Below are 57,671 nucleotides of genomic sequence, written 5' to 3'. Positions count from 1 at the left end.
ATTAGTTTATAGATAAAATGTTTAAAAAGATAAAAGGGCAGTTAAAAGTTAGTAATATCATTTTTTTTATAATAATTACTTTATTGGTAGTTCCTGTAACAAGGCAGCCAATACAAGTTTTTATAAATAAGGGATTGGCTTTATTTAGTCCTTCGACTATTGAAAAGGAAAGTAGGAGGCAACTGATAAATTACGATTGGCAATTAAGGGATATGAATGGTCATATGTATGATTTTGAATCAGCCAAAGGGCGTGTGGTTTTTGTGAACTTTTGGGCAACTTGGTGTCCGCCATGCATAGCTGAAATGCCTAATATACAGGCCTTGTATGAGGACTATAAAGATAGAGTATTGTTTCTTTTAGTGTCTAATGAAACCGTTGGGGAAATAACCCCGTTTTTAGATAAACATAACTATAACTTTAAAATATATAATTCCGTCACAGCCTATCCAGAAATGTTTGATGTTGCGAGTATCCCAAGAACATTTTTAATTGATAAGGAAGGGAATGTAGTAATGGATAAAGCAGGAGCAGCCAATTGGAATAGTGATAAAGTAAGGGAGGTTATTGAAAAGCTCCTTATGGAATAAAAAAGCAAGCTATCTAAATAGCGTATGTGCGATGTAAACGTATAATGAATAAATTCACAAGTATTAGTGAGAACGCATAGATTACATCTTCTATTGGAATTGTGAATAAGCGAATGTCTAAGTTTTCTGAATTGTTGTACCAAACCACTTCATTGGTTATAAAGCTACCTGTTAATATACCATTTACAATAAAGAAGGGAATAAGCATAATGAGAAAAGTAAGGTAATAGCTTCTTAAAAGTTCAGGTGTTTTTAATAAAACAATGCCAATTATAATCGATGCCAGTATAAAGTTTATGAGTGTGTACCATTTGTCTAAGTTGTAAACGGCTATAATTAAAAAGAATAGAATTAAAGAATAGCTAACAACTTTGGTTGCTTTGATGGATAGTGTTTTCCCTGGAAAATATTCAAGTAAGGCATAATGGGTAAATACACAAGCATATGGGATACAAATAAAAAAGAGCCATTCTTCTAATGGTAAGTGGAACAATTTGATGTTTAAAAAGTAATTAGCATTGAAGCCCCAAATACCATTCACAGTAAAAATGATATCCCATGGGATGAATATAAGAAAGCTTACGAGGAGTCCCATGCTTAAGGATTTCCAGTATTGGTAAAATTTCAGTCTGGGGTGAAAGCTGAATATTAAGGGAATAGATAAAGACCCTAAATTAAGTAGTAGGTACAGGCTTTGCATGGATTATTTTTTAAAATATTTGAACGGCACAAATAACATTCCAAAGCATTCGCCATCTTCTTTGCCTAGATGTTTGTGGTGTATTTTGTGCGCTCGCCTTAAGCCCTTAGCATACCAGTTGTTTGTGTTCCTTAAAACCTTAAAGCGTTGATGGATAAATATATCGTGTACTATAAAGTAGGATAGGCCGTAAGCAAAAATGCCAAGCCCTATTGGCAAGCCAAGCCAAAAGTCTGTGTATTTCCATAATAAGAAACAGCCAATACTTATTAGGGCATAAAAGATGAAAAATGTATCGTTACGTTCAAACCAACTATCATGGTCCTTTTTATGGTGATCTTTGTGAAGCGTCCACAAAAAACCGTGCATGATGTATTTGTGGGTAAACCAAGCCATAAACTCCATAATACAAAAGGAGCTAATAAAGACTAATATCCATAAAACAGTTTGCATAACTTAAAATTACATTAAATTTAGTTGATACTTGACATAACTACGCATTAAAAGTTCTATCTTTTTGGGGTTAGATACGCGTATTCTGGTTTGCTTAATTTGTAAAGCTGGTGTCTTTTTTAGTTTCTTCAATAGTTGTTTGTAGTAGCGATAAGCCATAAAAACACCAAATTTGGCTTCAATAGGGAGTTTTTTTATGCCAGTCCGCCCAATTTCAAAATCCCTTTCAATGTCATCGATAATCTGCCTTTTTGATATTTCGTTTAAGTTGTTTAAATCAATGTTGGGGAAGTAACTTCTGTTTAAAACATCATGATCGGTTTTTAGATCTCTTAAGAAATTTACTTTTTGAAATGCAGATCCCAAAGCCATGGCAGCATCTTTTAAATCATCAAATCTTTGTTGGTCTCCTTTTACAAAAACCTTTAAACACATAAGTCCAACTACGTCTGCTGATCCATAGATGTAAGCTTTAAAATCTTCTTCAGTTAGGTATGTTGTTTTGTATAAATCTAGACGCATACTTCTCATAAAGGCATTCACGAATTCTTTGTCAATAGCATATTTGTGAAAAGTGTGCTGGAACGAATTGAGTATTGGGTTAAGACTTATTCTGTCTTGAAGTGCTAGTTCCAAATCATGTGAAAATTTGTTAAAGAGTGATTCCTTGTCGTAGTCGTGGAAAGAATCAACTATTTCATCTGCAAAGCGCACAAAACCATAAATATTGTAGATGTCTTTTCTAATAGATTTATACAGCAACCTTGTAGCTAGGGAAAACGAAGTGCTATAAATGTTTGTTACAAGCTTACTGCATAGGTACGAAACGGTGTCAAAACGTGCTTTCATGATTCTAAACGATTGTGTTTTTTTACTAAATCTGCTACTAACTTTCCAGATATCAATGCTGGGGGCACTCCCGGACCAGGAACGGTTAATTGTCCGGTAAAAAATAGATTTTTTACTTTTTTACTTTTTAACTTGGGTCTTAGAAAAGCTGTTTGTGTTAAGGTATTGGCTAGGCCATAAGCATTTCCTTTGTATGAATTGTAATCCTTTATAAAGTCTGTAACACAAAACGATTCTTTAAACAGTATATGCTCTTTAACCTTTTGATCGGTAAGGCGTTCAAACCGATCCAACACTTTGTTAAAATAGGTCGCCCTAAGTTCATCAGAATCCGTTAGCCCTGGGGCAATTGGAATCAGGAATATGCCTGCTTCTTTTCCTTCTGGAGCAGCATAACTATCTGTTATACTTGGGAAACTTGCATAGAATAGTGGAGCATCGGGCCATTTGGGATGATCGTAAATGGCTTTAGCATGTGTGTCAAAGTCTACGTCAAAGAATAAAGTGTGATGATTTACATGCTTTAATTTTTTATCAAATCCTACGTAAAATAATAGGGCAGAAGGAGCAAACGTTTTTTTACGCCAGTAGTTTTCAGAATATTGCCTGTAAGACTGTTTTAATAAGGTTTCCGTGTGATGGTAATCGGCACCGCTAACTACGATGTTTGAACCCTGTGCCTTGCCATTAATTTTTAAGCCCTTTACGGTACCAGCATCCACTATAATTTCTTCTACATCACTATTTGTTTCAATTTTTACACCGAGTGATTTTGCTAATCTCTCCAGTGCAAGAATAACTTGATACATGCCCTTTTGGGGATGGAATGTTCCCAGTCCAAAATCGGCATAGTTCATAAAACTGTAAAAAGAAGGCGTTTCACTAGGTTTAGCCCCCAAAAACAATACAGGGAATTCGAGTATTTTAGCTAATCGTTTGTTTTTGAATTCTTGTCTAATATCTCTTTTAATAGTTTTAAAAAACAGGTTTAATCTTGTAATCGTTGCAGGGGTGATAAGTTCCAAGGGCGAAACACCAGGATTGTAAACCAGGTCTTTTATGGCAATATCGTAATTGCTTTGTGCCTTCTTTATAAATTTTTTTAGCTTTTTGCTAGTGCCAGGCTCTTCTTTTTCAAACGTTGCTGCTATTTTATCTAGTGAGTTTTCAATGCTTATAAAATCATTTTTTCCAAAATACACACTGTATGCAGGATTCAGTTTGTCTAGTGTGTAATAGTCTGAAGGAGATTTGCCAAAATCAGAAAAAAAACGCTCAAAAACGTCGGGCATCCAATACCATGTAGGACCAATATCAAAAGTAAATCCCTCTTTAGTTAGTTGCCTTGCCCTGCCACCTATACTGCTGTTCTTTTCATAAATTGTAACACAGTAGCCGGCTTGAGCCAAATAACAAGAAGCGGCCAATGATGATATTCCTGAACCTATTATAGCTATATTCGACTTCATAAGTGTTTAACAAATATATAAAAAAATAAAACAAAAATGAAATCATTTATATTTCATCTGCCAATCTTTTTATTGAAGTGTAAATTTTTACTTGTTCAGGAAGGTCGTTAGCATCATAGTTTAAAAGTTTTTTCCCAAGTAAAAACAGTTTGGTAGTTTCACTACTTTGCAATAACAGCTTGTTGAAGTCGTTTATGTAGTTGCTAATGTCATTTTCTTCGGGATAAATAGTAAAATAGGATATAAAAGTTATTTCTTTAAAGAAAGAAAGTAAATCTGTTAAGCTCTCCATAGGAACACTTTCTCCTAGGAATATGGTATGATATCCTTTACTTCTTAATTCGTAATTAATATATAGCAGTCCAATGTCGTGTATTTCATTCTCGGGTAAAAACAATACATAAGTCCTTGAATTGGGTTTGGGCTCTAGTATTTGTAACCTTTCGATGTTTAATAGGATTTTTTGTTTTATGTGAATGGATAAAAAGTGCTCGTGAGCAGGCGTGATGGTATTGGTTTGCCATAATAAGCCAACCTCATTTAATAAAGGGAGGAAAACAGAGTAGAATATTTCATTAAAGCTTTTATTTTCCAGAAGGGTATTGTAAGTGTTGTAAAAAAGGACTTGGTCAAAATTAACCATAGCTAATTTTAAGGCACTAATAGCGTGGTCTTCAACTTTAGATCGAGATACGATTTCTCTAACTTTAATGGGTATTTCTTCTTCTTTAAGAGCTGCTATTTTGGATATTTTAAAGCCATTATTGTTTAAAAAGGCAATGTTTAATAGTTTTTGTAAACTAGTCAAACTGTAATTTCTAATATTGGTGTCGGATCTATTGGGGCTTAATAAACTATAACGCTTTTCCCATATCCTAATGGTATGTGCTTTAATCCCTGAAAGATTTTCAAGGTCTTTAATACTAAAATTAACTTTAATATTGTTCATTTAAATTTAATTTATGTTAAACAAACTTACGAATTTATTTAATAATTTGCTAACATATTGAATTTGTTTTTAATAACCTTATGTTGCACAATGCCCAGATTGAATTTGTCGCGAACGATTTTATAGATGTCTTTAAAGGTTGTTTTTGTATGAATATCAACTATATTAGCACAGCAATTTATTTGATTAAAAAGAACAAAATTGAACTATCTAACGCTTAGCTTAAAAACTCATTACACACTATTTTTATTATTGCCTTTATTTTTGATTTCGTGTGATAAGAAAAGCACTAAATATATTTCGGTAACTGAGGAGAATAAAAACATTTTTACTTCAACAGAAGTCATTCCAGATAGTTTGTTTGTTGGTGATCAGGCATGTAAGGAGTGTCACAAAGAGGCGTTTAAAAACTGGAAAGGATCACACCATGATAAAGCGATGCAGGTTGTTTCTGATTCAAGTGTTTTAGGGGATTTTAATGATGTGAAGTTTAGGAGTCAGGGCGTTACTTCTCATTTTTATAAAAAAGGAAACGATTATTATGTAAATACAGAGGGACCAGATGGGGTAAACCATGATTACAAAATAGAATACACCTTTGGAGTTAAACCGTTGCAACAATATATTGTTAAATTTCCCAATGGTCATTATCAATGCCTGAGAACAGCATGGGATACCGAAAAAAAGGTATGGTTCGATCTGTATCCCGATTTTAAGGTTGTGCATTCAGAGTGGTTACACTGGTCGAGAGGTGGTTTGAATTGGAACAATATGTGTGCTGATTGCCATTCGACAAATGTTAGGGAAAATTACGATCAAGCATCTCATAGCTATGATACAAAATATGCTATTATTAATGTAAGTTGTGAAGCGTGTCATGGTCCTGGTAAAGCTCACATAAGCGAGGTAACAAAATTAGGAAAGCGTTACATGCCTCAAGGCGATATGAAAATGACCTCCATGACAGCTCCTAAAGCGTTGGTAGACCAGTGTGCAAGATGTCATATGCGAAGAGAGCAAATTTCTGAGTATTACAATTTTGAAGGCAAAATGTTGGATCATTATTTCCCGCAATTAATCACAGAGGGAATTTATCATTCAGATGGACAAATCTTAGATGAAGATTACGTTTATGGTTCATTTGTGCAAAGTAAAATGTACCATAATAATGTGACCTGTACCAACTGCCACAACCCACATTCTTTACAATTAAAGTTTGAAGGTAACAAACTGTGCGCACAATGTCATGAACCAAAACAGTTTGACACACCTTCACACCATTTTCATCTGGAGAATTCAGAAGGGGCAAAGTGTGTTAATTGCCACATGACTGGTAAATTTTATATGGGTAATGATTTCAGGCATGACCATAGTTTTAGGATTCCCCGACCAGATATAAGTTTAAAATACGGAACCCCAAATGCCTGTACGCAATGTCACACAGACAAGGATAATGCATGGGCTTGGGAAAATTATAAAAAGCAACACGGTATACCAAATAAACATTTTTCAGATTTGTTGGCACCTGCTTTAACAGGAAGTGAAGAAGGACTGGAGTCCTTGCTTAGTTTGGCAAAGGACACAATTTATCCAGCCATTGCAAGGGCATCGGCTGTAAGGGGGATGAGTATGTATATGAATGCTAGTCTTATAGATCAGACAGTCGTTTTTTTACAAGATCAAGAACCGTTGGTGAGGGGAGCGGCTTTGGATGTGTTAGGAGAAGTTAATAGTAATGCGTATGCAAATTATTTTTTACCACTCTTAAAGGATGATATGCGTTCGGTAAGAGTTAAGGCTTTTTTTGCGCTTGGAGGATTGGACGAGCTGCAAATACCTGAAACCTATAAAGATGTTTATAAAAGGGTAAAAACGGAATTCAATAGAAACTTAGATGTCAATGCCGATTTTGTTGGAGGCAGGGTTAAAAAAGCTAATTATTATTTAAAGAAAGGAAAGTTATTAGATGCAATTAAAGGCTATGAAAACGCTTTGGAAATAGATGCGATGAACAATGTGGTTAGAACAAACTTGGCTAACTTATATTATAGGAATGGCAACATGGATAAAGCCGAAGCTGCATTTAAAACCATTATAGAGCAAGAACCCGAATATGGGGAAACTTATTATTCTTATGCTTTGTTGTTAGCGGAGCTCAATAGGCAGGAAGAAGCTATTGGGCAAATAAAAAAAGCAATTCACTTTATGCCAGATAATACAAAACTTTATTATAACTTAAGTTTAATGTATGTAAAGGTAAGCGATTTTGTTAATGCTGAAGCGACAGCAGTAAGTGGCTTGAAAAAATCACCAAATAATGATAGGCTGTTATATATACTGGCCTACGTATATTCTGAAGGTGGTCAAGTGGAAAAAGCAAAGAACATTACTGCCAGATTGGTGGAGATGTATCCTAATAATTCAGAGTACAAAACTTTTTTTAATCAGTTAGAGCTTCAACGGAATAACTAAAATAAAAAAAGGCCAAGCAAATTGCTTAACCTTTCTGTGACCGGGCTGGGGCTCGAACCCAGGACCCTCTCCTTAAAAGGGAGATGCTCTACCAACTGAGCTACCCGGTCTTGTATTACCTCTCGTAATGCGGGTGCAAATATACAGGCTTTTATTAGAAAAGCAAGCTCTTTTTTAAATGCAATTAGGAAAATGTAATTAACCCTTTTTAAATCAGTTAACTACAGGGTAAATATTTTTAAAAAGTAAAAAATATCAGGAAATAAAGTTTAGTTAAGTATAAGAAAACGTCAAGAAGTTTCTTTAGGAGACAGTTTTAAGAAAACTATTTTAGTGCGCACGAGAAGACTCGAACTTCCACATCCTAAACGGATACTAGCCCCTCAAGCTAGCGCGTCTACCAATTCCGCCACGTGCGCATAAATGATGTTGGTAAAAATAAAAAAAGTTAAGCAATTCGCTTAACCTTTTTGTGACCGGGCTGGGGCTCGAACCCAGGACCCTCTCCTTAAAAGGGAGATGCTCTACCAACTGAGCTACCCGGTCATTGTATTACCTCTCGTAATGCGGGTGCAAATATAATGGCTTTAATTAAAAAAACAATGCTTTTTTTAGGTTTTTTTTGTTTTTTTGTGGGATCAAATAGGTATACTTTTAATAATCAATTTATAGCAGGAAAATGATAATCACTTTAATTGGATATATGGCTTCGGGGAAGTCGACTTTGGGTAGGGAATTGGCAGTAAAATTGAATTATGATTTCATAGATCTGGATGATTATATTGAAGCAAAGGAGAACACTTCAGTTAGTAATATATTTAAGACAAGGGGAGAGATTTATTTTAGAAGTATAGAAACCAAATATTTAAAAGCTTTAATAGAAAACGATCACAATCTTATCTTATCGTTAGGGGGGGGGACACCGTGTTATGGAAATAATATGGAAATGCTTTTAAATACACCACATGTAAAAAGTATTTACCTAAAGGCTAGTATACCAACGTTAGTAGCCAGGCTGAAAAACGAGACATGTAAGCGTCCTTTAATTGCACATCTAGCAACAGACGAACAGTTAACTGAATTCATCGGGAAACATTTGTTTGAGCGTACACAGTTTTATGCGCAATCACAATTAACTTTGTTAACCGATAATAAGGACAGTGTAACTATTGTTGATGAAATAATGAGGCAATTAATCCAATAAAACTTCAAAGGAGTCGCCTTCCAAGTGTACAGTTACATGTTCATGTAAGGATGTAGATAGGGAAATGCCCTTAAAATCTGCTTTAACAGGGTATTTTTTATGATTTCTGTTTACTAAAACTGCCGTTTTAAATTGTTTTAAGGGGACGTCTAAAAAGTGTTTTACCCCATATATTAAGGTTGTACCGGAATTTAAGACATCGTCTACTAAAACTAACGATTTATTAGTATACGCTTTGGCATCAATAGATGTTTTAATAGGGAGTGTGGGATTATCTTTATCTATGTTTACTTGGCACAAAACTGGAGTGATATCAGAAATTTTTAAAAGCTCATCCCTCAGCTTTTCTGCTATAAGGAAACCATTTGAGACAATGCCTGCCAATATCACTTCCTTTTCATTTACATTGTTTTCGTAGATTTGATAAGCAATACGTCTAATTTTATGGTTAATTTCGTTATGGGACAGTATTATATTATTTTTAACATTCATTCGAGTATGTATAAAATTAGAGGATAAAATTACTCATTTTCATCATTAAAATCATCAATGTCCCTGCGATCTTTTTTTGTGGGGCGTCCAGTTCCTTTTTTTCTGTAATAATCTTTCGAGTATTTTAAAAGTTCTAAAGCCTCAAATTGTTCCTTTGGGGTTGTATCGGTTCTATAAATATCTACTAGTTTAGCGCCAACTCTACTTTCGGGAATGTCATTAACGGTTAGTCGATAGTTAATTTGGTTTTTCCTTAATTCAATAATATCTTGGGCATAAACTTCCCTACTGGGCTTAATAATTTCTTGATTTACCCGTACCTGACCTTTCTTGCAGGCGGTTGTTGCCAGTGTTCTGGTTTTATAATATCTAACACACCATAAAAACTTATCTATACGCATATAATTATTGTGAAAACTACGTTAATGTTTTTGTGCAAGATTGTATTAAAATTGTATCTTGCGACCTCAAAAATAAACATTAATGTTGCATTGCGTACCGAAAATATATTTTTTAATATCACCGCTTAAGTAAGTGCAGCATTTTGCCTTAAAGAAAAAATAAATTATGCTAGTGAAATTAGAAAGAGTAAGTTTATTTATACTATGCTTAACCATTGGGTTTGTGTCTTGCAAAAAAGATGATGATGCAAATGAGCCTACGCCAGTTGAGATAAGAGATCGTGACGAACAACAAGAAGCCGATAATGATTCTATTATCGAATATTTTAAGAGTCATTATTATAATTCGAGCGCTTTTGTAGATAATCCAGACCCTAGTATAAACGATCTGGTAATAAGTAAGCTTCCAGAAAATGGAGAATTACCTGACCCAGACAACAATACCCTTTTATGGGATGCTTTAGAGGAAGAGAATGGACCATTGATTAAGAAAAGTTTGGTATTTGCTGAAACCGATTATGAGATCTATTATCTTGTATTGAATGAGGGAGGAGGAAAAGCTCCTAAGTTTTGTGATGATGTATTGGTGACTTACGAAGGGTTTAAGTTAAACGACGATATTTTTGATAGTGCAGTAACGCCAGTGGAGTTTGATTTGATTACAGAAGTGGCTGTTTCAGGATGGCGAAAGATATTACCTGAGTTTAGAGCTTCAGTAGGTTATACCGATTTGGGAGATGGCACTATTGATTTTGTAAATCATGGAGTAGGTGTGATGTTTATCCCTTCAGGCTTGGCATACTTTTCCAGTGCTACTTCTGGTATTCCAGCTTATTCGCCAATTTGTTTTAAGTTTGAATTATTACAAACCTATCAAAATGATCATGATGGGGATGGAATCCCAACCTACCTTGAGGACTTAAATAATGATGGAGAGTTTACATTAGAAGATGATGATACCGATGATGATAACCAGGTGGATTTTCTGGACACTAATGATGATGGCGATTTGAAGCTAACAAAAGATGAAATTGAACTTTCCACTTATACCGATATTGACACGCGAGAAGAACTCGAAAACATGGCTTCGGGTGCTTTTAAGGAGTTAATAGAGGTTATAGAGCAGGAAGATGGAAAGTTCGCCGGAACCATATTGAATCTGGATCCAGATGGAGACGGTAAAGCACAGTATCTGGATAGCACGTTATAAGGCTTAACAAACAAAATAACTATAAATAGTATTGAGCAGTGTCTTATTGTAAAGATGCTGCTTTTTTGTTTAATAGTATCTTAGCGGAATAATAGAGCGCGCTTACCTGAATTATATTTTTATAGCTTCGAGTGTTTTTCGATCTAAGGAGAAGAATGTATCGAGAAGTTCTCTGCGAATAGTTCTCGATACAAATTTGTTCGTCTCTTATAAATTCACTCGAACTTGACCGTCAGTTTGTTAGGTCAATAAGGTCAGCTTTATCAATAGAACTGAGTTAACTTGTAGTTAACGTAAATCTTAGGTGGTAAATTGTCGCCTGTAAGTATATTAAATTTGTGATTTGGTGTAATAAATTTAGTGTAAGCTGTTTAAAGAAGAGACATGTAGATATAAATTAAGGGGTCTGAAAAGTGTGTATGAATGAAATGCAGAATAATCTGTTAAAAATAATTTGAATATCCGTTATGTGACATAAAGCAAAAAAAGTGCTTAGTCATTCAGATATTTCAACAAGCTCAACACAGGCTTTGGAGGAATCTCTTATATAATAATTCAAAGATTCTTCACTACCATTTCGGCTGCTCTCAATGTCCGTTCTGAATGACGCACTTTTTAGACCTCTATTTTGTCCTGAAAACATAAATACTTACATTTCCATTTCACCACCACCGCCATCGAAATCTCCTCTGGAGCGTTGTGGTTTTTTCTTCTGATTAAAACGGTAAGTAAACGACAGGTTTAAACTGCGAATACGCCATTGGAATTCAGAATATCCAGTATATGTAGGTGTTGTTGTATTGGTCTTTCTTATACTCGAGTTAAATAAATCGCTTACAGAAAGTGCTAGAGACGCTTTTTCCTTAAATAAATCCTTGCTGAATGCTATATTGGAATACAACCTGCCTTTGTTTTTATTTTGGGCATCTTCTGAAGGGCCACTATAGTAAAAAGTTGTTTGCCAATCGATATTACCGGGCAATGTGTATTTATTGTTAAGGCGGGCGAACCAACTGGTGTTCTTTTTGTCCAGAACTAAACCATTAGGAGTAGTACCTTCGGTAGATCTGTTGAATAAGTTAAAGTTGGTGTTTAAATTCCATTTCTTGGTAGGTCGGTACATAAAGGTGAATTCAAAGCCCAAACGGTCTTCTGTGGCCAGATTAATAGGGCCGCGCTGAATGACATTTACCCATTCTCCGTTTATTAATACGTCTTCTCCTGTGTCAAAACTCACAAAAGAAAAGGCATCTGTTTCGTGTTGGTAGTATGCAGATGTCGTTAAGGTTAATTTTCCAAATTTTTTGTAGTACCCCAAATCAAGCTTGCCAGAGTAGCTAGGGTCTAAATCAGGGTTTCCTTGAAACACGCTAGTTAAGCTGGCTCTAGAAGGGAAGGGGTTCAGGAAAAAAGATCTGGGTCTGCTCAATCGTCGGTTATAACCCAGAGTTATATTTTCGTCTTCACTAAATTCATAGTTTAAGTTAATAGTGGGAAACAAACCAGTATAATTCTTTTTGTCAAAATCACCACTTGTCGGCTGATCGATAGTAATTCGCGTGCTTTCCATTCGAAGTCCTAAAAGAAAAGAAAACTTGTTTATTTTACTTCCAAATTGGGTATAAGCGGCATTAACATATTGCTTGAAATTTAAAAGATTGGATAAGTCGGTGTTCTTTTCAAAGTTATTAGTGCCGTCATTTAATATCTCAACGATATAGTCGGTACTGGTATTATCAAAATTACCACGATATCCCATTTCAAACTGACTGTTTTCACCTATAGGTAGAACATAGTCAGTTTGTAGTAATATTTGGGTTTGATCTTCTAAAGTAGCAACCATTTCTCTAAGTTCGTTATTGACAATAATCAATGAGTTTTCATCTTCGGTATTGTCTTCGTACTGAAAATCTAATGTTAATTTGTGTCCACTTTTATCAAATTGTTTGTCAAAATTTAAAGCATATTGTATGCGTTTGTCGTCCTCTAATTCGGGATCGCGTCGCATGCCGGTACTTATTAAGTTTAGATTTTCATCATACTGGTTAATTGTATTGGTTGTATTCCGTTCGTTGTCACTATTGCTCCATGTAATAGACCCGGTTAGCGAAGCAGAATCTGTAATATACCATTCGGCACCAAAATTTGTAGTTAGTCCTTTGCGGATTCTTTCTGTATCTTGATCTTCTTCTAAGGTGATTTGAGTGTCTTTAGTATAGTTTCTACTGTAAGAATATCCAGGGCTTTCACTATAGCGGTAACTGGTAGTGTTAAAAATATTGATGTCTCCGGTTCTGTGATTTATATTCGTTGATACTCCAGCAGATTTAGGTAGTCCGCCATTAAGGGTAATGGCACCATTAGTTCCTAACAGCTTACTGCGTCTTAAAATAATGTTTAATATACCGGCTGTTCCTTCTGCATCATAACGAGCCGAAGGAGAAGTAATAACTTCTACACGTTCAATAGATTCGGCAGGCAATTGACGAAGGGCAGCGGTTGAATTTAGACCAACTAAACCAGATGGTTTTCCGTTTATTAGTATACGAACATTACTTTGGCCCCGTAACGATACATTGCCTTCTACATCAACAGAAACCGAAGGGACATTGTCCAAAACATCGCTCACTGTGCCTCCTCTAACTGTTAGATCCTTGCCCACATTGTATATTTTTTTATCTAATTTTAATTCAACTGTGGTACGTTCTGCTATAATTTCAACTTCATCTAAGCTTTCTGTACTTAATTCAAGAAAAATGGTGCCTATATTGGTAGACGAGGTGAGTTTTTTATTGGTAAGGGTTATTGTTTTAAATGAGATGTATTCTATGGATATGTCGTAGGTGCCAGAGCGTACAAGAATGCTAAAGTCGCCATTGACATCTGTAATGCCACCTGTTTCGATTTTATTTTCCTCTTTGCTGAAAAAAGAAATAGTAGCGTACTCTAAAGGTTCCTGGGTTTCTTTGTCAATGACTTTTCCAGTAATTATGACCTTTTTTAAAGAGGTGTTTTCTATAGGGTTTTTAGGTTGTGCATCTATTTTAGAGAAACATAAAACAATAGAAAAAATACATGGTAATAGTTTATACATAGTTTGCTTTTAGGAATTAGATCGCAAAAGTAGACCATGGTTTAAGCCTTATGGGTTAATAATTTGTTAAAAAAAATGGAGCGATATTTCCTATATAATGTCTAAGATAAGCTTGGGTGGTCGGTTAGAAAGGGCTTTGTTTCCGCCTATATTTATACGGGTTTAATTAAGTTAGAAACTCAAGTAAAATATCTGTAAGCTCATTATTAGAAAAACTAAGTTTCTTTAGTAGTATTTTCTATAAAAAATGACTTATTTTAATGATGTTTATGGGTTTAAAGATCAAATATTTATAAATACCCTTGAGATTTTCGTGATTTAGTGAGAAATTATAGCACTTGATGGTAAATAAATCTTAGAGGATTATAAAATACCCTTTATGAGTTCAGGAGGCCTGCCAATTACGGCTTCATTGCCATTTATAACTATAGGTCGTTCAATAAGTTTAGGATTGTCGACCATTGCTTTTATAATTTCATCGTCACTTAGTTGTTTGCCTTTAAAACTTGTTTTCCAAATGGTTTCGTTTTTTCTAATCAGATCTATTGGTGCAATATTAAGTAGGTTAATAATGTTTTTGAGTTCGTCTATTGAAGGCGTATCTTCTAAATATTTTACAATTTCAAAAGGTTTTCCTGATTGCTCTAAAATTTGTAAACCATTACGAGATTTACTGCATCTATTGTTGTGGAATATTTTTATCATTATATATAAATGTTGTATGTTTTTAATGCTTCGATAAGCTGTTTTGGGTTTTTAAAATGAATGCCGTTAATATTCAATTTTTTAGCAGCTTCAATATTTCTTAAATTGTCATCAATAAAAATAGCCTTTTTTGCTTTAATATTGTAACGGTCTAAAGTTGTCGTATAGATCTTAGCAAAAGGTTTTCTTGTTTTTTCTTCACCTGAAACAACAATGCCATCAAACCAGCTTAAAAAATTAAAGCGTTTTAAGGCTATAGGGAAAGTTTCATGGCTCCAGTTTGTTAATGCTACTATTTTGTACTTGTTCAATTTAACAAGAGAATCTAAAATATGAACAGTTTCATCAATACTGCCTCCAAGCATGTTTTCCCAATTACCGTAATACATTTTTATTAAATTCTCATATTCAGGAAAACGGGCAATAAGGTCATTAGTAGCTTGATTTAAAGGGTAACCTGCATCTTGATTTTCATTCCAATCAGTTGTACATATATTAGCTAAAAACCATTGCATTTTTTTGTGATCACCTTGAAAGGCATCTAAAAACACATATTCTGGGTTCCAGTCTATTAAAACACCACCTAAGTCAAATATAATGGTGTTAATTGTTGTCATAGTGTGTTTTTATCTTCTTCTTTTTGTCCCATCATCATTAAGTATGATTTTAAAAACGCATCAATATTGCCATCCATAACGGCGTCTACATTGCCCGTTTCGTGTCCGGTTCTAACATCTTTAACTAATTTGTATGGATGCATTACATAATTGCGAATTTGGCTCCCCCATTCAATTTTCATTTTACCCGCTTCAATGTCATCACGCTGAGCCAATTGCTTTTGTAATTCAATTTCATACAATTGCGATTTCAGCATTTGTAAGGCTCTAGCTCTGTTGTCGTGTTGCGATCGTGTTTCGGAACAAGATATTTGAATGCCTGTTGGTTTATGGGTTAATTGTACTTTGGTCTCTACTTTATTTACGTTTTGTCCACCAGCACCGCTAGATCGAGCAGTGGTTATTTCTAAATCAGCTGGGTTAAGTTCAATTTCAATGGTATCGTCTACAAGTGGGTATACATAAACAGAAGCAAAACTCGTATGGCGCTTGGCATTACTGTCAAATGGGGAGATACGAACCAATCGGTGTACTCCATTTTCACCTTTTAGCCATCCAAAAGCAAAATCACCTTCAATTTCAAGTGTAACCGTTTTTATACCAGCAACATCACCCTCTTGAAAGTTTAATTCTTTAACTTTAAAGCCATTTTTTTCTGCATACATAAGATACATACGCATTAACATACTTGCCCAGTCACAACTCTCGGTACCTCCAGCTCCTGCAGTAATTTGCAATACAGCACTTAAATTATCCCCTTCTTCAGACAACATATTTTTAAACTCAATATGTTCCAGTAAGGTTGTGGCTTTTTCGAATTGTGTTTCAACGTCTTCTTCAGAAGATTCCCCTTCTTTATAGAATTCGTATATAACCTCTAAATCCTCAATAAAGGTTTTAATTTTATTATAGTCTTCAATCCATTTCTTTTTAACGCGAAGCGATTTCATGACGACCTCGGCAGTTTTTGGATTATCCCAAAAGTCTGGTGCGAATGTTTGTTCTTCCTCGTTTTGTATTTCTATAAGCTTGACATCAACGTCAAAGATAGTGCCTTAGTTTGTCAAGGCGGGTGTTAAGATCTTTAATTTGATCTGATGTTATCATAGTAATGTTTTATTTTAAACAAAAATAGGATTATAAAACAATGTTGAAAAACTATAGCCAGGTTTTTTATGGTTATGACCTAAATTTATTTGTGTAGATTTATAGACTGTTTTTTAAGCACATTTTATGTTAAAACCTATCAAATTGTAATAATGAAAGAGTTATTTTATCTACCTGTATTTCTCCTTTTTTGTAACCTTCAATTTGGCTCAGAACACAAATGATAAATGTAAATATATTACAGTAAATTATGAACTTGGCGGTCAGTGATAATACATTTTTTCAAGTAAAGGCTATAGCAAATAAAGCCATTCAGAATATAGCTTTAAGCTTGGATAATAGCATGTATGGTTTGCAATATATGCGTTTGATTAAGCAATTTATCGAAAACCCAGAGGAGTTTAAGATTAAAGATGCACCGGGAATTTCTGAAGGATTACTAATTGTAGCGATATTTGCAACTATAATTTAAATTATGATAATAGATTTAAGAAGTGATACCGTAACCAAGCCTACACCGCAAATGCTCGAAGCCATGTTTCAAGCAAAGGTGGGAGATGATGTGTTTAGGGAAGACGAAACAGTTAATTTACTGGAGAAACGCTTAGCCAAAATGTTTGGTAAGGAAGATGCTTTGTTTTTTCCCAGTGGGAGTATGGCAAACCAAACCGCAATAAAGTTACATACGCAGCCTGGAGAACAGGTCATTTGCGATAAGTATGCCCATATATATAATTATGAAAGTGGAGGAGCCTCTTTTAACAGTGGTGTGTCCTGTAAGCTTATTGATGGACAAAGGGGAATGTTTAAGGCTGCCCAACTTATAGAAGCTATTAATCCAACCGATTATTATTATCCTTTAACATCGTTGGTGGCTATTGAAAACACAACGAATAAGGGAGGAGGTGCTTGTTGGGATTTTGAAGAGATTAAGAAGGTAAGAGCGGTTTGCGACAGTCATAATTTTGGTTTGCATTTAGATGGCGCCCGTTTGTGGAATGCTTTAGTTGTAAAAAATGAATCTCCAGAGGATTACGGTGCAATTTTCGACACTATTTCGATCTGTTTAAGTAAAGGTTTGGGGTGTCCTATAGGTTCTGTGTTGATAGGAGATACCCATATTATGAAGCAGGCCTTGCGTATCCGCAAGATTTTTGGAGGTAATATGAGACAAGTAGGTTATTTGGCTGCAGCTGGCTTATATGCATTAGATAATCATATAGAACGTTTGATAGAAGACCATAAACGAGCCAGGGAATTGGGAGATATCCTAAGTAAACAGCCCTTTATAAAAAATATAGAACCAATCGAAACCAACATTGTTATTTTCGAATTAAACAACGATGTTGATGAAGTGACTTTTAAACAATGCCTTGCGAGTAAGGACATCCATATAATAGGCATGGGAGGTGGTAAATTAAGAATGGTCACGCATTTAGATTACACCGATGCCATGCACCATAAGGTATTACAAGTTTTAAAGAATACTAATTTTACTAGCAACTAGCAACTAGCAACTAGCAACTAGCAACTAGCAACTAGCAACTTGCAACTTGCAACCAAGTAACCATAACTATTTAAACATATCCATTCCAGGAATGTTGGGCATGCCTTCTTTAGCAACTGCTGCGAGCTCTGTTTCATTAACTTGTGTAGCCCTTTCAATCGCTTTGTTTAGGGTTAATATAAGATAATCTTCCAGTTCTTCCTTATCCTCCAGTAGCGTTTCGTCTATTTCAATAGCTTTTATTTTTCTGTTGGCAGTAAGCGTAACTTTTACCTTGCTATCATGACTGTTTTCGTCAATTAAAACATTATCTAAGCGTTTTTTAGTCTCTTCTACTTTTCTTTGGGTTTCTTTGAGTTTACCCATCATATTCATCATGTCTCCAAACATAGCCTATATTTTAAGTTTTTAAGCTGCAAAATTATTAAATTTAAGAGGTTATTTTATATGTCATGTGTATTAAAATGAAAAATGGAGCGATTTTTTTGTTCTTAAGCTTTATTTTTGCCCTCTCTTGTAAAAAGGAAAGGCAAATGACAGACAAAATAGTGAGCATTGATGCTCCCAGAGCGAAAAAGATACCACAAGAATTACAAATTCACGGCGACGTTAGGATAGATAATTATTATTGGTTAAATGATAGGGAAAATCCAGAGGTTATCGATTATTTGAATGCCGAAAATGTTTATACAAAACAGGAGATGAAGCATACAGAGGGCTTGCAGGAAGCACTCTTTGAAGAAATGAAAGGGAGGATTAAGGAGGATGATACAACCGTGCCATATAAGTTTAATGGCTATTGGTATATTACGCGGTATGAAAAAGGAAAGGATTATCCTGTTTATGTTCGTAAAAAGGAAACCCTTGAAGCTCCCGAAGAAATTTTGTTCGATTGTAATGAGATGGCTAAAGACCATGCTTATTTTAATTTAGGGCGTATTGTTATTAGTCCAGACAACAAACTAGCCTGTTTTTCTGTAGATACGGTTAGTAGACGCCAATATACCATTCAAATCAAGAATTTAGAGACAGGAGAGATTTACCCCGATAAAATATTAAATACTACTGGAGGAGCAACATGGGCGAATGATAATAAGACACTGTTCTATACGATGAAGGACGAAGTAACACTTAGGTCGCATAAAATCTTTAAGCACAGACTGGATACTAGTTCGGAGCAAGATATTGAAGTGTATCATGAAGCAGACGAAACATTTAATACCTTTGTTTATAAAACTAAATCCAAAAAATATATTGTTATTGGTTCAGGTAGTACTTTAAGTTCCGAGTACCGCTTTTTAAATGCCGATACACCAGATGAAGATTTTAAGGTGTTTCAGGAGCGTACCAGTAATTTGGAATACAGTATTTCGCATTATGGAGATAGCTTTTATATCATAGCGAATTGTGATGGTGCTACCAATTTTAAATTGCTTAAAACAAGCGAAGATACCACAGGAAAATCTTTTTGGGAAGATGTTATTCCACATAGAGACGATGTGCTTCTGGAGGATATAGAAATATTTAAAGATTATTTGGTAGTTAATGAACGCGAAAATGGTTTAAACAATTTACGTATTATTAGCTGGGATAAGAGTGAAGATTACTATTTGCCTTTCGACTCAGAAACCTATACAGTTTATATAGGGAACAACCCCGATTTTGATAGTGACGTATTGCGTTATGGATTTAATTCCCTTACTTCACCAAGTGCTGTAATCGATTATAATTTTAAGACTAGGCAAAGCGAAATAAAGAAGGAACAAGAAGTTTTGGGAGGAAAGTTCGATAAAACTAATTATGTGTCCGAACGTATATGGGCGACAGCAAGAGATGGTGTTAAAGTGCCTATTTCTTTAGTGTACAGAAAAGGTATCGAATTGGATGGAACAAACCCTTTATTGCAATATGCATATGGATCTTATGGCTCTACTATAGATCCTTCGTTTTCCAGTATCCGATTAAGTTTGTTGGATAGGGGATTTATCTATGCGATAGCACATATTCGCGGCGGTGAATATTTAGGAAGAAATTGGTACGAGAACGGAAAGTTGTTAACCAAAAAGAATACGTTTTACGATTTTATAGATTGCTCGAAGCATCTTATCAACTTAAATTATACATCAAGTAAGCATTTGTATGCTTATGGGGGGTCTGCCGGTGGGTTATTGATGGGAGCTATTATAAATATGAACCCAGAATTATATCATGGTGTTATTGCTGCTGTGCCATTTGTAGATGTTGTTACGACCATGCTGGATGATTCAATTCCATTAACAACCGGTGAATATGACGAATGGGGTAACCCCAACCAACATAAATACTATAGCTATATGAAATCGTATTCTCCTTACGATAACGTTGAAGCTAAAAATTACCCGCACATGTTGGTAACTACAGGTTTGCACGATTCCCAAGTACAGTATTGGGAGCCCGCTAAATGGGTAGCAAAGCTTAGGGAGCTAAAAAAAGACAACAATAAACTATTGCTTTTTATTGATATGGATTCAGGACATGGAGGTGCTTCTGGACGTTTTGAAAGTTTAAAGGAAGTAGCTCTTGAATATGCATTTTTATTAGATTTGGAGGGAATTCATTCATAGATTAAAAAAAATGTTTACTTTTGCATGGTTTTGAGTTACAATTATTTTTAGTAATATTACTGTAGCTTATAAAAAGCATTTATGAAACACAGAAATCAAGTTTTTGATAATGTATTAGATTTAGTAGGCAAAACTCCGCTTATTAAACTTAACAAAATTGCTTCGGAGTTTGAGGGTAATTTCTTCGCAAAAGTAGAGTCCTTCAATCCAGGTAATTCTTCGAAAGACAGAATAGCGCTTTACATTATAGAACAAGCAGAAAAGAAGGGCATATTAAAGCCTGGAGACACAATTATAGAAACGACCTCAGGAAATACAGGTTTTAGTATTGCCATGGTAAGTATTATAAAGGGGTACGAGTGTGTTTTGGCTGTGAGTTCTAAGTCATCGGCCGATAAAATAGATATGCTTAAAACAATGGGGGCTAAAGTATATGTGTGTCCAGCGCATGTTAGTGCCGATGATCCAAGATCATATTATCAAGTAGCAAAGCGTTTACATGAAGAAATGAAAGGATCGGTTTATATAAATCAGTATTTTAACCAATTAAATATTGATGCACATTACAACAGTACCGGACCAGAAATTTGGAAGCAAACCGAAGGAAAGATTACCCACCTTGTTGCATGTAGCGGAACAGGCGGTACTATTTCTGGTACGGCTAAATACTTAAAAGAGCAAAAACCAGATGTCAAAATTATAGGAGTTGATGCATTTGGATCTGTTATAAAGAAATATCATGAAACACGTGAGTTTGATGAAAAAGAGATATACCCTTATCGTATAGAAGGATTAGGGAAAAACCTAATTCCTACAGCAACAGATTTCGATATTATTGACGAATTTGTAAAAGTAACAGACGAAGACAGTGCCCACACAGCTAGGTTGATAGCTAAAGAAGAAGGTTTGTTTGTAGGATACACTTCTGGAGCAGCTATGCAAGCTATTAAACAATTAGGGGAACAAGGAACATTTAGTGAAAATGATACTGTCGTTGTTATTTTTCCAGATCATGGATCGCGCTATATGAGCAAGATTTATAGTGATAAATGGATGAACGAGCAGGGCTTTTTTGACAGTGTTAATGTAGAAGCAGCTCAAAATATTGAGTATATAAAATAACCGAGATAACAAAGTATTTAAAAGAGATAACAATTTTGAAAATGCAAAATGTTGTCTCTTTTTTTATTTTATAAATAATTGAAGGCAAAAATTATGGTCAAACCATATAAATATTTAATTTTGCATCAATTAACCAAGGACTAAAAACTTTTTCATGAAGCTTACCAAAACAATTTAATTATGTTTTTGTTTTTCAAAAAAACAATTACAGAGGTAGTTTTATGACTTAAATTTTTTAATAGCAATAAGATTTGTAATAAATGAAGGATTTATTTGAAAAGATTTATAAAGACAAGGGGCCGTTAGGAAAGTGGGCTTCTCATGCTGAAGGGTATTTTGTATTTCCTAAACTAGAAGGTCAAATTTCCAATAGAATGAAGTTTCAGGGAAAAGATGTTATTACCTGGAGTATTAATGATTATTTAGGATTGGCAAATCATCCAGAAGTTCGTAAAGTGGATGCGCAAGCCGCAGCTGATCATGGATCGGCTTATCCAATGGGAGCCAGAATGATGTCTGGGCATACAGATTTACATGAGAAATTACAAGACGAACTGGCTTCGTTTGTTAATAAGGAGGCTGCTTATCTTTTAAATTTTGGTTACCAGGGAATGGTATCCACTATTGATGCATTGGTCTCTAAAGACGATATTATTGTATACGATGTTGATGCGCACGCTTGTATTATAGATGGTGTACGTTTGCATATGGGGAAACGATTCACTTATAAGCATAATGATGTTGATAGCTTAGAGAAAAATTTAGCACGCGCTACTAAAATGGCAGAACAAACCGGAGGAGGTATCTTGGTTATTTCTGAGGGTGTTTTTGGCATGCGAGGAGAACAAGGACGTTTAAAGGAAATAGTAGCTTTAAAGGAGAAATATAGTTTCCGATTTTTAGTAGACGACGCCCATGGTTTTGGAACCTTAGGTAAAACAGGAGCTGGAGCTGGAGAAGAACAAGGCGTACAAGATGGTATTGATGTGTATTTTGCAACTTTTGCAAAATCTTTAGCCAGTACAGGAGCGTTTATTGCAGCCGATCAAGAAATTATAGATTATCTTAAATACAATCTGAGATCTCAAATGTTTGCAAAATCTTTGCAAATGCAGTTAGTTGTTGGTGCTTTAAAGCGTTTGGAAATGTTAAAAACCATGCCCGAGTTAAAAAATAAACTTTGGGAGAATACAAGAGCTTTACAAAGCGGTTTAAAAGAGCGCGGTTTTGACATAGGGACAACACAAAGTTGTGTAACACCAGTATATCTTAAAGGAAGTATTCCTGAAGCTATGGCTTTGGTTAAGGACTTACGTGAAAACTATGGTATATTTTGTTCCATAGTTGTCTATCCTGTAATTCCTAAAGGTTTAATACTGTTACGATTAATACCAACGGCAACGCACACACTAGAAGACGTAACAGAGACATTAGATGCGTTTGATACTATTAGAGAGCGATTAAAAAATGGAACATACCAAAGACTGTCTGCATCAGTAATGGCGGCTATGGGAAGTTAATAGCGTTTAGTTTAATATAAAAAACAGATGGCCGATTCAAAATTATTGAATCGGCCATCTGTTTTATGCTATATCCTTTTTATAAGTTTTTCTACGCCTTATAACTTCTGGATTAAAATGTTTCCATATTTGTTTTATGGCAATGTTGTCTTCCAGTTCAGGGGTTCTTAGGCAGGTTTCTATGCCTTTTTTAGTGAAAATGTCGTAGTACTCATTGAAAATAAGGGCATGAATACCTTTGTTCTGATAATCTGGGTGGATGCCTATCAAGTAGAAAATAACATCTTTACTATGCTTTTTAGCATGCAAAATATGTTTAAATCCAAAAGGGAATAATTTTCCTTTGGCTTTTTGCAATGCCCTTGCAAAGGAAGGCATTACAATTGCAAAAGCGATTAAGTTGTCGTTAGTATCTACAACAAATTTTATATATTCTGGGTTGATAAAGCTTATAAATTTATTTTTAAAATATTCCTTTTGAATATCTGTAATGGCAACAAAAGAGGACAATCCGGCGTAGCTATCATTAAACAGGTCGAACATCTTGTCTACATAGGGCATTACTTCTTCTGTTTTTGTAAAGTTAAGCGACTTTAGCTGATAACGTTTTTTTATGACAATTTGTGCTTTTTTAAAAAATTCAGGTTTTACATTACTAAAAGGGAAACTACTTTCTGAATACGATTTTTCGACAGTGTACTTAGCGGCTTCATAATGCTTAATATAGTATGGGTGGTTGTACCATGTAATCATTGTGGAAAGCGTGTCAAAGCCTTCGGTCATAACGCCAACCTTGTCCAAATTGGAAAAACCAACAGGGCCTTCAGCATAGTTGAGATCGTGGGCTTTACCAATAGTTTCTACCTTGTTAAGGAGTGCCTGGGAAACTTCTAGGTCATCGATAAAGTCAAACCAGCCAAACCGCATTTTCTTTATGTTTTGACCCTTTACTTCCAACCAGTTTATTATGGCTGCTACCCGACCAACAATTTCATTGCCTCTATATGCAAGCCATAAAGTAGCTTCGGCATCCATGAAGACTGGGTTTCCTTTTTTGTCAAAAGTTTTCATCTCTTGACTAATAATAGGTGGCACCCAATAAGGAGAACCTTTATATAACTTAAAAGGGAATTTAACAAAAGCCTTTAATTCCTTTTTTGTTTTTACTTCTTTTAATGTAATCATATTAAAATAATAAACTCCGAAGATTATTAATTAAAATCCTGAGACTTCTTTTTTCGTTTGCCTGTTTTTCTACTGTTTAATTGACGTATTCTTTCGTCCTTGGCAGAAGCGCCATTGTCAATGTTTTTCTCTTCTTTATCTTTGTGGAAATCCAATCTGTAGGACATGCCAAAGTTAACACTAAATACTGAAGGGGTATCTTTTGTATTAAAAGTTAGCGCTGTATCTAACTGAAAATCTTTTCCCCATAAATAAGCACCACCAAACCGAAACAGGTTATCTGCATAAAAGTCACTTTTAATGCCCTGCGTTTCTCCAAATACAACCCATTTTGGGCTAAACGAGTGGGTAAGTGTAAGGATGTACTGGAAATCTGATTGATCTGTGCCAATACGATCTTTGATTAAATTCATGACAAACACCCAGCCACCGGAAAAGTTGTTTTGTGTAGCAATCATGACTTTAGGACTAAAACCTTCAATACCCTGGTCCGTATAAGGGTTATTTTTGGTATCGTAATTAGCGCCTGCATAAACCGAAACGGCAGGTATTAAAGACCGCCATTTAAAGCCATGGTTAGCCTTCCAACTGTATAAGTTGGGCTTGTCGGCCTCAGAATTCTTATAGGGATCGTAAACAAGGTATTTAGCGCCCAAGGTTAAATTTTTAAAATTGGAGCGCTTGTCTTCTGCAGCAATATTGGAGGTATAGGTTTTTGTGTCGTTTTGGTAAGTTCCTTCAAAATTTAATTCCAACTCTTCAAAAAGCAAACCGTATCGTGCGGCAAAATCAATTCCAAATCCAGAAACTTCGTAAGTTGCTGCTGGAGTTCTTTCTTCCTTTAAAATGTATGGTCCCACTTCCAGTTGAGCAACATTGGTGCCAACAGAAAAAGCACTACGGGAAACGCCAGGTCTATTGGAGTTTATGACTTCGGTATATTGACAATAAGCTTGTGAGGAAACAATAAGGCTAAAAAGAACTAAGGCAGATTTGATAGGGTTCATAATTTAAAGTTTTAAAAATAAAACAGTGCGAATTTTAAAAGTATGCAGAATGTATACATAACTAAATAGGTATCAAATATAGATATTTTATACTTTTTTTATCATTTTTCATCGATTTTTAAGCATATAGAATTGTATTTTTGCAAAAAAGATATTTCAATGTTACAATACGCTTCAGCAGTTGGTTTGGTAAGAATGATATTAATCATTCTGTTAATTTATTTTGGTGTAAAAATACTGGCGCGTTTATTTATGCCGTTTCTAGCTAAGTATGTTGTGAAAAAAGCAGAACAACGCTTTGGGGGGCAATTTAATCAGTATCAAAACAGAGCTAAGCAAGAAGAAGCTAGAAAAGAGGGCGAGGTGAGTATCGATAAAATACCAAATACCAAAACTTCAAATAAAGATGTAGGAGATTATGTAGATTACGAAGAAATTGATTAATTTCACGACCATTGTTTTAATCACTTTTCATGCAATTTTCAACTAAAAGCGTACTTCCGCACTTACTTGTTCTATTAGGTTTTGTTATACTTTCTTTAGGCTATTTTAGTCCAGTTTTAAAAGGGAAACAACTGTTTCAAAGCGATATCATGCATTACATTGGTATGTCGAAACAGCAAAAAGATTTCAGAGTTCAAACTGGAGAGGAAACCTACTGGACCAATAGTGCTTTTGGTGGGATGCCAACCTATCAGTTAGGGGCAAAATACCCACACAACTATATTAAAAAGCTAGATTTAACGCTTCGGTTCTTACCACGACCAGCCGATTACTTGTTTCTATATTTTTTAGGGTTTTATGTCCTCTTGCTGGTCTTAAAAGTCGATTATAAGCTTGCAGTCCTGGGTGCTCTTGCTTTTGGTTTCTCTACGTATCTCATTAGTTTTATAGGTGTTGGTCATAATAGTAAAGTTCATGCGATTGCTTATATGCCCTTGGTACTTAGTGGCATATTGTTAACGTTTCAACGGAAATACATTGCTGGCTTTTTGCTTACTACTGTGGCTATGGGCTTGGAATTGGTGGCTAATCATTTCCAAATGACTTATTACTTATTGTTATTGGTAATTGTTTTAGGGATTACTTATTTGGTGGATGCTTATAGAACCAAACAACTATCACATTATTTTAAGTCAATCGGTATTTTGGTCTTTGCTGTATTGCTGTCTATAGCTTTAAATGCGACCAGTATTTTGGCAACACAAGAATATGTAAAAGAAAGCTCACGCAGTAAAAGCGAATTAACCATAAATCCAGATGGGACGCCTAAAGAGGTGACTACAGGGCTGGATCGAAATTATATTACTCAGTTTAGTAATGGAATTTTAGAAACATTTAGCATTTTTATCCCAAGGTTTTTAGGTGGTGGAAGCTTTGAAAATTTAGGTAAAGATTCATCTACTTATGAAGCTTACAGAAAGTTAGGAGCAACTACTAGTCAAGCACTACAGGAATCAAAACGCGCGCCAATGTATTGGGGAGATTTGCCTATAATTGAAGCGCCAGCTTATATTGGTGCGGTTGTTTTATTTTTATTTGTATTTGCGTTATTTATGGTTAATGGCCGTTTAAAATGGTGGCTTATTGGAGGAACGCTCTTATCATTACTCTTGTCCTATGGAAAGAACTTCGCTATATTAACAGATTTCTTTATTGATTACGTGCCGCTTTATAATAAGTTTAGAGCTGTAAGTTCCATTCAGGTTATTTTAGAACTGTGTGTTCCTGTATTGGCTGTTTTCGGATTGCATACTCTGTTAAAAAAGGAAAGAAACCAGGAAGAACTATTAAAAAACTTAAAATACAGTTTAGGCATTACAGGAGGTATTGCAATAGTGTTTTTATTGTTTAAAAATTCATTGTTCGATTTTTCAGGAATCAATGATGGTTTTTATAGGCAAAACTATGGGCAGGCTTTTATAGATGCGATAAAGGAAGACAGACGCACCCTTTTCGTAGAGGATAGTATTAGAACATTGCTGCTGGTATTACTTTCGGCCAGTATAATATTTATGTTTTTAAAGGAGAAAATCAAAGAGCAATGGTTGATTATAGGTTTTGGAGTGCTTATTCTTTTTGATTTAGTTGGTGTTGATAGGCGTTATGTGAATAATGATGATTTCGTTTCGGCTAAGCAAGTAAGTACACCCTATCAAGCTAATGGAATTGATAGTGAGATATTGAAGGATACAACTTATTTTAGGGTCTTTGATGTAACATCTTCGGGCGCAAGGGCTTCTTATTTTCATAACTCCTTAAATGGGTATCATGCAGCTAAATTAAAGCGTTATGAAGACGTTTTTGATTTTTATGTTGCTACAAACAATATGAATGTGCTTAATATGCTTAACACTAAGTATATCATTGCCCAAAATGAGAAAGGCGAGCTTTTTAAGTATACCAATACAGAAGCCAATGGGAATGCCTGGTTTGTTAACGAATTTAAAACAGTTAGTTCTGCTAATGAGGAAATAAAGGCTTTGGATAGTTTGGATAATAAACGAGTGGCCGTGCTTAACACTATTGATTTTGGAAGCCGATTTAAATCTGCTGGCATTCCGAGTTTTAAGGTAGATTCTATGGCATCAATTAGATTGATTGAACACAAACCCAATTATTTAAAGTATAAATCGGAGAATACTAACGATGGTTTTGCCGTATTTTCGGAAGTATATTATCCCAAAGGTTGGAAAGCGTTTATAGATGGCAAAGCAGCCGATCATATACGTGTTGATTATGTTTTAAGGGGCATGGAAATACCAGCAGGATCTCATACCATAGAGTTTAAGTTTGATCCACAAGTTGTTAAAACGGGAAGTCACATTGCTTTAGCTAGTTCCATCGTTTTTGTACTATTACTCTTAGGGGGATTGTTTTATGGGATTAAGAAAAAATAGTTTGGTGTTCTTGTAATGAGAACCCCTTAATAATACAACCTAAATTAGCATTGGTTTTCCTGTTTTTGCAGAAACGTTAGCGATGGATAAAAAGAAAGTACTCATAGTTACTTATTATTGGCCGCCAGCTGGAGGGCCAGGAGTGCAACGTTGGTTAAAATTTGTTAAGTATTTACCCGAGTTTAATATAGAACCTATTGTTTATGTCCCAGATAATCCAAATTACCCTATCGAGGATGAGAGTTTGCAATTGGACGTTTCAGATAAACTTACTATTTTAAAACAACCAATAAAGGAACCATACAAGCTCGCTGGGCTTTTTTCAAAAAAAACATCGCTTACAATTAGCAAAGGCATAATTCCTGAAGTCAAAAGACAATCGATAATTGAAAAGCTAATGCTTTTTGTACGAGGGAATTTCTTTATACCAGATGCTAGGAATGCTTGGGTAAAGCCATCAGTACGCTTTCTTTTAAAGTATTTAGAAGAGCATAACATTAAAACTGTAATAACTACAGGCCCCCCACATAGTTTGCATCTTATTGGGTTGCAATTAAAGGAACAATTAGGGCTGCAATGGATAGCAGATTTTAGGGATCCGTGGACTAGTATTGGCTATCATAAGCAATTAAAGCTAATGAAAAGGGCAGAACGCAGGCATAAAAAATTAGAGTTTAAGGTTTTAAATACAGCCGATCAAGTTGTTGTAACAAGTTTCGTTACCAAAAAAGAATTCAAAGCACTTACTTCTCAACCCATTGAAGTTATAACAAATGGCTATGACGTGGAAGTGGTTGGGGAGACAGTACTGGATGTCAAGTTTACCTTGGCACACATAGGATCCTTGTTATCAAAGCGCAACCCAGAGGTTTTATGGCGGGTTTTAAGTGATTTGGTTGATGAAAATGAACAGTTTGCTGGAGACTTTCGGTTAAATCTGGTTGGTTATGTTAGCGATGATGTATTAAAAGAGATTAACAAGTATGGTTTAATTGGGTATATTAATGAAGTTGGTTATGTTTCCCATAATGAGTCAATAAAATACCAAAGACAATCGCAAATATTGTTGCTTATTGAAATAGATTCCGAAGACACCAAATGTATTATACCTGGAAAACTCTTCGAATATATGGTTTCAAATAGACCAATCATAGCTTTAGGTCCAAAAGGATCTGATGTAGAAAGTATTTTGAAAGAAACAAATACGGGTACTTATTTTTATTATGATGCTTATAGTATATTAAAGACTGCTATTTTAGATCATTATGAGGCATATAGGGAAGGAAACTTACAGCCTTATCCTATCGGTTTACAAAAGTATAGCCGAAAGGCTTTAACGGAATCTTTATCTAAATTATTATAATGGGTATTGTTGTTTCTCAATCCATAAAAAATACGATAACTACCTATTTGGGGTTTGGTATAGGGGCTATTAATGTATTATTTCTATTTACTAATTTTATTAGTGACATCTATTTTGGACTTATTACATTTATCTTTTCTACGGCCAATGTTATGATGCCCTTAATGGCATTTGGGGTTCATAATACCATTATTAAATTTTATTCGTCTTTTAAAACAAGACAATCGCAAAACAGCTTTTTAACCATTATGCTAATACTGCCCCTGGTAGTTATTCTTCCTTTTGGGATGATTGGTTATATGGCTTTTGATACCATAAGTGAATGGCTGACTAAGGAAAACCCTATAATAGAAAATTATATCTGGCTTATTTATATTTCGGCTATAGCATTCGCCTATTTTGAGATATTTTATGCTTGGAGCCGTGTGCAAATGCAAAGTGTATTGGGGAACTTTATGAAAGAACTATTTCATAGAATAGCCACTACTATTTTATTGTTTTGCCTGTATTTTAAAATGTTAAATGTCGATCAGCTAATTTATAGTATTGTTGGTGTTTATATAATACGTTTGGTTGTTATGGCTTTATATGCGTTTAGTATAAGACGCCCCGCTTTTAAATTTACTAAGCTATCAGGTATAAGAGATATTTTAAACTATTCGGCGTTAATCATTATTGCGGGATCGGTTGCCAATGTTATTTTAGAAATAGATAAGTTTATGCTAGGGCATTACATTCAAATTGAAAATGTGGCTTATTATGGTGTTGCAATTTATATTGCCAGTGTTATTGGGGTGCCATCACGAGCAATGCATCAAATAACGAGTCCTTTAACTGCAAAATTGTTAAATGAAAATGACAGGATCGAGCTCAAGTCTCTATATCAAAAGAGTTCATTAAACCTATTTATAGTTAGTGGACTCATTTTTCTGTTAATTGTTTTGAATATAAATGAACTTTACCTTTTAATTCCCGAAAAGTTTAGTGGTGGACTACTAATTGTTATTTTGATAGGGGTTGCCAAACTTACCGATAACCTATTGGGGAACAATAATGCGATATTGTTTAATAGTGATTATTATAGAATGGTGTTATTGCTAGGGGGAGGATTGGTATTTGTTACTGTGGTGCTTAATACATTGTTTATACCCGTATTTGGAATTAACGGTGCTGCGTATGCTACTTTTATTTCGGTTATGTTTTATAATATATCTAAGGTGTTATTTGTGAAGTATTCTTTTAAAATGCAACCGTTTACCAAGTCTACATTTGGAGTGCTAGTGCTGATTGTATTATGTTTTTTTACTTTTTATTTTTGGGATTTTTCTTTCCATCCACTTATAAATATTGGTCTCAAATCATTAATAGTCTCGCTTATTTATGGCTATGTTGTATATTATTTTAAAATCTCCAAGATAGTAAATTCGCTTTTGGACAGGTTTTTAAGAAGAAACTAAAAGAAACACAAAAGCGGTTTATTTTAAGGTATGTTAAAAGCTTATTTAACCGTAGCAAATCTGATGTCTGAATCTTGCTGTTACGTAAGTTTAGTGATGGGGGTATTCGGAAATAAATTGCTTAAAAAGAGAAAACCCTGCAATATTGCTTTGAGGCATACGTATTACAGGGCTTTCCAACTAACCAACCAAATTTATTTATCGTCTTCTGTTTCTAGACGATTGTGTGTTTTTATTTCCTGATACACTTCTACTATTGGTCATTTTTCCTCTACTTTGTGTTGACCTAGGTTGCACGCTTTGTGTTGTTCTAGGCTTGCTTTTTGAATAGTTAGAAGCTACTGGTCTTATTCTTTTTACACTATTGCTTTTAGTATATGTACGTGTATTATAGTTTTTTGGATTTTGTACACTACGTGTATTTCTATTTTTAATGGTAGTATTTTCGCGTATACTACTTGTTCTTGGTTTAACAGACCTATTAGCAGTATGGGTTGATCTTGTATTTCTATTAACTCTGTTAACAATATTATTATCTCGTTTTGCATAGTCTCTATTAGAACTTGCTATACGAGACGTTTTATTAAGAGACGTGTTGTTCCTTATACTACTATTGTTTCTAGAAGCATAATGCCTTGTATTGGTCGTTGAGCGTCTGGCAACTTCTGTTCTGTTTCGTGTACTTCTGTATGCGGTAGCATAGTTCCTGTTTCTTGTCACACTGTGACCACGTCTACTGGCAACAGCTGTTCTAGGTCTGTAATTGTTATAAAATGGCCTTTTGTATACGTAGCGTACTGGACTATAATATTGTCTATAAGGGCGATTGTATACAACACAATGATTAACATGTGGTATGTGATAATATCTGTGCCATGGGCGGTATACGTAATGTCTGTTGTAAACATTTATAAAACCAGTACAGTGTGAAAATGCTCGATACCTGTTATAATGTATGTATAGGCCGCCAATACGTGTTAAATATCCAAAATTATTGTAATGTATGTTTACATTGCCAGCTTGAATAATGCGACCATAGTAGTCGTAGTAAATTGGTATATTCTCTATTTGGATGATTGCACCAAACTCATCATATTGGACATATGCATTATAATCGTATCCAGAATTAAAACTAAAATCGAAGTTAGGACCTCCAATTGATACATTTACTTTTGGACCATAATGAGGCATATAAAAATCGAATTGTCCATCTTGAAAAACAGAAAACTCAATACCGCCTTCTATAAATATGAAAGAATTACCATAGCCTTTAACAAATGTAGTGGTATTGAAGTTAGTGGTGTTTGTGGCAGAACTGTAAGCGATCCCAAAGACCAAAACCCCTAAGATAAATATTAACTTTTTCATAATTATAGAATTTAATGTGATACACTTTTTGAAATTACAAACAACGTGCCAAAAAAAAGTTTTTGGTTTATTGTGTTGTGAATCAGCGTGTTGTTTTCTTTTGTTTGATTAGTCTTATATTTGTTTATGTGAGAAAAAAAGTGAAGTTTGCTTATAAAGTCAGAATATATTAATGTCTATCTACTATTTCTCTTAAAAAATTAATTTAAAGTAACGTTATGTATATAAAGAAGATTTTTGGGTTTAAGGACATGCTTTTATGGACGCGTATAGAGACTTTACAGTTTTTTAGCATTGCCATAATAGAAGTTTCATTATTTGTTTTTAAGTGATGGTATTGTACAGATACCGTTTGCACCTATTGCGTTGGTAGGTACAGCAGTAGCATTTATTATTGGTTTTCAGAGTAATGCAGCTTATGGGCGTATATGGGAAGCTAGGCAAATTTGGGGAGCTATAGTTAATTCCTCAAGAACCTTTGGTATGATGGTTCAGGATTATGTGAACAACGACCATACACGCAATCCTTTAAGTGAAGAAGCTATACATAATGAAGTAAAGGCAATAACATACAGGCATATAGCTTGGTTAACGGCATTACGATATGCAATGAGGGAGTCTAAACCTTGGGAATATGTAATGAAAGAGCGTACCAATAAAGAATGGGCTGGTAAAATTTATGTTCCTGAATTCCACACTTCTTTTAACGAAGCTGTACAGCCTTATCTTTCTGACAAAGAAATACGTTACTTAGAAAATAAAGCAAATAAGCAGACTGCTATTCTATATTTGCAATCTCATCACTTGAGAGAATTAAAAGAACGCGGTTTAATTTGGGAATTTTCATTTTTAGAACTTGAAAATGTAATAGAGGAATTGTTTACACATCAAGGAAAATCGGAAAGGATCAAGAATTTTCCATATACCAGGCAATTTGCTTCTATTCTGCATTATTTTACCTGGATTTTCATTTTTACACTACCCATTGCTATTGTAGGGCAATTTCATGAATTGGGAATCAAGCTTTCAGAGAGGTTACATGGAGCTGAGCATTGGTTTTTATGGTTGGCAGTGCCTTTTTCGGTCATTGTAATGTGGATTTTCCATACTATGAATCGAATTGGGAGGGTAGGGGAAAATCCGTTTGAAGGTTCGGCTAACGATGTCCCTATTTCTGCTATTTCCAGGGGGATTGAAATAGATTTACGGCAAAATCTGGGAGAGCAAGAAGTGCCCAAGCCATTTGAAATTAAAAATAATACGCAAATGTAAGTTTAGTTGATTAATAGAGGAGAATTTCTAGGAGATTATATGTTTTAAATTATAAAAAGCTCGAAAGTTCATTTAACCTTCGAGCTTTTCGATTTACAAACTAAAATATAGAGATCTATCGTTTTTTCTTTTTGTGCTTTTTTATTTTGCCATTTTGTTTGTAATAGTAATGGTCATCGTCGTAATCACCATCCCAATTGTTATAATGGTCGTGGTCATGCATATGATCTGTACTACAGGATGACATACCGCAAGCATTACAGTTATTGTTATAATGGTTTACTTGGCCTTTAATGTTTACGATTTCTCCCCAACGATTGTATCTTACATGGAGGTTTCCTACTTGTTTTAATAAACCGTTACCGTTATTATATTTCAAGAATACATTGCCTACCCGGGTTATTTTACCATTTCTACTGTAATTTAAATATACATTACCAATACGTCTAATTTTACCATATCTATCTCGTGATACATACACCCCTCTTGTATTGGTATAACTAATGTTTACATGAGGTCCTCTATAGGTAGCATTTATACTATTTCTTCTGTTGTTTCTATAGTAATCATTATAGAGCTGGTCATTACCATGGGGGGTAAAATCAAAACTTCCATCTGGAAAAATTAAAAACTCTATACCGCGCTCAATAAAAGAAATAGGCTCTGTATAGCGATGGTGTTTAGAAAGATATAAAGTGGTCTCTTTATTTGCATTGGTTGTTCCTAAAGCTGTAGCAGATGTTAAAGTCATTAACAAGCCGCTTAAAAAAAGTACTAGTGTTTTCATAGTTATAGGATTTTAGGTTTTGCCTACTTTTTAGCGTTTCGGCTTTCGCTTATACCTAATGAAACTTTCAAGATGCGTGCCAAAAAAAGGAATTGTTAATTGGAATATATTTTTTAAGTAGTATAAAATTATGATTTGTAGGTGATTAAATAATTATAAAATATTTTTTAAAATCGTAACTATTGGTATTTTTATGGAAGTATTTACTACAGATATCCATGATAGATAAACAAATTGTTTGTAAGAATTGTGAAGAGAAATTCGATTCTAATTATAGGTTTTGTCCTTATTGCGGTCAAAAGTCCAATGACGAATTAACTTTGGGTGTTTTGTTTTACAATACCATAAGTAACTATTTTTCTTTTGATGCCCGATTTTTTAAGAGTTTTATACCACTTATGTTTAAGCCAGGATATTTGGCTAATAGCTTTATAGAAGGAAAGCGCTTATTGTATATTCACCCAGCACAAGTGTATTTGTTTATTTCGGTAGTATTCTTTTTTTTCTTTTCCTTTATAAGTAGGGATCAAGTGGAGCGTATGGATAAGAATTTTAAAGAGACCATGCATAAAGCTGATGTAATCGACAGTCTTAGCGTACAGACGTCTTTGGATTCTTTAGGAGGCAACGAAGCAATAGAAAATATCAAGTCTAAGAACGCTATAAAAGGTGTGGTTGGGAAGGAATTAATTAATGTTACAGATTCTTTAGAAAACTCCATAACTGGGAAAAAGATTGAACCAAAAACGGTTTTAGGTTTTAATAAAAGGATTGTAGACTCCTTAACTAAAGCGGGAGTAAAGGATGATCGTATTTTAGAGGCTATGGGGATGGAAAAAGAAGCAAGTGCATTTCAGCATAAACTGTACAGACAATTATTAAAGTTGTATAGACAACGTAATGGAGGGGCTCTTGTACAAGCATTTTATGATAGTATTCCTCTTGCTATGTTTATTTTGCTACCTATTTTTGCTCTTATTTTAAAATTGTTGTTTTACAATCGCGGTAGTTTTTCTCATCATTTGGTGTTTAGCTTTTACTTTTTTTCATTTTTATTCATAGTCTTTAGTTTGCTTATTATAGCCGATTTTATTTGGGATGTACCAGCCTTGGTAGACGCCATTTTTATGCTGTCTACATTTTTCTATTTGTTTATGGCAGTTAAACGGTTTTATAAGCAAGGATGGGTAATAAGCTTTTTTAAGACAAACATTGCTGCATTTTTGTTTTTACTACTTGTTATACCATTGGCAGCAGTTATAGTTGCATTTGGTGCTTTTATGTTTTATTGAGTTTGTTTTGATTGTAACGTAACTTGCTTAATCTAAAAAAGTTTATCCTTTAAGTATTTTCCTGTTTCTGATGCCTCTATGTTAACGATAGCTTCGGGTGTACCACTGGCTACTACGTAACCACCATTTTCTCCCCCTGTAGGGCCTAAGTCAATTATATGATCGGCACACTTTATAAGCTCTACATTGTGCTCTACTACAATTATAGAGTGGCCTTTTTTGATAAGTGCGGTAAACGATGTCAATAACTTTTGGATATCATGGAAGTGTAGACCAGTTGTAGGCTCGTCAAAAATAAAAAGAGCTTTATCTTTACTATTGCCTTTACCTAGAAATGACGCCAGTTTTATACGTTGGGCTTCACCACCAGAAAGTGTAGATGAGCTTTGTCCCAAGGTAACATAGCCCAACCCAACATCTTGTAATGGCTTAAGCTTATTTTTTATTTTAGTTTGGTTATGTGCTTCAAAGAAAGCAATGGCATCATCTATGGTAAGATTTAATATATTATCTATGTTCTTATCTGCAAAAGCTACTTCTAAAACATCTTTTTTAAAGCGTTTCCCTTTACAGGTTTCACATTCAAGGTGCACATCGGCCATGAACTGCATTTCTATGGTTACTTCCCCTTCGCCTTTACAAGTTTCACAGCGTCCACCATCCACATTAAAGGAGAAGTGTTTGGCTTGGTATCCTCTTATGGCACTTAGCTTTTGATTTGCAAACAGAGATCGAATATCATCGTAGGCTTTTATATAAGTTACGGGATTGGATCTGGAGGAACGTCCTATAGGATTTTGATCTACAAATTCTATATGCTTGATGTTATTAAAATTGCCTTCTAGTTTCGAAAACTGTCCAGGTCTATCACTAAAGTCGGTTAGTTTTTTTTGTAATGCAGGGAAAAGTATTTTTTTAACTAAAGTACTCTTGCCACTACCAGAAACACCCGTAACAACAGTTAGCATACCCAAAGGGAAACGCACATTGATGTTCTTTAAGTTATTTTCGCGAGCACCAATAATATCGATATAGTAACTAGATGTTCTACGTATTTTGGGTACTTCTATTTTAAGTGTTTCATTTAAGTATTGTGCAGTTAAAGAATTAGAAGCTAAAATATCTGTATAAGTTCCATAAGCAACTACTTGTCCGCCATAAGTCCCTGCTTCAGGACCAATGTCAATAATACAATCGGCTGCTTTCATGATATCTTCGTCATGTTCCACAACAATTACTGTATTGCCTAGGTTGCGTAAAGATTTTAACACAGAGGTTAGTCGTTCAGTGTCTTTAGGGTGCAGGCCAATACTCGGTTCGTCTAAAATATACATAGAACCTACCAAGCTACTACCAAGAGAAGTGGCCAGATTAATTCGTTGGCTTTCGCCTCCGGATAAGGTGTTGGATTTTCTGTTTAATGTTAAATAGTCCAATCCCACATTAGATAGAAAGGACAGTCTGTTGGTAATTTCCTTTAATAAGCGCCTGGCAATTTGTGTATCATGGTCGCTTAATTCCAGTTGATTAAAGAAGATAGCTAATTTCTTTAGGGGCATTTCTACCAAATCGGTAATTGTTGCACCTCCAACCTTTACATAATTGGCCTCCTTGCGCAAGCGTTTTCCATGACAGTTTTTACATGTTGTTTTACCACGGTATCGAGATAACATAACGCGATTTTGAATTTTGTAAGCTTTCGATTCGAGCTCTGCAAAAAAATCATTTAATCCCTCAAAGTATTGGTTGCCATCCCAAATAAGTTGTTTATGGGATTCGTTAAGCTCAAAATAAGGTTTATGGATTGGAAAATCGAACTTATGGGAATTATTTACCAATTGGTCACGATACCAGCTCATGCTTTCTCCACGCCAGGGGAAAATAGCATTTTCGTAAACAGAAAGTCCCGTGTTAGGAATAACTAAATCTTCATCGATACCAATAATATCACCATATCCTTCACATTTAGGACAGGCTCCATATGGATTGTTAAAGCTAAATAAATGCACATTGGGTTCTAGGAAATTCATCCCGTCCAATTCAAATTTATTACTAAAATGACGTTGTTCTCCATTTGAAAGCATTTCTATTATACAAGCACCCTTACCTTCAAAAAATGCAATCTGTACAGCATCAGCCAAACGATTTAGAAAATCTTCTTCGTCTTTTAATATGATTCTATCTACTACTAAGTATAGGTCGTCGGGAGATACTGTTCTTATGTCCTCTATTTCATCTATCCTAATAACAGCATCTTTTACTTTAATCCGGGCGTAACCTTGCTGTTGTAACGTTTTAATCTTGTCTTCTATAGATCGGTCTTCTTCTAAGTGAATAGGGGAAAGAAGCAATAATTTTTCGCCTTCGGGAAATGTTTTTAAATAATCTAGAACATCCGAAACCGTATCTTTTTTAACCTCATTACCCGATTTGGGAGAATACGTTTTGCCAATTCTGGCAAATAACAGCTTCAAATAATCATAAATTTCTGTAGTAGTGCCAACAGTAGAACGCGGATTGGTAGAGTTCACTTTTTGTTCGATGGCAATAGCGGGAGCAATTCCTTTTATGTAATCTACTTTAGGTTTGTTAAGTCGTCCTAAAAACTGACGTGCATAACTGGATAAACTCTCTACATAGCGCCTTTGACCTTCAGCATATAAAGTGTCGAATGCCAAGCTGGATTTTCCTGAACCTGATAACCCGGTAATGACCACTAACTTATTTCTAGGGATAACAACATCAATGTTTTTTAGATTGTGCAGTTTTGCTCCTTTTATAATGATATTGTGCTTTGGACTAACTTCAGAAATAGTAGTGTTCATAGGCTTTAAAACGAATAATCCAACAAAGATACTATAAGTATTTATTTTGTGTAAATTTATTGCACTTTGTCGAAAAAAATGGTTAATTTTTTGTTTTTTAACAATGATTGTTGTTATATTTGGTCTATTAATCAAACTCTCAAACAACACTACGCCTATAGCATACTATTACTTTTTAACGTTTAACCCCAAGCAAGGAAGACTTCTTCTTTGTACTAAAAGTAATAATTATGCAATACGAACTTATTCCAGATGCTACCTTAGTAAATGATTATATTAAGGGTGATGAAAACGCATTAGAATGCCTTATTACCAGACACAAACAGAAGATTTACAGTTTTATTTATTCGAAAGTGTACGACAGAGAAATTGCGGAGGATATTTTTCAAGATACATTTATGAAAGTTATTCGCACCCTTAAGAGGGGGGCATATAATGAGGAAGGAAAGTTTTTACCTTGGGTAATGCGTATATCCCATAATTTGGTAATCGATTTTTTTAGGAAGAATACACGAATGCCTAAGTTCGATAATAGTGGCGATTTTAGTATTTTTTCAGTGTTAAGCGATTCTGCTTTGAATGCAGAAAAAGCAATTATTAAAGAACAAGTAGAAAGCGATGTCAGGCGTTTGGTAGACGAGTTGCCACAAGACCAAAGAGAGGTACTGATTATGCGTATGTATGAGGATATGAGTTTTAAGGAGATATCGGAGAGAACAGGGGTGAGTATAAATACGGCATTAGGAAGAATGCGTTATGCCTTAATCAATTTGAGAAAGATAATAGATAAGCATAATATTATATTGACTAATTAATTGTTAGTATGTACAATAAAGTAAGTTTGGCTGCGTTATATGGTTTATATGAACACTTTAACAAATTGAAATGGCAAAACATTACTCCGAAAATTCTATTGAAAAACCCCAAGAACTCCAACCGAGTGAAGAAACGGTTAATTTTCTTCTTGACTATTCAAAGGCTTTACGTGTTATAAATTGTAATAAATTGAAGTTTGAAGCACTTCTGAATTAAATTAAGAGTCCTAATATTTTAACTATTAGGGCTTTTTTTATTGTAGTATTCTTTTAGTACAGATTTCCTTCCTATCGTTTTGGTAATAATATCTTTATCAAGGTTCCAGCCTCTAGCAGGCGAGTATTCGCGACCGTACCATATAATTTGTAGGTGAAGGTCATTCCACAATTCTTTAGGAAACAAACGTTTTGCATCTTTTTCTGTTTGCGTTACACTTTTCCCGTTGCTTAAATTCCATCTATACATAAGACGATGAATGTGCGTATCTACAGGAAATGCAGGAATACCAAAGGCTTGAGACAGTACAACTCCGGCTGTTTTATGCCCTACTGCAGGTAAGGCTTCCAGGGCTTCAAAAGTTTTTGGGACTTGACCGTTATGTTTTTCGATAAGAATTTGGGACAAACCGTGAATACCTTTACTTTTCATAGGTGATAGCCCAACGGGTTTTATAATCTCCCTAATATCTTCTACTGTTAACTTAACCATATCGTAGGGGTTATCAGCCCGTTCAAACAGCAAGGGAGTAATTTTGTTAACCCGTACATCTGTACTTTGGGCAGACAACAATACGGCTATCAATAGAGTGTAAGGATCCTTATGGTCAAGTGGTACAGGGATTTCTGGATAAAGTTTGTATAATGTATTAATTATGAAGTTAACACTTTCTTGTTTGGTCATTCCATTGTATTTTTGCAGAAACCAAAGTTAATACTATGAATACATTAAAACAAGGTGATATCGTCCCAAATTTTGAAGCCTTGGATGAGCAGGGAAACACCATAAAGCTATCTGACTTTAATGGTAAAAAGTTAGTTGTTTTCTTTTACCCAAAGGCTAGTACGCCAGGGTGTACTGTCGAAGCCTGTAACTTAAGGGATAATTATAAGGTATTGCAAGAAAAAGGTTATGCTTTATTGGGGGTAAGTGCAGATTCAGCTAGACGTCAGCAAAACTTTAAAAATAAATACAATTTCCCTTTCCCCTTATTGGCAGATGAAGACAAAACGGTAATAAATACCTTTGGTGTTTGGGGACCTAAAAAATTCATGGGGCGTGAGTATGATGGTATTCATCGTATGACCTTTATTATTGACGAAAATGGTATTGTTGAACGCGTGATAGATAAGGTTAAAACCAAAGATCACGCAGCGCAAATATTGGAGCAATAGATTCTTTTCTTATCAAAATATGAAAGATGGGCCTTTAAAGGTTCGTCTTTTTAGTAATACTGCTATGAAATTTGCATTCCCAATTTTTAATATTCTTACCTTTGCTGCATGATACATTTAGGTCAAGTAAATACGTTGGAAATATTTCGTGAAACAGATCATGGGTTGTATTTGATAGACGAAGCTAATAATGAAGTATTATTGCCTAACAGGTATGTTCCGGATCATTTTAAGATCTGGGATAAGTTGGAGGTTTTTGTGTATTTGGATAATGACGAGCGTCCGGTGGCAACTACCGATATGCCTTATGTGCAACGTGATGATTTTGCGCTGTTACGCTGTAATCAGGTAACAGAGTATGGCGCATTTTTAGATTGGGGGCTTGTAAAGGAGTTGTTTTGCCCGTTCAAGGAGCAGGCTTTTAAAATGAAACCAGGTGGTTGGTACCTGGTGTATTGTTATTTGGATGAAAAAACCGATCGATTAGTCGCTTCCAGTAAGACTAATCGGTTTTTAGATAACAAACAGCTTACAGTAGGGCTGTTTGACGAGGTAGATCTTATTGTATCCCATCCATCAGAAATAGGGATGAACGTTATTGTAAATAAGAAACATTCAGGGCTTATTTATAAAGACCAGATCTTTAAGGATATTAGTATAGGAGACAGACTTAAGGGGATTGTGAAAAAAATACGCCCAGGAAACAAATTGGACATTGTACTAGGTCAGGTAGGTTACCGTAGTATTGAACCCAATGCCGATAGGATAATGAAGGAATTAGAAGATAATGGTGGTTATTTAAAGCTTACGGACAAATCGGATCCTGAGGCTATTAAAGCTGAGCTTCAAATGAGTAAAAAGAACTTTAAAAAAGCAGTTGGGACTTTGTACAAGAAACGCCTTATAACTATTAAACCAGACGGGATCTATTTAGTCTAGCTCTATTGTTTTGAATGCCCTAATTGTAAGTGGTGTTCACTTTTCTTTTTAGTATTTTTGTTTTATGATACATCAAGATACCATTGTAGCACTAGCAACACCATCAGGGGCAGGAGCCATAGCCATTATACGTTTGTCGGGCAAGGATGCGATTACAGTAGCAGAGCAACAATTTCGCTCGGTTTCTGGAAAGGTGTTAAGCAAACAAGCCACACATACTATTCACTTGGGCCATGTAATGGATGGGGATAGGGTTATTGACGAAGTATTGGTGTCCGTTTTTAAGAATCCAAATTCCTATACTGGAGAAGATGTGGTGGAGGTGTCTTGTCATGGCTCCAATTATATCCAACAGGAAATCATTCAACTATTTTTAAGAAAGGGTTGCCGCATGGCTACTGCTGGTGAATTTACATTGCGGGCCTTTTTAAATGGTAAATTGGATTTAAGTCAGGCAGAAGCTGTTGCCGATCTGATTGCAAGTGATAATGAAGCATCACACCAAATCGCTATGCAGCAAATGCGAGGTGGGTTCTCCTCGGAAATAGCCAAATTACGTGAAGAGCTTTTAAATTTTGCTTCTTTAATTGAGTTGGAACTCGATTTTGCAGAGGAGGATGTCGAGTTTGCCGATCGTACCCAATTTAAAGCACTTATTGATCGTATCATTTTTGTTTTAAAGCGCCTGATAGATTCGTTTGCTGTTGGTAATGTCATTAAAAATGGTATTCCAGTAGCGATTGTAGGGGAGCCTAACGTAGGAAAGTCAACGCTTTTAAACGCACTTCTTAACGAAGAACGCGCCATTGTTTCAGAAATAGCCGGAACAACAAGAGATACAATTGAGGATGAGATAACGATTGGAGGTGTTGGTTTCCGTTTTATCGATACCGCAGGCATTCGGGATACTAAGGATGTTGTTGAGAGTATCGGTATAAAGAAAACTTTTGAGAAAATAGAACAAGCTCAAGTGGTGATTTACTTGTTTGATGCTGAATCGGTTTTTGTGAAAAAATCATCCTTGGAAAGTATTAAAGTAGAACTAGAGAAAATAAAAAACAAATATCCACAAAAATCGTTGGTGGTGATTGCTAACAAAATAGACCAGGTTAGTAATCAGGAACAGCAACAACTTAAAGACGCTATTTTCGATATTGAGTTACTTTCAGCAAAAACAGGCAAGGGAGTGGAGCATCTAAAGCTAATATTGACCAATTTTGTTAATACCGGAGCTTTGCGTAATAACGAAACCATAGTTACAAACAGCCGTCATTACGATTCGCTATTAAAAGCATTTGAAGAAGTACAGAAAGTAAAAGAAGGTTTGGAAACACAACTTTCAGGTGATTTACTTGCTATTGATATTCGTCAAGCTCTGTATCATTTTGGAGAGATTACGGGTGAGATTACAAACGATGACCTTTTAGGAAATATATTTGCTAATTTTTGTATCGGCAAATAGATAGTAAATTTACTGGCTGAGGATAATAGGATAAAAGACCCTACAATCTTAAGGCAGATTAATAAATTGATTATTAGTGCGAAAATTTGGACTTCAAAATATGACTGTAATTGAATAATTTGTTTCTAGCTTGTTAAATTAGATTCTATATCTTTGTGATACTATCAAATGATACTATCGTAAATGAAATCGAGTTTACGAGATTACATCCGACAGTATTATAAAAAATAATAAATAACGGATGAAACCACCTTATCAGATTACCGATAACATATTAAAATTAGTTGTAGCTATTTCTGAGCGATTAGGGGAAATAAATGCCATACATTTATATAAACCACCAACTGAGTTACGAAAAAAGAACCGTATTAAAACCATACAATCCTCTTTAGAGATTGAGGGTAATACGCTCACAGAAGAGCAGATTACAGCACTTTTAGACGATAAACGAGTGATTGCACCACAAAAGGATATTTTGGAGGTTCAAAACGCTATAGAGGTATATAAGCACCTGCGAACGTTCAATCCAAATAAATTAAAAGACTTAGAAAAGGCTCACGCCATTTTAATGCAAGGTTTAATTGAAGACGCAGGAAAGCTGCGAGCTAAAAATGTTGGTATTGTTAAAGGTTCAAAAGTAGAACATCTTGCCCCAAGTGGTGATATGGTTAAGGGGCTAATGAATGATTTATTTAACTATCTAAAGACCGATAAGGATATTTTACTAATTAAAAGTTGTGTTTTTCATTATGAATTTGAATTTATACATCCGTTTTTAGATGGTAATGGACGTATGGGGAGATTGTGGCAAACTTTAATTTTAATGCAACAATACCCGGTATTTGAGTTTCTACCAGTAGAAAGCCTCATTAAAGAAAATCAAGAGGCATATTATAAGGTATTGGGTATGTCGGATAAATCGGGGCATTCAACACCATTTATTGAGTTTATTCTAGATATTATACTTCAAGCCTTAGGAAACCTATTAAAAACCCAGAACAGAACACTTACAACACAAGATAGGATTGAACTATACAAAGATATCATAAAGGACAACCAATTTAGTCGTAAGGACTATTTGCAAAACTTTAAAGATATAAGCCAAGCAACTGCAAGTAGGGATTTAAAATGGGCTGTAGAACAACAAATATTGTCTAAAACCGGGGATAAAAGATTAACAAAATATCAATTTAGATCTTGATGAAGTATAAGCTCATTGATTGGGAATACTATTTTATTTATAAACAATGAAAATGAAGAAATATTACCAAACTAAAAAAAAACAGAAACTATTTAAGCCCTTGTGAAATAATGAAAGTTGCATATTGCATCGGAAAGTAATCTCTGTTAACTTTCAGTTCTTTGTAAAGGAATAATGATTTTTGATATAACGCCTTTTTTTTCCGTGATATTCTGGATGCTAAAACTATAATTCTCTGCATATAGGGTTTTAAGCCGTGCCACGGTATTCTTTAAACCATTTCCGTAACGAAAGTCTTCAACCAGAGGCGCTCCATTATTTAAGACTTCAATGAACACCAATGTATCATGCGAGTGTATTTTTATCGTAATGTTAAGCTTTTTTATTTCGGAGGAGAAGCCATATTTAAAACTATTCTCTACTAAAGGCTGGAGGATGAGGCTGGGAATTAGAATATCTTCTAAGTCGTTTTCTACTTCGATAAAAATTTTAAGGTGATCGGAAAAGCGAACGGTCATAATATCCAAATACCGTTTTAATATTTTCATCTCAACATCCAGAGGCAAAAGGTTGGTATCCTTTAGATATACAATATCCCTTAAGAGATCACTGAAATCAGCTAATGTATTTTGTGCTAGTTTGGCATCTGTTTCAATAAGTGTGGAAATACTATTTAAGGTGTTAAAAAAGAAATGGGGGTGGAGTTGGTATTTTAACACATTTACCTGAACCGCACTTAATTGCTCTTTTAATTTGCTTTTTTGAAGAGCTTCCTGTGCCGATTTGTTAATATAGTAGTAGGTGTAAACTATAAATACTATAGCAAAATATCTCAAAAAGTGAATATTTAAATAATTGATAGATCCAGTAATAAGCCTTTTAATACTAAACTCTAGATGACTCCCCACTAAGTTATGTATAAGGTAGTAAACATACGTGAAAATGAATACAGTAAATATTGATAATATTAAATGCAAAAGAATAAAGTAAACTTGCTTTAACCTAAGTTTTAAAATAACTAAGGCCAGATAGCCAACAAATAAAAATAAAACACCTTGAAACAATAATTCGATAAAGAAATTCACAAAGACTGCTTCAAACCAACTTTTCTCGGCATAGGCTAAACCACCGTACTTTAAGTATATTACCTGGAAGGATAGTATTAAAGTATAAGTTAAATAAAACCCAAACAAGATTTTAAAAAGTCTATTTTTAAAAAGTGTTAGCACTGTATTAATCATCCTTGCGATATGTTTTAAAAGTGTTTTTTAGGTGCTTGTTGTCTGTCTAAACTTTTAATTGGTTCTTACTAATTCTGATACCGATACCTGTAGAGGGAATACCACTTCTGTGATAACATGACCACTGGAATTGTAAATATTCAAGCTATAATGTCCGTATAATTCTTTTAAGCGTTCATCCAAATTTTTAATACCAGTTCCTTTATTCAATAATTCACTAAAATTTTGGGTTATTCTTTTTCCATTGTTTTTAACTTTAACTATCAGGTTTTCTTCTTGCTTATAAATTGAAATGTAAACCATTAAGGATGGATTGTCTTTACTAAATCCGTGCTTTATGGAGTTTTCTACTATAGGTTGAATAACCATGCTTGGCACAAGAACATTTTCGAGATTGTCATCGATGTAAATTTGAAATTTTAAATGTTCGGAAAAACGTATCTTTTTTATTTCAATGTATTTGTACAATAGATCCAGTTCCTCCTGAAGCTCAATAACATTTTGCCCATTTTTATCAAGTACTTCTCTTAGTAAAGCACTTAAATTAACCAACATGTCTTTTGACTTCTTTATATTGATGTCGGCCAGTGTATAAATGCTATTAAGTGTGTTAAATAAAAAATGCGGGTGCATTTGTGCCTGTAAAAATTGAAGTCTGGTATTGGCTAGCTGGGTTTTAAGCATGGCTTCTCTGGATTGGATTTCCTGAAGGTTCTTAAAGTAAAAATAGATATAGGTAATGGTTAGGATGCTAATAAATGTTAGAAAATTATAATCCATATTGTTAATTAATACCTCTTTAGAGGTGTTTTTTATAAGAGCAGTTATCGATTCTTTTTTAACTATCGAATAAAAGGCCAGCATATAGGTATACTCGATTACAATTACGAGTACTGAAAAGATCATATTAATGAAAATAAGGAATAAAAGCTTTGTTTTCCGTTTAATCAACGTTTTAGCCGTAGAGGTATAAAAAGCTACAAAAAGCCAGGTTGTTAACCATTCCAAAATATAGTAGGAGAGGGTCTCAATGCACAACTCCATTCTCCCTAAATACAACTTTTTTATAATATTAATAGCGATGAAAACAGTATAAACTACCATAATCAAAGCGATGAGCTTGGTATCCAAATGCCGCTTCAAGTACTTAATCATAAACCTACTTTGTTTTGAAACTCTTTTTTGTGGGATTTGCTAACTCTAAAAAGCTTCGAGTCATTCATTTTTATATCGATCTCCCCATGACTTGAGTATAAAACCTCCTGTATAAAATCAATATTAATGATGGTTGACCTGTGTATCCGTATAAAATTATAATCTTCAAATTGATGCATTAAAGCGCTCAGCGAATCTCGCAGCAGATACTTTTTCTTATCCGTATAAATTTCAGCGTAATATCCCGAAGCAAGAATGTATTTTATATCTTCTTTTTTTACAAAAGTTACTTTATTATTGGTTTTAATAGGGAGTTTATTGTGTGAAATGCCGGAAAAATCACCTTTGGGGTTTTCTATATAATGAATTAATTGATCCAGTTTGCTATCTATATTGGACGTTTTGTTAGTACCGTATAATTCTTTGATTTTGTTCACGGATCGAAAAAAACGTTCATCTTTAAACGGCTTTAGTAAATAATCGAAAGCAAAGAACTCAAAAGCTTTTAAGGCAAACTCGTCAAAAGCAGATATAAAAATAACCTGAGGTTTTTTTATTTTGGGATCCAGGTTCTTTAAAACGTCAAAACCGGTCATGTCGGTCATTTGAATATCGAGAAAAACAAGATGAGGTTGAAATTGAGTAATGGCTTTGATGGCTTCCTCTCCGGAGGCACACTCCTTAATTAATACAAGGTCGTCTATCTCCTCAATCAGATTCGCTATTCTCTTTCTAGCTAATGGTTCGTCATCTGCAATGATTGCACTAATCTTATTTTTTGTCATTTACCATTTTTAAATAGCTAAGCTATAATAAAATATTTATTGTGATTTGAATTGAAAACCAAGATAAATCAAAATATATAGGTTTTAAATCGTTTTATAAATCATTTAACTCAAAATAGCATTTTTTCAAATCATATTGTTAAATGGTTTAAAAGACTTGTAATTGAAGCAAAGTACCTAAATAGAATAATGAAATGTTTGTTAAATACAGCAAGTCATTAAGTTCATGGTTTGGGGAAAGCAATTCAATTAAGGCCCCGTTTACATCATTCTTTCGTAACCTGCCTTTTTAAAATCCTTTCTTGTTAACGCAATTGCGAAAGGTTGGGTGGCAAAGCCTTACCAAAAAAGTTCCACTAAACTTTGACTATCAGGCCGATTATTTGAATTAGTCACTCTTTATAATCATGCCACCTGCCTTTTGACTTTGCACTAACTCAATATAATTTTTAACAAAAAACAATTAATTTATGAAAGTAAAGAATTATGTTTTATTGTTGGTGTTTTACATGCTGGGATACAGTATTACATTGGCACAAGAAAAAACAGTTTCTGGTAAAGTTTCTGACAAAGAAGGTTTACCATTACCAGGTGTAAACATTATCATTCAGGGCACCTCTACAGGAACTCAAACAGACTTCGACGGACGCTATGTCCTGAAAGCCGACACTGGAGACATCATAACCTTTAGTTTTGTGGGGTATGCTACACAATCTATAACTGTTGGAACCTCCTCAACCATTAATGTTTCAATGGAAGAGAGTGCACAGGCCTTGGATGAAGTTGTTGTTACGGCCTTGGGTATTAAACGAAAACCTAAAGAGTTAGCCTATGCTACTACCGTATTAGAACAAGATGCAATTGTACAAGCAGCACCTGTGGATGCCACATCGGCATTAGTAGGTAAATCGTCCGGATTAAATATTAACTTTAGTGACAACGGTGTAAACCCTAACTCCACAATAAGACTTAGGGCCAGTAACTCCTTAACAGGGGATAACGATGCGCTCATTGTAATAGATGGGGTGCCCCAGCCTGATACTGCACTAAGCAGTATAAACCCCAACGATATTGAAACAGTTAATATACTGAAAGGCGCTTCTTCTGTAACACTGTATGGTTCTGCAGGAGCCAATGGCGCCCTTATCATTACTACTAAAAGGGGGAAAATAGATGGGAAACTAAGCATCTCTGTTAACTCGGCTATAACTTTTGAAGTCTTAAAGTTTTTCCCGGAGACACAAAGCGAATATGGTAGCGGGTCCACCAATGTTTTTGACTATACACCCTATGAAAATGAAAGTTGGGGACCACGTTATGACGGAACGCTGCGTCAGGTTGGGCCCGTTTTAGCTGATGGTACCTATCAGATGTTACCATATGCTCCGGTTAGAAAAGGGAGAGAAAGTTTTTTTGAAACAGGAATAACCACACAGAATGCTTTTTCCGTAAGCGGCGGTGATGAAAATTCAACTTATTTCTTTTCTGCCCAACGGGTAGATAAAACAGGTATCACTCCCGGAGATAAATACTGGAGAGATAATTTTAGGTTTAATGCATCGAGAAAGGCTGGAAATCTGGAAGCTAATACTTCGGTAGCCTTCTTTCAGGATAAGGTGGATCAGGCGGGGCCCAGTCCGACAGATGGCAGTTTTTACAGGATTTTATTAAACACGCCAGCACATTACAGGTTAAGTGACTATAAGAACTGGCGAACAGATAAATTCTCTACACCAGAGACCTATTTTAATGCCTATTTCAAAAACCCTTATCAAATTGTAGATCAAAACAGGGATACTAATAGGCGTAATAGGTTGCAGGGGATTGCCAGTTTGAAATATACGTTTAACGATTGGTTATCTGCTGCTTACAGACTGGGTGGAACGTGGTATAATAGAGAGACTAAAAACATACAGGAAGCTTATACCTATGGAGATACCGATTATACAAGACCCAGTGATGAGGTTAGCGCGGTACTCGATGGCGCCGCTAGTAGTTTTGATCTAAACTCCGACTTACTTCTGAATATTGATAGCGACCTGTCTGAAGACTTTAGCTTACGACTTATTTTAGGAACCCACCTTGAAACATTTAGAAGTAATCAAATGAGCATTGTGGGAAACAATTTATTTACGAATGAAATTTTTAACGTAAATGTTAGAACAGGTAACTTAGGGTTTAACAGTACTAACTTTTCATCTCCTCAAAGTATTTCTCAAAAACGGTTGTATTCCTATTTTGGGGATTTAACATTAGGTTTTAGGGATTATTTATTTTTTACAGGATCGTGGAGACAGGATACCTCATCAACCTTACCGGTGGCAAATAACACTTATGACTATTATAGTGGTGGATTATCATTTGTCGTCACAGATGCTTTCAGTGGTTTAAAGGGAAGTGCCTTAGATTTTTTAAAATTCAATATAAGTTATGCCAAAGTGGGGAATGATGCTCCTATTGGAGCTATTAATGAAAACTTTCTTGTACCTACAGGGTTTCCCTTCTCAAATCCCGGATTACGACCAACAACAATCGCTGTCGACCCCAATTTAAGTCCGGAGTTTTCAACATCCATAGAAGGCGGGTTTAGAGTTGAATTTTTTAATAATCGTATAACTCTTGATGCCAATTATTATACTGTTAAGGCAGAGGATCAGATCAATTTCTCTGCTTCATCTAGGGCATCGGGAGCTTCTTCTTTCCTGACTAACTTAGGGGAAATTCAAAATAAGGGTATTGAAATTGATTTAAATCTTGTACCTGTAAGAACTGAAGACTTTAGATGGGATTTGGGCTTTACATTTACAAAGAACGAATCGGAAGTAGTTGATCTTGGCGGCGTACCAAGAGTGCAGATAGGTTTAGGTATTCAAAATACGGCAACTATTTTTGCTAATGTAGGGGATCCATACCCTTCTCTTTTCGCCCCGGGATATAAAAGAGATCCTCAGGGTAGAATTATTGTTGAAGCGAATGGGAATCCGGCACCTTCAAGTGAGCTCATTAATTTGGGGAGTACGGTTCCTGATATTATTGCAGGTATAACGACCAAACTGGCTTACAAAGGCTTGTCTTTAAGAGCTGTTGCCGATTATAAAACAGGGCACGTATTTTATAGTACCCTGGTTGAAGCTTTAGAATTTGCCGGTTTAACTAAAAATAGTGTCTCTACTAACAGGCAGCCATTCATTTTTCCAAATTCTGTGTATGAAACGGCGCCAGGATCGGGAGTATACGTTGAAAATACCGATAGGCCGACTACCGATGGTACCAGAAACTTTTGGCAAACATCCTATAATGAGATAAAAGAGAATTATGCGGTGGATGCAACGGCTATTAAAATCAGGGAAATAGCCCTGGATTATACCTTGCCAGTCAAATTTTTGGACAAGACGCCGTTTGATGGCATTACGGTGGGGCTCGTAGCCAATAATTTAATTATGTGGCGAGCGGCCGAAAACATTTATACCGATCCCGAATTTTCCTTTAACTCAGGTGCCGGGCTTAATATTGGTATTGGAGCCACTAATAATACTCAGGTGCAGGAAGGAACAACCGGTATCGGAACTTCAGATCAAGGGCCTCCAACCGGGACTTATGGTTTTAAATTAAATGTTAAATTTTAAAAAGGTCAAAAAATGAAAAATACAATAAAGTTTATTTTCCTTTTGATATGCACGTTAGTAGTTTCATGTAGTGAAAATTACCTGGATGTCAATAAAAGTTCTTCAAGCCCGTCTTCTGCCACGCCCGACTTGATTTTACCGGCAGCTCAGAAGAACTCGGCCGATATGCTCTATAATGCCGATATTTTGAATGGTTCAGGAGATTCGTTTAATCTTATTGGAAGCATCTTTTCAGGAGTTATGTCCGATGCTGGCGATCAGGTGTGGTATGAGCCCGAACAACAGTATTTGATAATAAATACAACCTACCAAAGAATATGGAATAATACCTATACGCTAACGCTGTATCCTTATCATCTTATAGAAAATTATGAAGGTGATAATTGGGATAATTACAGAGCCATAGCCAAGATCATGAAAACTTTTCATTTTGCCATGTTGGTTGATACTTATGGTGATATTCCTTATGCGGAGGCCTTTGGAAGAGGAGCTAATACGCAACCGGTTTACGATGATGATAAAGCTGTTTATGATGCTATTTATGAAGAACTGAATAAAGCTATTGACATGATAGATAACGTGCCTGATGGCTCTTTGAGTGTCAGCACCGATGCCATGTTTGGAGGCAATATGGAATTATGGCAACAATTTGCGAATACGTTAAAGCTGAGAATGTTATTACGTCAGGTAAATACGGGAGCGGATTTATCATCTCAATATAATGAAATCGTGAATAACGGAATAGGTTTCTTAAATGAGACAGCTTCTATAAACCCCGGTTATGCCGATCAAACCGATCAACAAAACCCGTTTTACACCGTATTCGGTTTTGTTCCGGGAAGCACCACTTCCCCGGCCAGAAATCATGATGCCACAAGAGGCAACGAATATTTTATGGAGTTTTTAAAGGATAATGATGACCCAAGGCTATCAAGGCTATTCCTACCTGCAGAAGTAGATGGCGAGTACAGAGGGGTTCCTCAAAATAATTATGACAACTTTTACAGGAGTGATAATACATCGGCATTGGGAGAAGGGCTTCTTATTGGTAGCACACAACCACTGCAAGTTATGTTGGGGTCGGAATCAATATTCTTGCAGGCAGAAGCAGCTCAAAGAGGATTAATTCCAGGCGATGCAGGTGCTTTATATAAAGCGGGAATTGAAGCTTCTTTCAGTGAATTAGGTGTTCCCGATGCCACCACCGAAGCAACAGATTACGAATCCTCAGCTTTTAATAATGTGATCAATTGGGATTTAGCAGTTGCCGCAGGAAAGGAAATTGAGGCCATCATTACTCAAAAATGGATTGCGGGAGGGTACATTTCCGGATTTGAAGTGTGGATGGATCGCGTTAGAACTAACTTCCCTTCCGGAATTCCTATTCCTCAAGGTGCAAGAAATACGACGTTCCCATCAAATTTGTTGTATCCCGAATCTGAGTTAGCTACCAATTCCGATAATGTCCCTTCACAAGGAAGTAACGCTGCATTCGACAGGCATACATTCTGGATGCAGTAGTGAGTAATTAAAAATACGAAGAATGAACATTCATAATGAAAAGGGTTAATACTGGACGAACTGATATTATGGATGTTACTTGGTGCCAATTAAAAACAATAAATAGAAACACATGAAAAATATAATTAAATCCATTTCATTGTTGATTGTTACAGGGGTGTTGGTTAACTCTTGCCTAATAGACAATGATAATTTAGCAGATACATTTGATGATGGACTAAACTTTACAAGTTTTTCAAGACTGAATCAACCTGTAAGTGCCGTTGCCGATGGCAACATAGTTACCGCAAATGTAAATGTTGAGCTTCAAGGTCCAACTATGGTTGGATTTACAGAGGATGTTACAGTGAGTGTGGCTGTTGATACCGACAATACCACGGCCATAGAAGGTGTACATTATAACTTTAGTCCGACAACTATAACACTAAGGGCGAGTAATAACTATATAGGCAGCTTGCCGGTCGATATTATTACGGAAGGAATCGATCCGCCATTGGCTGTAGCACCGATACTCTCATTAAAATTTACAAATGCCAGCGGAACTAATGTTATACCTAGTAGTAAAGCTGCCGTACTCACAATTATATACCAATGTTATGCCGATCTATCGGGAACCTATTTGGTTACTAATGATTTTTGTGGTGTGTCTAAAACAACCACAATCACTAAGAATCCAGACGGTTCCTGGCATTTGGGAACGGCCGATGGCTATTTTTTAGATTCTTGTACGTCTAATTCGGGATTGTTTAATAGCGGTAATATCGTTGAACTTTGTGGAGATATTCTGCCTTCGGGAGACCTGGAGTTTGGAACCGGAGGGGGGTATGGTATTGGAGATATCATCGGTGGTTCATGGAATGCAGAAACGGGGGTCCTTACTTTGATCAATCAGGACGTAAGCTTCTTTGAGGTAGGCCAGTGGACATCAACTTATGTAAGGCAATAAATGTAACTATAAATTGATTCAAAATGCAAACAAATAAATATATTTTAGGCTTAGTCTTACTAATTATCTTTAGCTGCGATAACTATGATGTATCGCCTGTAGCAGACGAAAGTGCGAAACCGAACGTATCGGTAACAACAATGCCTCCATCGCTTATCAGTGAGGCCGGATCACCGACAATATCTATAACGATCGAATTGGACAGGCCATTAAAAACGACCACCTCTTTTACTGCGAATCAAATAAGCGGTTCGGCATCGGAGGAAGACTATACCGTTTCAACTGCAGTCGTACCAGCATACCAGACATCGGCCACTATGGATATAACAATTTATGATGATACGACGGCAGAAGAGCTGGAATCTCTGGAACTGGAAATTTTACCGGCAGATACCGATTCCGAAATCTATGAAGTCCTTGGAAAACCCATAATTTCTTTTAGTATAGAAAACTCTGTGGCCTTTACGGCACGGTTGGCTTGGGATGGTAGTTACCTAGATGCTAATGATGGAGCCCATAGTTTTTGTGATTATGATCTGGATCTGGAGTTATACAGTTCCAATTTTAATAATGTTTTAAATGCCAGTTATAGTCATTGTCCTGAGGATTATATTATTGGACAAGGGGTGTTAACAGATGGCGATTATTGGATCGTTCCTAGTTTTTGGAGTAGTACAGGTGCTGTAGATCCGGCAAGCCAAATGAGTATTCCTGCTAAACTATCATTTGCTGTATTAGGAAGTAATACGGAATCGACAACCGTAGATTTATCAAACATTTGGGATACTGCAACCGGTGGGTATGAGCAGGGAAATGCAGATGCCTATCTCGCTAGATACATGCTTACAATAGCCGGTTCTACCTACACTGTAACCGATTCAGATACAGGAACCGTAGTGTTTCAAAACTAAATGGTAGTTGGTTATTGGTGGTGCTATGGTAAAAACTATTAACTCTTAACAATACACGAAGCCAGCTCGTGACGTTTAGGTGAAGCATTTTTTAGATATCAGAACCCTATGGATTTAAATCCATAGGGTTCTATTGTATTGCCTACTATTTGGAATTTGTACATGGGCTGTGGGCAAATTGTCATTTCGGCAAAAGGCGGAATTGTTCCATGATAAAAAGATTCTTCACTACCATTTCGACTTCGCTCAATGTCCGTTCTGAATGACAGTACAATGGAATTGACATTATCTGAAATAACACTTTAGGCAGTTGGAAAGCTATTTTAGGACGCTATGCCTTGATGTTAGAAAGGTATTATTTGCTGGATAAAATTGGTACTTGCCTTACCAGGAAATATCTTTGTTGCAGTGAAATAGTGGTTCACTAATAACCACAAAATAGAATAAGATATTATGGAGGTTCATGAGTTGGTTGGACGGTATCGCGTAGTTGGACACAATCAGAACGCAGAACATATAAAGTATACTGGCGTATTGGATTTAAGTCTTGATGTTAATAACAGGGTTGTTGCGAAATGGCTTATACATAATAGTCAGGAGCAATGGGGAAGTGGGTTTTTTAAGGACAACCTGCTTGTTATTAATTTTAATTATAGGGGTGATGATGCGAATGTGTACAAAGGTGTGGTGGTTTATAAATGCTTAACAAAGGATGTACTGGACGGCTTTTGGTCGGAAAAACACGGGGATCCACAGCATTTGGGTAGTGAGCAATGTTTTAGGATAGATGTAGAAACGTCCTCACTTAATTGAGTTTCTGGTATGAAGTGCAAAGCTACTTTTTAGGCTTATCTTTAATGCCTTTAATGTGCTGTTTGATCTTTAGGGTTTGCTTTTGCCTGTTCTCAAATGTTAATCCTATCATCTTTGCGGTAAAGGCCACAAAAGCACCAATCGATAAAAAGGTATAAATGATTGTAAATACTTTGGTAAAAGGTGTTGTGGGGACTAGGTCGCCGTAGCCTATAGTAGCCATGGTCATTACAGAAAAGTAGAGGGCGTCAATAACAGACCAGTGTTCAAATTTGTAGTAGAAAACAGTGGATCCTGTTAGTAAAATGATAATAAAGATAAAGAGGAAACGAAACTCGCCATCTTTTTTAATGCCTTTAAAAAGGATCTTAATAAAGCGATAGAGGTTTAGAAAGAAAGACAGCATCGTTTTATGTTTTAGCAATCGCTTTTCTAAATGGTCCATAAGAGCGAACCAGAGAAAGGCAGGTTTATTTATCTAATATAATAAAATAATGTTTAAGCGTCCTAATGTCATCTAGTGGGGAAATTATTTGCCTGCCTGTCGACAGACAGGTTTTCGATATCTCTACTGAGCGAAGTCGAAGTGCACCAAATCACAGATTTGGCACTCAAACTGACATAAATTCCTTATCCATTATTCACTTTATAATATACCTGCATGATAGATTTTAAATTGACTGCTTGTCGCTTTGGCTCATCAATTCCAGGTTTTGTTCTTTTACCAGCTCTTTTTGATAGGTTAAGAGTTTCTTTTTGAGGATAAAGTATCCTTTCGATAACAGGAAAGCATAGTTGTTCATAGCCGTAAAGAGTATTTCGAGATTGTCGTCAAAATAATTTTGGTTGCCAAAATACAGCCATTGTTTAGACAGGTATAAATTAAAATTATCTCGCATCGCTTTTGTTATTTCTTTTTGGTATTTAGTATCGTTCAGGATACTTGTTATACCGTCCTTTAGCTTCTTTTCTAAGGGTTGAATGCCCAGGAAATTTGCTTTGATATCATCGTATGGCGTCGTTACGGTAATAAAATGAAGCTGTTCAGATAGCTGTGTGTAAACCTCATAATTCTTATCGAATGTTTGATCGTATGAAAATAGGGCTTTGTAATAGTCTGTTAATTTGTTCGAGCGCTTTTGTGTATACTCGCAACGACTAAAGAACTTAAATATGTTTATATCATTCTCTTTGATCTGTTCGTTAAGTTTCTCGATCTCAGAATTAAGTTTCCTTAGCAATTTTTTTGATTCGCTTCTTTTATACTTTTTACCATCGTAATCGAAGGTTTTAACAGGAATCGCACGTTCTGCTATCTGTTTTATGGTTTCTATATCATTTTGCAGGGCAAAGGCTGTATAGACCAGGTCTACTTTCTTATCAGAGAATAATTCGGTTATTGTGTAGAGGTTTTGTATGTAATCTATAGTGTCTACATCAAAAGGCATGGGATTTTTATTGTCGTAATAACCGTTATAGATCTTAGAGAATGTATTGTTAAAATAATCCTTTTCATATTCAGCCTGAAAGTCGGTAAACAGTAAGGGTTTTGCTTCTTCTTCGTACTTAACATCTTTAAAAGCCAGGCTGGTGAGGTTGTTTTGTGTTTTTTCGATATCCTGAAAAATGGTATTAGCAGGGGTATTATCGGTATCATTAATTACTATGTTTATTTTTTCCAGACGGTTTATACGATCTTCGGTACTGGGGTGTGAGGACCACTGGTCTTTAATTATTAATTTTGATTTATTATATTTATTTAATTCTTCTATAGTGATTTTAGGGAGGTTGTTTTCAATTTGGGTGTTACTGTCTTTTGCTAAAAAATGCATAACAAAAGCGTGCTCCTTGAATAGATTGTTACTTTTTTGGTTATGTTCTATTTTGGCTTCATAAAAGGCTAATACCGAATCGTAGGCGTGATCTGCCAGTGGCATTCTTAGTAATGCGCTTTTTAAAGGTTTGTAACCGGTAATATGGGCGGCAATTTCATCGGCATGAAATTCCATTTCCCTGGATAAGGCCATATACGACTTGTTAACGACTTCATAGAGTTTGTTTAAAACCCACTGAATCGCTTCAACAACTTTAACGGCTAATACTACAAAGATTGAAAAATAGCCACTTACATTCGCCCAGCCTTGAATTATTTTGTCGTAGGATTCATTATCGTAAAGCATGTTAAATATTATCTGGTTAACATTGTATACATAACTCCCCACTTTCATTGTGTTTTGTGAGAAATGGCCAAACTCATGTGATAGAATAGCTTTAAACCTGAGTTCGACGTAATGATTTAATAAAAAAGAGCTAGTTGCGGTGTGTTTTCTGTTTCAAATTTAAT

General features: G+C 35.3%; 48 protein-coding genes, 3 tRNA genes and 1 pseudogene. 26 read left to right on the top strand and 26 right to left on the bottom strand.

The window, feature by feature from the left end; all coding sequences use genetic code 11:
- The first annotated feature begins 17 nt into the window (after window positions 1-17).
- A complete protein-coding gene (locus ABD792_RS12500) occupies window positions 18-590 on the top strand; it encodes a TlpA family protein disulfide reductase (RefSeq protein ID WP_345006510.1) in 573 nt (190 codons plus the stop codon).
- 13 nt (window positions 591-603) lie between these two features.
- Here the strand turns inward: ABD792_RS12500 and ABD792_RS12495 are convergent, their stop codons facing one another.
- Genes ABD792_RS12495 through ABD792_RS12475 form a run of 5 tightly spaced genes read right to left on the bottom strand, consistent with a single transcriptional unit; the run spans window position 604 to window position 5,010 of the window.
- Window positions 604-1,290, bottom strand: a complete 687-nt coding sequence (locus tag ABD792_RS12495; protein WP_345006508.1) for a lycopene cyclase domain-containing protein — start codon at window positions 1,288-1,290, stop codon at window positions 604-606.
- A gap of 3 nt (window positions 1,291-1,293) precedes the next feature.
- Window positions 1,294-1,743 carry a sterol desaturase family protein gene (locus ABD792_RS12490; protein ID WP_345006507.1) on the bottom strand — a complete coding sequence of 150 codons (450 nt, stop codon included), beginning with the start codon at window positions 1,741-1,743 and terminating at the stop codon, window positions 1,294-1,296.
- A 9-nt stretch (window positions 1,744-1,752) separates the two neighbouring features.
- A complete protein-coding gene (locus ABD792_RS12485; RefSeq protein ID WP_345006505.1) occupies window positions 1,753-2,592 on the bottom strand; it encodes a phytoene/squalene synthase family protein in 840 nt (279 codons plus the stop codon).
- Window positions 2,589-4,061: a phytoene desaturase family protein gene (locus ABD792_RS12480; protein ID WP_345006503.1), complete on the bottom strand. Its 1,473-nt coding sequence runs from the start codon at window positions 4,059-4,061 to the stop codon at window positions 2,589-2,591. The genes ABD792_RS12485 and ABD792_RS12480 overlap by 4 nt, the downstream gene beginning before the upstream one ends.
- Before the next feature lie 46 nt (window positions 4,062-4,107).
- Window positions 4,108-5,010, bottom strand: coding sequence for a MerR family transcriptional regulator (locus ABD792_RS12475; RefSeq protein ID WP_345006501.1), 903 nt, complete (start codon window positions 5,008-5,010; stop codon window positions 4,108-4,110).
- A 201-nt stretch (window positions 5,011-5,211) separates the two neighbouring features.
- Between ABD792_RS12475 and ABD792_RS12470 the strand changes: the two genes are divergently transcribed.
- The gene (locus tag ABD792_RS12470) at window positions 5,212-7,482 is read left to right on the top strand and encodes a tetratricopeptide repeat protein (RefSeq protein ID WP_345006499.1); all 2,271 of its coding nucleotides are present in this window, start codon (window positions 5,212-5,214) and stop codon (window positions 7,480-7,482) included.
- Between the two features lie 37 nt (window positions 7,483-7,519).
- On the opposite strand, the gene ABD792_RS12465 is transcribed toward ABD792_RS12470, so the two are convergent.
- The 3 genes from ABD792_RS12465 to ABD792_RS12455 all read right to left on the bottom strand — a co-directional run bounded on the left by ABD792_RS12465 (window position 7,520) and on the right by ABD792_RS12455 (window position 8,028).
- Window positions 7,520-7,592: transfer RNA gene (locus tag ABD792_RS12465), tRNA-Lys, on the bottom strand.
- A gap of 224 nt (window positions 7,593-7,816) precedes the next feature.
- Window positions 7,817-7,901: transfer RNA gene (locus tag ABD792_RS12460), tRNA-Leu, on the bottom strand.
- 54 nt (window positions 7,902-7,955) lie between these two features.
- A tRNA-Lys gene (locus ABD792_RS12455) sits at window positions 7,956-8,028 on the bottom strand.
- A gap of 133 nt (window positions 8,029-8,161) precedes the next feature.
- Between ABD792_RS12455 and ABD792_RS12450 the strand changes: the two genes are divergently transcribed.
- A complete protein-coding gene (locus ABD792_RS12450; protein ID WP_345006498.1) occupies window positions 8,162-8,686 on the top strand; it encodes a shikimate kinase in 525 nt (174 codons plus the stop codon).
- Here the strand turns inward: ABD792_RS12450 and ABD792_RS12445 are convergent.
- Both ABD792_RS12445 and ABD792_RS12440 read right to left on the bottom strand, forming a co-directional pair.
- Entirely contained in the window at window positions 8,675-9,178 is a 504-nt protein-coding gene (locus ABD792_RS12445) for a phosphoribosyltransferase family protein (protein WP_345006496.1), read from the bottom strand. The genes ABD792_RS12450 and ABD792_RS12445 overlap by 12 nt on opposite strands.
- A gap of 29 nt (window positions 9,179-9,207) precedes the next feature.
- Window positions 9,208-9,579 carry an RNA-binding S4 domain-containing protein gene (locus ABD792_RS12440; protein WP_345006494.1) on the bottom strand — a complete coding sequence of 124 codons (372 nt, stop codon included), beginning with the start codon at window positions 9,577-9,579 and terminating at the stop codon, window positions 9,208-9,210.
- 172 nt (window positions 9,580-9,751) lie between these two features.
- Here ABD792_RS12440 and ABD792_RS12435 point away from each other — a divergent pair, with 172 nt between their 5' ends.
- Window positions 9,752-10,789: an FKBP-type peptidyl-prolyl cis-trans isomerase gene (locus ABD792_RS12435; RefSeq protein ID WP_345006491.1), complete on the top strand. Its 1,038-nt coding sequence runs from the start codon at window positions 9,752-9,754 to the stop codon at window positions 10,787-10,789.
- A gap of 649 nt (window positions 10,790-11,438) precedes the next feature.
- Here the strand turns inward: ABD792_RS12435 and ABD792_RS12430 are convergent.
- The 4 genes from ABD792_RS12430 to prfB all read right to left on the bottom strand — a co-directional run bounded on the left by ABD792_RS12430 (window position 11,439) and on the right by prfB (window position 16,312).
- Entirely contained in the window at window positions 11,439-13,883 is a 2,445-nt protein-coding gene (locus ABD792_RS12430) for a TonB-dependent receptor (protein ID WP_345006489.1), read from the bottom strand.
- Between the two features lie 363 nt (window positions 13,884-14,246).
- Complete coding sequence (arsC, locus tag ABD792_RS12425; protein ID WP_345006487.1) at window positions 14,247-14,588, bottom strand: arsenate reductase (glutaredoxin); 342 nt, start codon at window positions 14,586-14,588, stop codon at window positions 14,247-14,249.
- Window positions 14,588-15,205, bottom strand: coding sequence for an HAD family hydrolase (locus ABD792_RS12420; protein ID WP_345006485.1), 618 nt, complete (start codon window positions 15,203-15,205; stop codon window positions 14,588-14,590). The genes arsC and ABD792_RS12420 overlap by 1 nt, the downstream gene beginning before the upstream one ends.
- Window positions 15,202-16,312, bottom strand: a protein-coding gene (prfB, locus tag ABD792_RS12415; RefSeq protein WP_345006483.1) for a peptide chain release factor 2 whose coding sequence is annotated in 2 segments (ribosomal slippage) — window positions 15,202-16,248 and window positions 16,250-16,312 — 1,110 coding nt in all. Because the reading frame shifts where the segments join, the coding sequence is not laid out codon by codon here. Before prfB ends, ABD792_RS12420 begins: the two co-directional genes overlap by 4 nt.
- Window positions 16,313-16,562: 250 nt before the next feature.
- On the opposite strand from prfB, the gene ABD792_RS12410 reads away from it, so the two are divergent.
- Window positions 16,563-16,784: a hypothetical protein gene (locus ABD792_RS12410; protein ID WP_345006482.1), complete on the top strand. Its 222-nt coding sequence runs from the start codon at window positions 16,563-16,565 to the stop codon at window positions 16,782-16,784.
- A gap of 3 nt (window positions 16,785-16,787) precedes the next feature.
- Window positions 16,788-17,819 carry a threonine aldolase family protein gene (locus ABD792_RS12405; RefSeq protein WP_345006481.1) on the top strand — a complete coding sequence of 344 codons (1,032 nt, stop codon included), beginning with the start codon at window positions 16,788-16,790 and terminating at the stop codon, window positions 17,817-17,819.
- 66 nt (window positions 17,820-17,885) lie between these two features.
- On the opposite strand, the gene ABD792_RS12400 is transcribed toward ABD792_RS12405, so the two are convergent.
- Window positions 17,886-18,209, bottom strand: a complete 324-nt coding sequence (locus ABD792_RS12400; RefSeq protein WP_345006479.1) for a YbaB/EbfC family nucleoid-associated protein — start codon at window positions 18,207-18,209, stop codon at window positions 17,886-17,888.
- 74 nt (window positions 18,210-18,283) lie between these two features.
- Here ABD792_RS12400 and ABD792_RS12395 point away from each other — a divergent pair, with 74 nt between their 5' ends.
- The 3 genes from ABD792_RS12395 (at window position 18,284) to capB (ending at window position 23,064) form a co-directional block, all read left to right on the top strand.
- Complete coding sequence (locus tag ABD792_RS12395; RefSeq protein ID WP_425568160.1) at window positions 18,284-20,422, top strand: S9 family peptidase; 2,139 nt, start codon at window positions 18,284-18,286, stop codon at window positions 20,420-20,422.
- An 81-nt stretch (window positions 20,423-20,503) separates the two neighbouring features.
- Entirely contained in the window at window positions 20,504-21,544 is a 1,041-nt protein-coding gene (gene capA / locus ABD792_RS12390; protein WP_345006475.1) for a cysteate synthase, read from the top strand.
- A gap of 260 nt (window positions 21,545-21,804) precedes the next feature.
- A complete protein-coding gene (gene capB, locus ABD792_RS12385) occupies window positions 21,805-23,064 on the top strand; it encodes a cysteate-C-fatty acyltransferase (protein WP_345006473.1) in 1,260 nt (419 codons plus the stop codon).
- A 63-nt stretch (window positions 23,065-23,127) separates the two neighbouring features.
- Here capB and ABD792_RS12380 read toward each other — a convergent pair whose 3' ends face one another.
- A complete protein-coding gene (locus ABD792_RS12380; protein WP_345006471.1) occupies window positions 23,128-24,249 on the bottom strand; it encodes a GTP cyclohydrolase in 1,122 nt (373 codons plus the stop codon).
- Window positions 24,250-24,275: 26 nt separating this feature from the next.
- Window positions 24,276-25,256: a transporter gene (locus ABD792_RS12375; protein WP_345006469.1), complete on the bottom strand. Its 981-nt coding sequence runs from the start codon at window positions 25,254-25,256 to the stop codon at window positions 24,276-24,278.
- A 159-nt stretch (window positions 25,257-25,415) separates the two neighbouring features.
- Between ABD792_RS12375 and ABD792_RS12370 the strand changes: the two genes are divergently transcribed.
- The 4 genes from ABD792_RS12370 to ABD792_RS12355 all read left to right on the top strand — a co-directional run bounded on the left by ABD792_RS12370 (window position 25,416) and on the right by ABD792_RS12355 (window position 30,976).
- Window positions 25,416-25,700 carry a DUF4834 family protein gene (locus ABD792_RS12370; RefSeq protein ID WP_345006468.1) on the top strand — a complete coding sequence of 95 codons (285 nt, stop codon included), beginning with the start codon at window positions 25,416-25,418 and terminating at the stop codon, window positions 25,698-25,700.
- A gap of 29 nt (window positions 25,701-25,729) precedes the next feature.
- A complete protein-coding gene (locus tag ABD792_RS12365) occupies window positions 25,730-28,156 on the top strand; it encodes a YfhO family protein (protein WP_345006467.1) in 2,427 nt (808 codons plus the stop codon).
- A gap of 82 nt (window positions 28,157-28,238) precedes the next feature.
- Window positions 28,239-29,519: a glycosyltransferase gene (locus tag ABD792_RS12360; protein WP_345006466.1), complete on the top strand. Its 1,281-nt coding sequence runs from the start codon at window positions 28,239-28,241 to the stop codon at window positions 29,517-29,519.
- Complete coding sequence (locus tag ABD792_RS12355; RefSeq protein ID WP_345006463.1) at window positions 29,519-30,976, top strand: lipopolysaccharide biosynthesis protein; 1,458 nt, start codon at window positions 29,519-29,521, stop codon at window positions 30,974-30,976. Before ABD792_RS12360 ends, ABD792_RS12355 begins: the two co-directional genes overlap by 1 nt.
- Window positions 30,977-31,174: 198 nt before the next feature.
- Here ABD792_RS12355 and ABD792_RS12350 read toward each other — a convergent pair whose 3' ends face one another.
- On the bottom strand, window positions 31,175-32,344 hold the full coding sequence (locus ABD792_RS12350; RefSeq protein WP_345006462.1) for a hypothetical protein: 1,170 nt from the start codon (window positions 32,342-32,344) through the stop codon (window positions 31,175-31,177).
- Window positions 32,345-32,662: 318 nt separating this feature from the next.
- Between ABD792_RS12350 and ABD792_RS12345 the strand changes: the two genes are divergently transcribed.
- Entirely contained in the window at window positions 32,663-33,616 is a 954-nt protein-coding gene (locus ABD792_RS12345; protein ID WP_345006460.1) for a bestrophin family protein, read from the top strand.
- Window positions 33,617-33,731: 115 nt separating this feature from the next.
- Here ABD792_RS12345 and ABD792_RS12340 read toward each other — a convergent pair whose 3' ends face one another.
- Entirely contained in the window at window positions 33,732-34,403 is a 672-nt protein-coding gene (locus ABD792_RS12340; protein WP_345006459.1) for a hypothetical protein, read from the bottom strand.
- Between the two features lie 218 nt (window positions 34,404-34,621).
- Between ABD792_RS12340 and ABD792_RS12335 the strand changes: the two genes are divergently transcribed.
- Complete coding sequence (locus tag ABD792_RS12335) at window positions 34,622-35,695, top strand: DUF3667 domain-containing protein (RefSeq protein WP_345006457.1); 1,074 nt, start codon at window positions 34,622-34,624, stop codon at window positions 35,693-35,695.
- A gap of 32 nt (window positions 35,696-35,727) precedes the next feature.
- Here the strand turns inward: ABD792_RS12335 and uvrA are convergent, their stop codons facing one another.
- A complete protein-coding gene (uvrA, locus tag ABD792_RS12330; RefSeq protein WP_345006454.1) occupies window positions 35,728-38,520 on the bottom strand; it encodes an excinuclease ABC subunit UvrA in 2,793 nt (930 codons plus the stop codon).
- A 230-nt stretch (window positions 38,521-38,750) separates the two neighbouring features.
- Between uvrA and ABD792_RS12325 the strand changes: the two genes are divergently transcribed.
- Both ABD792_RS12325 and ABD792_RS12320 read left to right on the top strand, forming a co-directional pair.
- The gene (locus ABD792_RS12325; RefSeq protein ID WP_345006451.1) at window positions 38,751-39,335 is read left to right on the top strand and encodes an RNA polymerase sigma factor; all 585 of its coding nucleotides are present in this window, start codon (window positions 38,751-38,753) and stop codon (window positions 39,333-39,335) included.
- Window positions 39,336-39,405: 70 nt separating this feature from the next.
- A complete protein-coding gene (locus ABD792_RS12320; protein WP_199116470.1) occupies window positions 39,406-39,552 on the top strand; it encodes a hypothetical protein in 147 nt (48 codons plus the stop codon).
- Window positions 39,553-39,570: 18 nt separating this feature from the next.
- Here ABD792_RS12320 and ABD792_RS12315 read toward each other — a convergent pair whose 3' ends face one another.
- Complete coding sequence (locus ABD792_RS12315; RefSeq protein WP_345006449.1) at window positions 39,571-40,236, bottom strand: endonuclease III domain-containing protein; 666 nt, start codon at window positions 40,234-40,236, stop codon at window positions 39,571-39,573.
- 35 nt (window positions 40,237-40,271) lie between these two features.
- On the opposite strand from ABD792_RS12315, the gene bcp reads away from it, so the two are divergent.
- The 4 genes from bcp (at window position 40,272) to ABD792_RS12295 (ending at window position 44,329) form a co-directional block, all read left to right on the top strand.
- Entirely contained in the window at window positions 40,272-40,727 is a 456-nt protein-coding gene (gene bcp / locus ABD792_RS12310; RefSeq protein ID WP_345006448.1) for a thioredoxin-dependent thiol peroxidase, read from the top strand.
- 108 nt (window positions 40,728-40,835) lie between these two features.
- Window positions 40,836-41,666, top strand: coding sequence for a CvfB family protein (locus ABD792_RS12305; protein WP_345006446.1), 831 nt, complete (start codon window positions 40,836-40,838; stop codon window positions 41,664-41,666).
- 64 nt (window positions 41,667-41,730) lie between these two features.
- Complete coding sequence (mnmE, locus tag ABD792_RS12300) at window positions 41,731-43,128, top strand: tRNA uridine-5-carboxymethylaminomethyl(34) synthesis GTPase MnmE (RefSeq protein ID WP_345006445.1); 1,398 nt, start codon at window positions 41,731-41,733, stop codon at window positions 43,126-43,128.
- A 241-nt stretch (window positions 43,129-43,369) separates the two neighbouring features.
- A complete protein-coding gene (locus tag ABD792_RS12295; protein ID WP_345006442.1) occupies window positions 43,370-44,329 on the top strand; it encodes a Fic family protein in 960 nt (319 codons plus the stop codon).
- A 146-nt stretch (window positions 44,330-44,475) separates the two neighbouring features.
- Here ABD792_RS12295 and ABD792_RS12290 read toward each other — a convergent pair whose 3' ends face one another.
- The 3 genes from ABD792_RS12290 to ABD792_RS12280 are packed head-to-tail and all read right to left on the bottom strand — an operon-like array spanning window position 44,476 to window position 47,510.
- Window positions 44,476-45,570, bottom strand: coding sequence for a sensor histidine kinase (locus ABD792_RS12290; RefSeq protein ID WP_345006440.1), 1,095 nt, complete (start codon window positions 45,568-45,570; stop codon window positions 44,476-44,478).
- 54 nt (window positions 45,571-45,624) lie between these two features.
- On the bottom strand, window positions 45,625-46,725 hold the full coding sequence (locus ABD792_RS12285) for a sensor histidine kinase (RefSeq protein WP_345006438.1): 1,101 nt from the start codon (window positions 46,723-46,725) through the stop codon (window positions 45,625-45,627).
- A complete protein-coding gene (locus tag ABD792_RS12280) occupies window positions 46,722-47,510 on the bottom strand; it encodes a LytR/AlgR family response regulator transcription factor (RefSeq protein WP_345006436.1) in 789 nt (262 codons plus the stop codon). Before ABD792_RS12280 ends, ABD792_RS12285 begins: the two co-directional genes overlap by 4 nt.
- Window positions 47,511-47,980: 470 nt before the next feature.
- Here ABD792_RS12280 and ABD792_RS12275 point away from each other — a divergent pair, with 470 nt between their 5' ends.
- From ABD792_RS12275 to ABD792_RS12255, 5 genes are all read left to right on the top strand, one after another.
- Window positions 47,981-51,136 (top strand): SusC/RagA family TonB-linked outer membrane protein, encoded by a 3,156-nt coding sequence (locus ABD792_RS12275; RefSeq protein WP_345006434.1) that lies wholly within the window; start codon window positions 47,981-47,983, stop codon window positions 51,134-51,136.
- Between the two features lie 12 nt (window positions 51,137-51,148).
- Window positions 51,149-52,657, top strand: coding sequence for a SusD/RagB family nutrient-binding outer membrane lipoprotein (locus ABD792_RS12270; protein ID WP_345006433.1), 1,509 nt, complete (start codon window positions 51,149-51,151; stop codon window positions 52,655-52,657).
- A 112-nt stretch (window positions 52,658-52,769) separates the two neighbouring features.
- On the top strand, window positions 52,770-53,603 hold the full coding sequence (locus ABD792_RS12265; RefSeq protein WP_345006431.1) for a DUF4843 domain-containing protein: 834 nt from the start codon (window positions 52,770-52,772) through the stop codon (window positions 53,601-53,603).
- A 23-nt stretch (window positions 53,604-53,626) separates the two neighbouring features.
- Window positions 53,627-54,514 carry a hypothetical protein gene (locus ABD792_RS12260; protein WP_345006430.1) on the top strand — a complete coding sequence of 296 codons (888 nt, stop codon included), beginning with the start codon at window positions 53,627-53,629 and terminating at the stop codon, window positions 54,512-54,514.
- A 453-nt stretch (window positions 54,515-54,967) separates the two neighbouring features.
- Complete coding sequence (locus ABD792_RS12255) at window positions 54,968-55,327, top strand: hypothetical protein (RefSeq protein ID WP_345006428.1); 360 nt, start codon at window positions 54,968-54,970, stop codon at window positions 55,325-55,327.
- Window positions 55,328-55,349: 22 nt separating this feature from the next.
- Here ABD792_RS12255 and ABD792_RS12250 read toward each other — a convergent pair whose 3' ends face one another.
- Window positions 55,350-55,772 carry a potassium channel family protein gene (locus tag ABD792_RS12250; RefSeq protein WP_345006427.1) on the bottom strand — a complete coding sequence of 141 codons (423 nt, stop codon included), beginning with the start codon at window positions 55,770-55,772 and terminating at the stop codon, window positions 55,350-55,352.
- A 226-nt stretch (window positions 55,773-55,998) separates the two neighbouring features.
- Window positions 55,999-57,636, bottom strand: a pseudogene (locus ABD792_RS12245) (M48 family metalloprotease); the annotation flags it as partial.
- Window positions 57,637-57,671 lie beyond the last annotated feature (35 nt).

Source organism: Snuella lapsa (genome assembly GCF_039539345.1).
Classification (GTDB): Bacteria; Bacteroidota; Bacteroidia; order Flavobacteriales; family Flavobacteriaceae; genus Snuella; species Snuella lapsa.
This window is presented reverse-complemented; position numbering and strand designations above follow the sequence as displayed.

Bases quoted from the DNA above. Each gene is read 5' to 3' on its own strand.
- ABD792_RS12255 (WP_345006428.1), top strand. From the start codon at position 54,968: ATGGAGGTTCATGAGTTGGTTGGACGGTATCGCGTAGTTGGACACAAT.
- ABD792_RS12335 (WP_345006457.1), top strand. From the start codon at position 34,622: ATGATAGATAAACAAATTGTTTGTAAGAATTGTGAAGAGAAATTCGAT.
- ABD792_RS12370 (WP_345006468.1), top strand. From the start codon at position 25,416: ATGTTACAATACGCTTCAGCAGTTGGTTTGGTAAGAATGATATTAATC.
- ABD792_RS12355 (WP_345006463.1), top strand. From the start codon at position 29,519: ATGGGTATTGTTGTTTCTCAATCCATAAAAAATACGATAACTACCTAT.
- ABD792_RS12500 (WP_345006510.1), top strand. From the start codon at position 18: ATGTTTAAAAAGATAAAAGGGCAGTTAAAAGTTAGTAATATCATTTTT.
- ABD792_RS12265 (WP_345006431.1), top strand. From the start codon at position 52,770: ATGAAAAATATAATTAAATCCATTTCATTGTTGATTGTTACAGGGGTG.
- ABD792_RS12445 (WP_345006496.1), bottom strand. From the start codon at position 9,178: ATGAATGTTAAAAATAATATAATACTGTCCCATAACGAAATTAACCAT.
- ABD792_RS12285 (WP_345006438.1), bottom strand. From the start codon at position 46,725: ATGATTAAGTACTTGAAGCGGCATTTGGATACCAAGCTCATCGCTTTG.
- ABD792_RS12350 (WP_345006462.1), bottom strand. From the start codon at position 32,344: ATGAAAAAGTTAATATTTATCTTAGGGGTTTTGGTCTTTGGGATCGCT.
- capA (WP_345006475.1), top strand. From the start codon at position 20,504: ATGAAACACAGAAATCAAGTTTTTGATAATGTATTAGATTTAGTAGGC.
- capB (WP_345006473.1), top strand. From the start codon at position 21,805: ATGAAGGATTTATTTGAAAAGATTTATAAAGACAAGGGGCCGTTAGGA.
- ABD792_RS12380 (WP_345006471.1), bottom strand. From the start codon at position 24,249: ATGATTACATTAAAAGAAGTAAAAACAAAAAAGGAATTAAAGGCTTTT.
- ABD792_RS12405 (WP_345006481.1), top strand. From the start codon at position 16,788: ATGATAATAGATTTAAGAAGTGATACCGTAACCAAGCCTACACCGCAA.
- ABD792_RS12320 (WP_199116470.1), top strand. From the start codon at position 39,406: ATGGCAAAACATTACTCCGAAAATTCTATTGAAAAACCCCAAGAACTC.
- ABD792_RS12420 (WP_345006485.1), bottom strand. From the start codon at position 15,205: ATGACAACAATTAACACCATTATATTTGACTTAGGTGGTGTTTTAATA.
- ABD792_RS12430 (WP_345006489.1), bottom strand. From the start codon at position 13,883: ATGTATAAACTATTACCATGTATTTTTTCTATTGTTTTATGTTTCTCT.
- arsC (WP_345006487.1), bottom strand. From the start codon at position 14,588: ATGATAAAAATATTCCACAACAATAGATGCAGTAAATCTCGTAATGGT.
- bcp (WP_345006448.1), top strand. From the start codon at position 40,272: ATGAATACATTAAAACAAGGTGATATCGTCCCAAATTTTGAAGCCTTG.
- ABD792_RS12400 (WP_345006479.1), bottom strand. From the start codon at position 18,209: ATGTTTGGAGACATGATGAATATGATGGGTAAACTCAAAGAAACCCAA.
- ABD792_RS12275 (WP_345006434.1), top strand. From the start codon at position 47,981: ATGAAAGTAAAGAATTATGTTTTATTGTTGGTGTTTTACATGCTGGGA.
- ABD792_RS12475 (WP_345006501.1), bottom strand. From the start codon at position 5,010: ATGAACAATATTAAAGTTAATTTTAGTATTAAAGACCTTGAAAATCTT.
- ABD792_RS12340 (WP_345006459.1), bottom strand. From the start codon at position 34,403: ATGAAAACACTAGTACTTTTTTTAAGCGGCTTGTTAATGACTTTAACA.
- ABD792_RS12260 (WP_345006430.1), top strand. From the start codon at position 53,627: ATGCAAACAAATAAATATATTTTAGGCTTAGTCTTACTAATTATCTTT.
- ABD792_RS12450 (WP_345006498.1), top strand. From the start codon at position 8,162: ATGATAATCACTTTAATTGGATATATGGCTTCGGGGAAGTCGACTTTG.
- ABD792_RS12270 (WP_345006433.1), top strand. From the start codon at position 51,149: ATGAAAAATACAATAAAGTTTATTTTCCTTTTGATATGCACGTTAGTA.
- ABD792_RS12290 (WP_345006440.1), bottom strand. From the start codon at position 45,570: ATGATTAATACAGTGCTAACACTTTTTAAAAATAGACTTTTTAAAATC.
- ABD792_RS12440 (WP_345006494.1), bottom strand. From the start codon at position 9,579: ATGCGTATAGATAAGTTTTTATGGTGTGTTAGATATTATAAAACCAGA.
- ABD792_RS12280 (WP_345006436.1), bottom strand. From the start codon at position 47,510: ATGACAAAAAATAAGATTAGTGCAATCATTGCAGATGACGAACCATTA.
- ABD792_RS12410 (WP_345006482.1), top strand. From the start codon at position 16,563: ATGAACTTGGCGGTCAGTGATAATACATTTTTTCAAGTAAAGGCTATA.
- ABD792_RS12395 (WP_425568160.1), top strand. From the start codon at position 18,284: ATGAAAAATGGAGCGATTTTTTTGTTCTTAAGCTTTATTTTTGCCCTC.
- ABD792_RS12490 (WP_345006507.1), bottom strand. From the start codon at position 1,743: ATGCAAACTGTTTTATGGATATTAGTCTTTATTAGCTCCTTTTGTATT.
- ABD792_RS12295 (WP_345006442.1), top strand. From the start codon at position 43,370: ATGAAACCACCTTATCAGATTACCGATAACATATTAAAATTAGTTGTA.
- uvrA (WP_345006454.1), bottom strand. From the start codon at position 38,520: ATGAACACTACTATTTCTGAAGTTAGTCCAAAGCACAATATCATTATA.
- ABD792_RS12365 (WP_345006467.1), top strand. From the start codon at position 25,730: ATGCAATTTTCAACTAAAAGCGTACTTCCGCACTTACTTGTTCTATTA.
- ABD792_RS12485 (WP_345006505.1), bottom strand. From the start codon at position 2,592: ATGAAAGCACGTTTTGACACCGTTTCGTACCTATGCAGTAAGCTTGTA.
- ABD792_RS12305 (WP_345006446.1), top strand. From the start codon at position 40,836: ATGATACATTTAGGTCAAGTAAATACGTTGGAAATATTTCGTGAAACA.
- ABD792_RS12325 (WP_345006451.1), top strand. From the start codon at position 38,751: ATGCAATACGAACTTATTCCAGATGCTACCTTAGTAAATGATTATATT.
- ABD792_RS12360 (WP_345006466.1), top strand. From the start codon at position 28,239: ATGGATAAAAAGAAAGTACTCATAGTTACTTATTATTGGCCGCCAGCT.
- ABD792_RS12315 (WP_345006449.1), bottom strand. From the start codon at position 40,236: ATGACCAAACAAGAAAGTGTTAACTTCATAATTAATACATTATACAAA.
- ABD792_RS12250 (WP_345006427.1), bottom strand. From the start codon at position 55,772: ATGGACCATTTAGAAAAGCGATTGCTAAAACATAAAACGATGCTGTCT.
- mnmE (WP_345006445.1), top strand. From the start codon at position 41,731: ATGATACATCAAGATACCATTGTAGCACTAGCAACACCATCAGGGGCA.
- ABD792_RS12480 (WP_345006503.1), bottom strand. From the start codon at position 4,061: ATGAAGTCGAATATAGCTATAATAGGTTCAGGAATATCATCATTGGCC.
- ABD792_RS12375 (WP_345006469.1), bottom strand. From the start codon at position 25,256: ATGAACCCTATCAAATCTGCCTTAGTTCTTTTTAGCCTTATTGTTTCC.
- ABD792_RS12495 (WP_345006508.1), bottom strand. From the start codon at position 1,290: ATGCAAAGCCTGTACCTACTACTTAATTTAGGGTCTTTATCTATTCCC.